Source organism: Nakamurella sp. A5-74 (assembly GCF_040438885.1).
GTDB lineage: Bacteria > Actinomycetota > Actinomycetes > Mycobacteriales > Nakamurellaceae > Nakamurella.
The window spans coordinates 4,579,515-4,636,971 of the sequence record NZ_CP159218.1 but is presented as its reverse complement, the minus strand read 5'-3'; the positions used below and the strand labels follow the sequence as shown (position 1 = coordinate 4,636,971).

The 57,457-nt window shown below is 68.7% G+C and carries 50 protein-coding genes and 1 pseudogene (2 of these 51 only partly in view); 36 read left to right on the top strand and 15 right to left on the bottom strand.

Annotated elements, in window-relative coordinates; all coding sequences use genetic code 11:
• The 3 genes from leuS to ABLG96_RS21305 all read left to right on the top strand — a co-directional run.
• A protein-coding gene (leuS, locus tag ABLG96_RS21315) for a leucine--tRNA ligase (protein WP_353649304.1) crosses the window boundary here: on the top strand, positions 1-1,163 show its 3' end. The gene continues 1,738 nt to the left of window position 1, outside the view; only the last 1,163 of its 2,901 coding nucleotides appear in the window; the start codon falls outside the window, past its left edge; it ends in the stop codon at positions 1,161-1,163.
• 210 nt (positions 1,164-1,373) lie between these two features.
• A complete protein-coding gene (locus tag ABLG96_RS21310; RefSeq protein ID WP_353649303.1) occupies positions 1,374-1,856 on the top strand; it encodes an FMN-binding protein in 483 nt (160 codons plus the stop codon).
• 41 nt (positions 1,857-1,897) lie between these two features.
• Positions 1,898-3,370: an oxidoreductase gene (locus ABLG96_RS21305; protein WP_353649302.1), complete on the top strand. Its 1,473-nt coding sequence runs from the start codon at positions 1,898-1,900 to the stop codon at positions 3,368-3,370.
• A gap of 255 nt (positions 3,371-3,625) precedes the next feature.
• Here the strand turns inward: ABLG96_RS21305 and ABLG96_RS21300 are convergent, their stop codons facing one another.
• Genes ABLG96_RS21300 through ABLG96_RS21290 form a run of 3 tightly spaced genes read right to left on the bottom strand, consistent with a single transcriptional unit; the run spans position 3,626 to position 6,984 of the window.
• Complete coding sequence (locus ABLG96_RS21300) at positions 3,626-4,387, bottom strand: HpcH/HpaI aldolase/citrate lyase family protein (protein ID WP_353651615.1); 762 nt, start codon at positions 4,385-4,387, stop codon at positions 3,626-3,628.
• Positions 4,384-5,169 carry a fumarylacetoacetate hydrolase family protein gene (locus ABLG96_RS21295; protein WP_353649301.1) on the bottom strand — a complete coding sequence of 262 codons (786 nt, stop codon included), beginning with the start codon at positions 5,167-5,169 and terminating at the stop codon, positions 4,384-4,386. The genes ABLG96_RS21300 and ABLG96_RS21295 overlap by 4 nt, the downstream gene beginning before the upstream one ends.
• 48 nt (positions 5,170-5,217) lie before the next feature.
• Complete coding sequence (locus tag ABLG96_RS21290) at positions 5,218-6,984, bottom strand: thiamine pyrophosphate-binding protein (RefSeq protein ID WP_353649300.1); 1,767 nt, start codon at positions 6,982-6,984, stop codon at positions 5,218-5,220.
• Positions 6,985-7,385: 401 nt separating this feature from the next.
• On the opposite strand from ABLG96_RS21290, the gene ABLG96_RS21285 reads away from it, so the two are divergent.
• From ABLG96_RS21285 to ppk2, 5 genes are all read left to right on the top strand, one after another.
• Positions 7,386-7,709 carry a hypothetical protein gene (locus ABLG96_RS21285; RefSeq protein ID WP_353649299.1) on the top strand — a complete coding sequence of 108 codons (324 nt, stop codon included), beginning with the start codon at positions 7,386-7,388 and terminating at the stop codon, positions 7,707-7,709.
• 4 nt (positions 7,710-7,713) lie between these two features.
• Entirely contained in the window at positions 7,714-8,508 is a 795-nt protein-coding gene (locus tag ABLG96_RS21280; protein WP_353649298.1) for a carbon-nitrogen hydrolase family protein, read from the top strand.
• A gap of 325 nt (positions 8,509-8,833) precedes the next feature.
• On the top strand, positions 8,834-11,572 hold the full coding sequence (locus ABLG96_RS21275; protein ID WP_353649297.1) for an Ig-like domain-containing protein: 2,739 nt from the start codon (positions 8,834-8,836) through the stop codon (positions 11,570-11,572).
• 390 nt (positions 11,573-11,962) lie between these two features.
• On the top strand, positions 11,963-13,645 hold the full coding sequence (locus ABLG96_RS21270) for an ATP-binding cassette domain-containing protein (RefSeq protein WP_353649296.1): 1,683 nt from the start codon (positions 11,963-11,965) through the stop codon (positions 13,643-13,645).
• 56 nt (positions 13,646-13,701) lie between these two features.
• Positions 13,702-14,526 carry a polyphosphate kinase 2 gene (gene ppk2 / locus ABLG96_RS21265; protein WP_353649295.1) on the top strand — a complete coding sequence of 275 codons (825 nt, stop codon included), beginning with the start codon at positions 13,702-13,704 and terminating at the stop codon, positions 14,524-14,526.
• 133 nt (positions 14,527-14,659) lie between these two features.
• On the opposite strand, the gene ABLG96_RS21260 is transcribed toward ppk2, so the two are convergent.
• Positions 14,660-17,110 (bottom strand): GH92 family glycosyl hydrolase, encoded by a 2,451-nt coding sequence (locus tag ABLG96_RS21260; protein WP_353649294.1) that lies wholly within the window; start codon positions 17,108-17,110, stop codon positions 14,660-14,662.
• A 165-nt stretch (positions 17,111-17,275) separates the two neighbouring features.
• Here ABLG96_RS21260 and ABLG96_RS21255 point away from each other — a divergent pair, with 165 nt between their 5' ends.
• Positions 17,276-18,004 carry a maleylpyruvate isomerase family mycothiol-dependent enzyme gene (locus ABLG96_RS21255; protein WP_353649293.1) on the top strand — a complete coding sequence of 243 codons (729 nt, stop codon included), beginning with the start codon at positions 17,276-17,278 and terminating at the stop codon, positions 18,002-18,004.
• Between the two features lie 237 nt (positions 18,005-18,241).
• On the top strand, positions 18,242-20,053 hold the full coding sequence (locus ABLG96_RS21250) for a glycerophosphodiester phosphodiesterase family protein (protein WP_353649292.1): 1,812 nt from the start codon (positions 18,242-18,244) through the stop codon (positions 20,051-20,053).
• Between the two features lie 204 nt (positions 20,054-20,257).
• Here ABLG96_RS21250 and ABLG96_RS21245 read toward each other — a convergent pair whose 3' ends face one another.
• On the bottom strand, positions 20,258-21,514 hold the full coding sequence (locus ABLG96_RS21245; protein WP_353649291.1) for a CoA transferase: 1,257 nt from the start codon (positions 21,512-21,514) through the stop codon (positions 20,258-20,260).
• Between the two features lie 210 nt (positions 21,515-21,724).
• Between ABLG96_RS21245 and ABLG96_RS21240 the strand changes: the two genes are divergently transcribed.
• Positions 21,725-23,002 (top strand): APC family permease, encoded by a 1,278-nt coding sequence (locus ABLG96_RS21240; protein WP_353649290.1) that lies wholly within the window; start codon positions 21,725-21,727, stop codon positions 23,000-23,002.
• Positions 23,003-23,013: 11 nt separating this feature from the next.
• Here the strand turns inward: ABLG96_RS21240 and ABLG96_RS21235 are convergent, their stop codons facing one another.
• A complete protein-coding gene (locus ABLG96_RS21235; RefSeq protein WP_353649289.1) occupies positions 23,014-23,742 on the bottom strand; it encodes a VIT1/CCC1 transporter family protein in 729 nt (242 codons plus the stop codon).
• A 202-nt stretch (positions 23,743-23,944) separates the two neighbouring features.
• On the opposite strand from ABLG96_RS21235, the gene ABLG96_RS21230 reads away from it, so the two are divergent.
• The 3 genes from ABLG96_RS21230 (at position 23,945) to sthA (ending at position 27,262) form a co-directional block, all read left to right on the top strand.
• Entirely contained in the window at positions 23,945-24,391 is a 447-nt protein-coding gene (locus ABLG96_RS21230; protein WP_353649288.1) for a CBS domain-containing protein, read from the top strand.
• A gap of 25 nt (positions 24,392-24,416) precedes the next feature.
• Positions 24,417-25,706 (top strand): ArsB/NhaD family transporter, encoded by a 1,290-nt coding sequence (locus ABLG96_RS21225; RefSeq protein WP_353649287.1) that lies wholly within the window; start codon positions 24,417-24,419, stop codon positions 25,704-25,706.
• A 119-nt stretch (positions 25,707-25,825) separates the two neighbouring features.
• Positions 25,826-27,262, top strand: a complete 1,437-nt coding sequence (sthA, locus tag ABLG96_RS21220; protein ID WP_353649286.1) for a Si-specific NAD(P)(+) transhydrogenase — start codon at positions 25,826-25,828, stop codon at positions 27,260-27,262.
• Positions 27,263-27,292: 30 nt separating this feature from the next.
• On the opposite strand, the gene ABLG96_RS21215 is transcribed toward sthA, so the two are convergent.
• The 5 genes from ABLG96_RS21215 to ABLG96_RS21195 form a co-directional block, all read right to left on the bottom strand.
• Positions 27,293-27,484, bottom strand: a complete 192-nt coding sequence (locus tag ABLG96_RS21215) for a hypothetical protein (protein WP_353649285.1) — start codon at positions 27,482-27,484, stop codon at positions 27,293-27,295.
• 70 nt (positions 27,485-27,554) lie between these two features.
• Positions 27,555-28,895 carry a dicarboxylate/amino acid:cation symporter gene (locus ABLG96_RS21210; protein ID WP_353649284.1) on the bottom strand — a complete coding sequence of 447 codons (1,341 nt, stop codon included), beginning with the start codon at positions 28,893-28,895 and terminating at the stop codon, positions 27,555-27,557.
• A 259-nt stretch (positions 28,896-29,154) separates the two neighbouring features.
• On the bottom strand, positions 29,155-29,448 hold the full coding sequence (locus ABLG96_RS21205) for a hypothetical protein (protein ID WP_353649283.1): 294 nt from the start codon (positions 29,446-29,448) through the stop codon (positions 29,155-29,157).
• 629 nt (positions 29,449-30,077) lie between these two features.
• The gene (locus tag ABLG96_RS21200; protein WP_353649282.1) at positions 30,078-31,208 is read right to left on the bottom strand and encodes an inositol-3-phosphate synthase; all 1,131 of its coding nucleotides are present in this window, start codon (positions 31,206-31,208) and stop codon (positions 30,078-30,080) included.
• Positions 31,209-31,395: 187 nt separating this feature from the next.
• Positions 31,396-31,980: a PadR family transcriptional regulator gene (locus ABLG96_RS21195; protein WP_353651614.1), complete on the bottom strand. Its 585-nt coding sequence runs from the start codon at positions 31,978-31,980 to the stop codon at positions 31,396-31,398.
• A gap of 212 nt (positions 31,981-32,192) precedes the next feature.
• Between ABLG96_RS21195 and ABLG96_RS21190 the strand changes: the two genes are divergently transcribed.
• Positions 32,193-32,612, top strand: coding sequence for a DUF5318 family protein (locus ABLG96_RS21190; RefSeq protein WP_353649281.1), 420 nt, complete (start codon positions 32,193-32,195; stop codon positions 32,610-32,612).
• 51 nt (positions 32,613-32,663) lie between these two features.
• Positions 32,664-34,700 carry a glycosyltransferase 87 family protein gene (locus ABLG96_RS21185; protein ID WP_353649280.1) on the top strand — a complete coding sequence of 679 codons (2,037 nt, stop codon included), beginning with the start codon at positions 32,664-32,666 and terminating at the stop codon, positions 34,698-34,700.
• A gap of 86 nt (positions 34,701-34,786) precedes the next feature.
• On the opposite strand, the gene ABLG96_RS21180 is transcribed toward ABLG96_RS21185, so the two are convergent.
• Positions 34,787-35,989 carry a hypothetical protein gene (locus ABLG96_RS21180; protein WP_353649279.1) on the bottom strand — a complete coding sequence of 401 codons (1,203 nt, stop codon included), beginning with the start codon at positions 35,987-35,989 and terminating at the stop codon, positions 34,787-34,789.
• A 180-nt stretch (positions 35,990-36,169) separates the two neighbouring features.
• Here ABLG96_RS21180 and ABLG96_RS21175 point away from each other — a divergent pair, with 180 nt between their 5' ends.
• From ABLG96_RS21175 to ABLG96_RS21135, 9 genes are all read left to right on the top strand, one after another.
• Positions 36,170-37,597 (top strand): extracellular solute-binding protein, encoded by a 1,428-nt coding sequence (locus ABLG96_RS21175; protein ID WP_353649278.1) that lies wholly within the window; start codon positions 36,170-36,172, stop codon positions 37,595-37,597.
• 110 nt (positions 37,598-37,707) lie between these two features.
• Positions 37,708-38,583, top strand: coding sequence for a sugar ABC transporter permease (locus ABLG96_RS21170; protein WP_353649277.1), 876 nt, complete (start codon positions 37,708-37,710; stop codon positions 38,581-38,583).
• A 20-nt stretch (positions 38,584-38,603) separates the two neighbouring features.
• Positions 38,604-39,485: a carbohydrate ABC transporter permease gene (locus ABLG96_RS21165; protein WP_353649276.1), complete on the top strand. Its 882-nt coding sequence runs from the start codon at positions 38,604-38,606 to the stop codon at positions 39,483-39,485.
• The gene (locus ABLG96_RS21160) at positions 39,482-40,975 is read left to right on the top strand and encodes a glycoside hydrolase family 3 N-terminal domain-containing protein (protein WP_353649275.1); all 1,494 of its coding nucleotides are present in this window, start codon (positions 39,482-39,484) and stop codon (positions 40,973-40,975) included. The genes ABLG96_RS21165 and ABLG96_RS21160 overlap by 4 nt, the downstream gene beginning before the upstream one ends.
• Positions 40,972-42,225, top strand: a complete 1,254-nt coding sequence (locus ABLG96_RS21155; protein ID WP_353649274.1) for an ROK family transcriptional regulator — start codon at positions 40,972-40,974, stop codon at positions 42,223-42,225. The genes ABLG96_RS21160 and ABLG96_RS21155 overlap by 4 nt, the downstream gene beginning before the upstream one ends.
• A 215-nt stretch (positions 42,226-42,440) precedes the next feature.
• Positions 42,441-43,394, top strand: a complete 954-nt coding sequence (locus ABLG96_RS21150; protein ID WP_353649273.1) for a vWA domain-containing protein — start codon at positions 42,441-42,443, stop codon at positions 43,392-43,394.
• Positions 43,391-44,698, top strand: coding sequence for a protein phosphatase 2C domain-containing protein (locus ABLG96_RS21145; RefSeq protein ID WP_353649272.1), 1,308 nt, complete (start codon positions 43,391-43,393; stop codon positions 44,696-44,698). Before ABLG96_RS21150 ends, ABLG96_RS21145 begins: the two co-directional genes overlap by 4 nt.
• Positions 44,695-45,810: a protein kinase gene (locus ABLG96_RS21140; protein WP_353649271.1), complete on the top strand. Its 1,116-nt coding sequence runs from the start codon at positions 44,695-44,697 to the stop codon at positions 45,808-45,810. The genes ABLG96_RS21145 and ABLG96_RS21140 overlap by 4 nt, the downstream gene beginning before the upstream one ends.
• Complete coding sequence (locus ABLG96_RS21135) at positions 45,807-46,109, top strand: hypothetical protein (RefSeq protein WP_353649270.1); 303 nt, start codon at positions 45,807-45,809, stop codon at positions 46,107-46,109. The genes ABLG96_RS21140 and ABLG96_RS21135 overlap by 4 nt, the downstream gene beginning before the upstream one ends.
• Before the next feature lie 118 nt (positions 46,110-46,227).
• On the opposite strand, the gene ABLG96_RS21130 is transcribed toward ABLG96_RS21135, so the two are convergent.
• Together ABLG96_RS21130 and ABLG96_RS21125 are read right to left on the bottom strand one after the other, a co-directional pair.
• Positions 46,228-46,566: a YnfA family protein gene (locus ABLG96_RS21130; RefSeq protein WP_353649269.1), complete on the bottom strand. Its 339-nt coding sequence runs from the start codon at positions 46,564-46,566 to the stop codon at positions 46,228-46,230.
• A gap of 86 nt (positions 46,567-46,652) precedes the next feature.
• A complete protein-coding gene (locus tag ABLG96_RS21125; RefSeq protein ID WP_353649268.1) occupies positions 46,653-47,360 on the bottom strand; it encodes a GAF and ANTAR domain-containing protein in 708 nt (235 codons plus the stop codon).
• 280 nt (positions 47,361-47,640) lie between these two features.
• Between ABLG96_RS21125 and ABLG96_RS21120 the strand changes: the two genes are divergently transcribed.
• The 6 genes from ABLG96_RS21120 (at position 47,641) to rplI (ending at position 52,064) form a co-directional block, all read left to right on the top strand.
• Entirely contained in the window at positions 47,641-48,381 is a 741-nt protein-coding gene (locus ABLG96_RS21120; protein WP_353649267.1) for a GAF domain-containing protein, read from the top strand.
• Positions 48,382-48,462: 81 nt separating this feature from the next.
• Positions 48,463-50,181, top strand: a complete 1,719-nt coding sequence (ilvD, locus tag ABLG96_RS21115) for a dihydroxy-acid dehydratase (protein WP_353649266.1) — start codon at positions 48,463-48,465, stop codon at positions 50,179-50,181.
• A 239-nt stretch (positions 50,182-50,420) separates the two neighbouring features.
• Positions 50,421-50,750: a 30S ribosomal protein S6 gene (rpsF, locus tag ABLG96_RS21110; protein WP_353649265.1), complete on the top strand. Its 330-nt coding sequence runs from the start codon at positions 50,421-50,423 to the stop codon at positions 50,748-50,750.
• Positions 50,751-50,753: 3 nt separating this feature from the next.
• Complete coding sequence (locus ABLG96_RS21105; protein WP_353649264.1) at positions 50,754-51,278, top strand: single-stranded DNA-binding protein; 525 nt, start codon at positions 50,754-50,756, stop codon at positions 51,276-51,278.
• A gap of 59 nt (positions 51,279-51,337) precedes the next feature.
• Positions 51,338-51,574, top strand: a complete 237-nt coding sequence (rpsR, locus tag ABLG96_RS21100; protein WP_353649263.1) for a 30S ribosomal protein S18 — start codon at positions 51,338-51,340, stop codon at positions 51,572-51,574.
• 34 nt (positions 51,575-51,608) lie between these two features.
• Positions 51,609-52,064, top strand: coding sequence for a 50S ribosomal protein L9 (gene rplI / locus ABLG96_RS21095; protein WP_353649262.1), 456 nt, complete (start codon positions 51,609-51,611; stop codon positions 52,062-52,064).
• Positions 52,065-52,167: 103 nt separating this feature from the next.
• On the opposite strand, the gene ABLG96_RS21090 is transcribed toward rplI, so the two are convergent.
• A complete protein-coding gene (locus tag ABLG96_RS21090; RefSeq protein ID WP_353651613.1) occupies positions 52,168-52,878 on the bottom strand; it encodes a Type 1 glutamine amidotransferase-like domain-containing protein in 711 nt (236 codons plus the stop codon).
• 474 nt (positions 52,879-53,352) lie between these two features.
• On the opposite strand from ABLG96_RS21090, the gene ABLG96_RS21085 reads away from it, so the two are divergent.
• The 5 genes and pseudogenes from ABLG96_RS21085 to ABLG96_RS21065 form a co-directional block, all read left to right on the top strand.
• A complete protein-coding gene (locus ABLG96_RS21085; RefSeq protein WP_353649261.1) occupies positions 53,353-54,435 on the top strand; it encodes an acyl-CoA desaturase in 1,083 nt (360 codons plus the stop codon).
• A 121-nt stretch (positions 54,436-54,556) separates the two neighbouring features.
• On the top strand, positions 54,557-54,850 hold the full coding sequence (locus tag ABLG96_RS21080) for a hypothetical protein (protein WP_353649260.1): 294 nt from the start codon (positions 54,557-54,559) through the stop codon (positions 54,848-54,850).
• A gap of 138 nt (positions 54,851-54,988) precedes the next feature.
• Positions 54,989-55,266 (top strand): annotated as a pseudogene (locus ABLG96_RS21075) (DUF6766 family protein); the annotation flags it as partial.
• Positions 55,267-55,466: 200 nt separating this feature from the next.
• Entirely contained in the window at positions 55,467-56,432 is a 966-nt protein-coding gene (locus ABLG96_RS21070) for a manganese catalase family protein (protein ID WP_353649259.1), read from the top strand.
• A 245-nt stretch (positions 56,433-56,677) separates the two neighbouring features.
• Positions 56,678-57,457, top strand: the 5' end (the start) of a protein-coding gene (locus ABLG96_RS21065) for an EAL domain-containing protein (protein ID WP_353649258.1). It continues 1,572 nt past the right edge of the window; only the first 780 of its 2,352 coding nucleotides appear in the window; its start codon is at positions 56,678-56,680; its stop codon lies beyond the right edge, outside the window.

Sequence of the window (57,457 nt, the reverse complement as noted above, 5' to 3'; positions counted from 1 at the left end):
TGAGCAAGGCCACCGAGTGGCGCACGGTCACCATGGACCTGGGTGACGGCGAGCAGACGTACAGTCGCGAGCTGAACGTCATGCCGCAATGGGCGGGTTCCTGCTGGTACGAGCTGCGGTACATCGACCCGACGAACACCGACTCGTTCTGCGCGCCCGAGAACGAGCGGTACTGGATGGGCAAGGACCCCGACCGACCCGGAGATCCCGGCGGCGTCGATCTGTACGTCGGTGGCGTAGAACATGCTGTGCTGCATCTGTTGTACTCGCGGTTCTGGCACAAGGTGCTGTTCGACCTGGGTCACGTCAGCAGCGAGGAGCCGTTCCGCCGGCTGTTCAACCAGGGCTACATCCAGGCCTACGCCTACACCGATGCGCGCGGTGTCTACGTGCCGGCGGAGGAGATCGTCGAGGAGTCGCCCGACGTGTTCACCTACCGAGGCGAACGGGTGAGCCGCGAGTACGGGAAGATGGGCAAGTCCCTGAACAACGTCGTCACCCCCGATGAGATGTGCGACACCTACGGGGCCGACGTCTTCCGGATGTACGAGATGTCGATGGGGCCGCTGGACATCTCCCGTCCGTGGCAGACGCGTGATGTCGTCGGGTCGCAGCGGTATCTGCAGCGGCTGTGGCGGATGATCATCGACGAGCAGACCGGCGAGCTGCGGGTGGCCGAGTCCGACGCGCCGACGGACGACGAGACGAAGCGCCTGCTGCACAGGACGATCGACGGGGTCCGTACCGACTACCAGGCGATGGGCTACAACACTGCGATCGCGAAGCTGATCGTGTTGGCGAACCATGTCACCAAGTCGGGCACCACCCCGACCCGCGAGGTCGCGGAGGCACTGGTGCTGATGACGGCGCCGCTGGCCCCGCACATCGCCGAAGAGCTGTGGAGCCGGCTGGGACGCAGCGAATCCCTGGCCCTGGGGCCTTTCCCGGAGGTCGACCCTTCGCTGCTGACGGAGGACACCGTCGAATACCCCATCCAGGTGAAGGGCAAGGTCCGCGCCAAGATCCAGGTGGCTGCCGATGCGGCCACCGCGGACGTCGAGGCGGCCGCACTGGCCGAGCCGAAGATCGTCGAGCTGCTGGCCGGCTCGACGCCGAAGAAGGTGGTCGTGGTGCCCGGCCGGATGGTTTCGATCGTCATCTGAGGCGGCAGTTCCGACACGCCGCGCCGCGAATGTCTGTTCACCGCCCGGAAGTCCGGATGGTCGCGGTCCGTGCGCTGCGCCGCACCGGCCCGACACGCCGGAGCTCCCATCTGCAGGGCGATCGGTGGCGAACTGCGGGTACGAGTCCGAGAGCCCGTCAGCACGCCGACCCGGCGGTGCCGGGGCTCCGACGAGGACCGGAGGGGACCGATGACCACTTCGAGAACGCGTCTGCTGTTGGCCGGACTGGGCGGCCTTGCGGTCGCCGGATCCGCCGCAGGTGGCGTGCTGCTGGTGCAGGCCGGACAGACCGTTGAGGCTGCCCCGTCCGTGCGCGTCGACATTCCTGCCCCGGTGACAGCCCAGGCGTCGAGCAGCGCCGGAACCCAGGGGTCGCTGTTCCGCGACGGGGATTACACGTCCGCCGGGCGATACCTCACCCCTGGCGGTGACGAATCGATCCTGGTCACGGTGCACCTGCGCGGCGGCATCGTCACCTCCGTGGTCGCCAGGACCGAGGCACTGTCGCCCACGGCCCGCCAGTTCCAGGAACAATTCAGAGTGTCGGTGGCCGCGCAGGTGGTGGCCCGACCGCTCGCCTCGGTGTCCGTCGACGTGGTGGCCGGGGCGTCGCTCACCTCATCCGGGTTCAACAACGCGCTGGCCGGCATCCGCGCCGAGGCGCGCCGATGATCTCCGGAGTCCTCGAGCGAACAACTGCGGTCGTCGGACGGATGACGATGTACCGACTGGTGCTCTGGAGCCTGGGCGGACTCGCAGCGCTGTCGCTGATCTTCAGTTTGATCGGCTGGATCGCCTACACGCCGGCCGCCATTGCCATCTGCTGGCTCACCCCGCTGGTCACCAGCTACGCCACCAACCGGCTGATGGCCGGCATCCACGGAGTGGTCCCGCACTCCGAATCCTCGTTGATCACCGCCTATCTGATCTTCTTCATCTTTCCGCCGTCGACCGACCTGGTCGCGGTACTGGCGATCGCATTGGCGGCGCTGTTCGCCTCCGCCTCGAAGTACCTGCTGGCGGTGCGCGGACGGCACATCTTCAACCCGGCCGCGGCGGGAGCCTTCCTGGTGACGCTGTGCGGCGTCTACTTCTCGGGCTGGTGGGTCGGCACCACGGTGCTGGTGCCCTTCGCCTTCGTGGCCGCCGTGGCGATCCTGCACCGGACGCGGCGCCTGCCGATGGCCGCGGTGTTCCTGGCCGTTGCCGGCGGGATCATGGTGGTGCGCAGTCTCAGCGCGGGGATTCCGGTGGGGACGGCCCTGCTGTGGCCGATCACTTCGTCGCCGATGGTCTTCTTCGCGGGCTTCATGCTGAGCGAGCCCCTCACCCAACCGCCGAGACGGTGGCAGCAGCTGCTCATGGCCGGTGTCGTCGGCGCGCTGTTCTCGATCCCGCTGCACGTGGGCGCGATCTACGTCGCACCCGAGTCCGCGCTGCTCGTGGGCAACCTGATGGCCTTCTTCTTCGGGCAACGCAAGGGCATCGAGCTGACCTTGCGAGCCCGCCGGCAGCTCACCCCGTCGACGGTCGAGTTCAGCTTCCACCCCGCCCGTGACGTCAGCTTCCGCGCGGGGCAGTACCTCGAGATCACCCTGCCGCACAAAGGATCTGACGATCGCGGGCTACGGCGGGTGTTCAGCATCTCCTCGGCGCCGTCCGAGAGCGGAGCGGTGGCCATCAGCACCAAGATCCCGCGGGACGCGAGCACCTTCAAGCGCACGCTGGATGCGTTGACGGTGGGCTCCACCGTCGGCGTGACGACGGTGGCCGGTGACTTCCTGCTCCCCGCCGATCCCCATGTGCCGCTCTTGTTGGTCGCGGGTGGCATCGGCATCACTCCCTTCGCCAGCCAACTGGCCGAGCGCGGAACCGCGGGCGGCAGTGATGTCGTCGTGCTGTACTCCGTCACGGGTGCGGACGAGATCGGCTACCGGGACGTGCTGGAGCACTCCTCCGCACGGGTGGTGATCGTGTCGCCGGAACCCATCGCGGATCTGCCCGCCGGGTGGGAGAACATCAGCGCCCGGCGGGTCGACAGATCCCTGTTGGCCGCCGCGGTACCGGACATCGCCGCTCGTCAGGTGCTGGTGTCCGGCCCACCCGGCATGGTCGAGGGCGTGGGTGGCGCTGCCCGCAAGCTGCACGCCGCCGGGGTCCGGACGGACTACTTCAGCGGCTACTGAGCCGACCGGCACGTCGGGCGGTGGCGGCAGAGCGCCGGGGTGGAAGACGTTGACGCCCATCGGCTTCCCAGCGGCACCGGCGACGTCGGTGCAGTGCGCCGCCGCGGCCGACGTCCGGGTGCAGGAGTCCGCCGACGACTGGCGGGCGATCTCGACGCGCTCGTTCCTCGCTTGCTCGATCAGCGGAAGGTGGCGCGGTTGATCGGCTCCCAGTCTCGGTGGTCGAGCGAGTAACGAGTCGAGACCGGCCTGGAATCAGCTCTCAGGTTCCAGCACCGTACGCAACGCCGAGGATCCTCGCGCCAGCAGGGTGACGTCGGCTCCCACCGAGATCAGGTCGGCGCCGGCTGCTGCGTAGCGGCGGGCCAGTGTCGGGTCGAACGCGTTGACCCCCACCAGTTTCCCGGCGGCTCGCCCCACCCGGATACTGTGCTCGACCGCGGCCACGACGTCCGGATGCGACTGCTGGCCGAGCAGATCCATCGACCCGGCGAGGTCGGCCGGGCCCACGAAAATACCGTCGATCCCCTCGGTTGCGGCGATGTCGCCGACGTTGTCCACCGCGACCGACGATTCGATCTGCACCAGCAGCGTGATCCCCGCTCGCGCGGTGTGCAGGTAGTCGGCATCCCTGCCCCACCGCGACGAGCGGGCCAGCGCACTGCCGATACCCCGCGTCCCGACCGGCGGATATGCGACGGCAGCGGCCACCGCGGCAGCCTGCTCAGCGGTGTCGACCATCGGTACCAGCAACCCGGTGACCCCCAGGTCGAGGTACTGCTTGATGATCACCTCGTCGCCGATCGGCGGCCTGACGACGGTGGCGATCGGCGAAGCGGCGACGGCCTGCAGTTGGGCCACCAGGGTCGGGAGGGAGTTCGGGCTGTGTTCGCCGTCGATCAGCAGCCAGTCCAGACCACTGCCGGCGCAGATCTCGGCCACCAACGGACTGCCGGAGCACACCCACATCCCCGTCAGCGCAGCAGCTTTCGACGCCCGGAGCGCGGTCAACGTCATCGGAACCGGCACGAGAGCACTCCCAGTCGTTGGTAGTCGGCGTGGACGACGTCTCCGGGATGCACCCACATCGGCCGGGTGAACGATCCGGACAGGATGGTCTCCCCCGCAGCCAGGTGGGTGTCGTGCGCGGCCAGCTTGTTGGCGAGCCACGCGACTCCGACTCCCGGATGACCCTGCACCGCACCGGCGACTCCGGACTCCTCGATCACCTCGTTGCGGTACAACAGGGCACTGGCCCACCGCAGGTCGAGCGCGTCGACCGCCATCGGCGATCCCCCGATCACCATGGCGCCCATCGCCGCGTTGTCCGAGATGGTGTCGACGATGGTGCGGCCCTGCATCTCGATCCGGGAGTCGAGGATCTCCAACGCCGGCTGGACGTATTCGGTCGCTCGCAGCACGTCGGTCAGGGTGCAGTGCGGCCCACGCAGCTCGGAGCGCAGGACGAACGCCAGCTCCACCTCGATGCGCACGTTCGAATAGGCGCTGTGGTCGATGACGGAGCCGCTCGGGAACACCATGTCATCGAAGATCACCCCGTAGTCCGGTTCGGAGATGCCGGTGGCCTCCTGCATCACCCTGGACGTCAGACCGATCTTGTGGCCGACGATCCGGTGACCGGTCGCCGCGCGTCGGGAGGCCCACAATGCCTGCACAGCATAGGAATCCTCGATCGTCATGGCATCGAAGCGGGTGCTCAACAGCGGCACGGTGGTGCGAGTCCGCTCGGCGTCCAGCAGTTCGTCGGCGATGGCGGTGATCACTGCGTTGTCGAGCATCGACACGCTCCTTCCGGGGGCGGGAGTCACCTGGACGCTATACGGCGGTCAGTCGGCAACGGCGGCGGCGACGAGGGACGCCGCACGATCCTGCTGGTTCGCCGCCACCAATCGGCGCGCGGCCCCGGCCATCTCGCTGATGTACGGAGCGACGACGTCGGCCGAAACCCGGCAGTCCAGCACCAACAGCCCGTCCGCCCCGCTGACGACGAAGTCCCGCAGGACCGCCAGATCCTCCAGCGTGCGGATGACGGCGGACCGACCTCCCACCGCCGCGCCGAGGGCGGCGAAGTCGACCTCCGGGATCCGCATCGGCGTCTCGTCGAGCCCGAGACTGGCGGCACCGAACTGGTGGATCTCAGCACCGTAGGCGGCGTCGTTGACGACGATCAGTGCGCCCCGGCGGGTCGCCCTGGCCAGGCTCTCGAGGTCGGCCAGCGCCATCAGCCCGCCGCCGTCGCCGCTGACCACCACCACGAACTCGTCGCGACCGGCTGCAACAGCCACCCCGACACCGCTCGGCAACCCGAGTCCGATGCTCTGCAGCGCTGTACCTACCAGCACCAGGCGGTCGGCGGCCGGTACCCGCAGGTACATCGGTGCCCAGCCGATGAAGTGGCCGCCGTCGGAGACGATGACCCGGTCGTCGGGCAGTAGGTCGTCGAGCCGGCGGAACAGCGACCGGGGGTCGAGTCGCCCGTCGGGCGCGAGCGCGTCACCCCGCTCGTGCTCGTCCGTCCCGTCTGCCGTCGTCGGGTCGACCGGGGTCCTGCCCGCCGCTCGTCGCCGGACGGCAGACGGAGCGGGCCCGCGCCGAGCAGTGAGCCGGAAGTTCAACTGCCGCACCGCTTCCGCGGCATCGCCGCGGACGAACAGGTCGACCCGCGCGCTGGTCGCGAACGGTGCATCGTCGATCTGCACGACGATCGCATCGGGTGCGAACAGCGACCCGAACGCTGTGGTGAACTGGTTGAGCGCCGCTCCTACGACGAGCACGACATCGGCGGCGGCGATCCGGCGCAGGGTGCCAGGTGAGGAGAACCCGCCGGCCACCCCGAGATCGCGGGGCGAGCCGGCGAACGTGCCGAGTGCTGGGGCCGTCGTGCAGGTCGCCGCGTCGAGCCGGTCCGCGAGGTCGGTCAGTGCAGCGGTCGCGCCGGCGGCGCGGACACCGCGACCGGCCAGTACCAGGAGTGCGCGGGCGTCGGCGAGAACGTCCGCCGCGGCGTCGATGGCGAGCGGGTCCACGCCTGCGGGAATCCGGAGCTGCAGCGACGGGACGTCGTCGGGATCCTCGGACGTCGGGCTCGCACCGACGTCGTGCGGGAGCGACAGCACCACTGCCGTGCGCTCGTCGACGGCGTACTGCAGGGCAGCAATGGTGGTGCGACCCGGGGCCGATGCGTCCACCACGAAGGTCTGGGCGCCGGCTGCGGCGGCCATCGCCACCTGGTCGACGTCCCAGCCTCGCGGACCGGTGCTCGGAGCGTCGCCGGCCACGAGCAGCAGCGGGGTACGTGCTCGGACCGCCTCCGCGAGCGGCGTGATCGTGTTGGTGAACCCCGCGCCGTAGGTGGCGGTGGCCACGGCCGGCCGGCCGGTGAACCGGGCGAAAGCGTCGGCGGCGGCGACCCCGCCCGCCTCGTGCCGGAGAGCGGTGAACCGCAGGTCGGAGGTGCACACGGCGTCCAGGAAGTGCACGTTTCCGTTGCCCATCACCCCGAACACGTCGGTGATGCCGGCGCCGCGGAGAGCCGCCAGGACTGCGCTCGAGACGGTCGAGCGGGAATGAGCGGGTACCCGAAGAGAGGTCATGGACGGTCCTTGCTGCGAGAGTGACGGTGGAGTTCCGTATGTGTCTCGCGGCTCGCCGACCGTTGTCGGCGAAGCGACCGCTAGCGCCCCTTTTCCGGGCGCGGGCGAGGTGTCCCTCGGTGGTGCGCGACGCTCCGGTGGTGCAGGAGTGCTCGCCCGGCTCCTGCAGACTATCCGCCGTCGGTGGATGGGCACTGTGCTCGCGCTCATGATGTCCCCGGCCCGCCTCAGCGAGCTGCCCGCGACGGCCTTCGGTGACCATTCCTTCTGATCGGATCTGTACCAGTAGTCCGGGCTCCGACCCTGCTGGTGCCTCTTCTCTCCCGATCGGACCCATCTCATGACCCCTGCATCGATGTCGCCGGAGTTTTCGTCCTCACTCGGATCTCGGAGGCCACGGCATGAGCGCGCGGCTGCCGCTGGTCGATCTGCACCGTCACTTCGAAGACTCGATCAGGCCGAGCACCATCCTGGAGATCGCCCGCCGTGAAGCGCACCCGCTCGCATCGGCGGTGCGGCCACGCGACCTGATGGTGGCGCACGAGCACGGAGTTCCGGTCTCCCTCAACACCGACAACCCGCAGGTCAGCGCCGTCACCCTGGCCCACGAACACCGGCTGGCGCAGCAGATGGCCGGCCTCACCGATGAGCAGCTCGCGGCGATCGCCCACCGAGCAGTGGCGGCGAGCTTCGTCCCGCAGCAGCCCGAGCCGGATCTACAGTGACGCGATGCGGATCGCCCTGGCCCAGCTGACCCCGACCAGTGACCCGCGGGCGAACCTCGCGGCAATCCTCGAGCAGGTCCGCGCTGCGGCGAGCGGCGGCGCTCGTCTGGTGGTGGCCCCCGAGGGTGCGATCACCGATGCGTTCGGCGATCCCGACTCGGTGATCCGCAACGCCGAGCCGCTGGACGGCCCGTTCGTCACCGCGCTCCGGCTGGCATCGGGCGAGCTGGGCATCGCGATCGCGGTCGGTACCTTCGTGCCCGCGGACGACGGCCGGGTGAGCAATGTGCTGGCGGTGGTCGATGCAGGCGAGCTGATCGCGGCGTACCGCAAGATCCACCTCTACGACGCGTTCTCGCACCAGGAGTCGGCAACGGTCGTGCCTGGCGACGCCGAGCCACCCGTCATCGAGCTCGACAGCCTCCGGATCGGTCTGGCCACCTGCTACGACCTGCGATTTCCTGAACTGTTCCGGTCGCTGTCGGCCCGCGGGGTCGACGTGTTGGCAGTGGCCAGCGCCTGGGCGACGGGGTCCGGCAAGGAGGACCACTGGGTCACCCTGCTCCGGGCCAGGGCCATCGAGAACACCAGCTACGTGGTGGCCGCCGATCAGATGGGCGGCGGTTGCATCGGTCGCTCGGCGGCTTTCGACCCGTTCGGTCTGCCGCTGGCGGATCTCGGCTACCGGTCGCCCGCCCTGGGCTTCGTCGAGGTCGACCCTGAGCGCCTGACGGAGGTGCGGGCGCTGCTGCCGAGTGGATCCCATACCCGCATGCAGGTCCGGATGGCACCGCGGTGAGCGGTTCGGCTCCCACCATTCGGTAACGGTCCGATCACGATCATATGGGCGAGGCTCGACGTCGGGGGTGACGGACAGCGATCCCGGGTGCGCGTTCCGGAGTTCCAGGGGGCCTCCGTCACCGGACGTGCACGTCCGTCTGACGGGGAGTGGCGACACTTCGGACCGAACGGATCCCAAACGTCCTGTCGCGTCCTAAAGAGTGAATTTTCACCCATACTACCGACCACAGGTTCGCGCTACGGAGCTTTCAGACCCTATTGGCCTAATCGACGTCGGGTCATATGGTGGGCGAACTCACTCCCACCTCTGTTTGGGGATCCACATGAAACGCTTCGCAGCTGCCACCGTCTCACTGCTGATGACGTTCGCGTTCGCGACCGTCAGCACCGTCGCCGGGCCGGTCTCGACCGCCTCGGCCGCACCACCGGGACCAGGAGTTGTCTACGGCGGCACGGGTACCGGTCAGATCCTCGGGCTGAATGCCACTGCGGTCGGCCTGAACCTGGCGAACGTCGGTGTGGCCACGACGAACGCCTCCACCTCGTCGACCTCGACCCCCCGCTCGCGGGCGACCTCGAGCAACATCGCTGCCGCGGTCGTCGGGCTGCCGGTGACCGTCTCCCGGCAGACCCAGACCGCGCCGCCGGACCACACGGATCCAGTCACCGGTGGTCTTCCGAGCGTCGCGGTGAACCTGTTGCTGTTGCAGCTGCGGGTCAACGCCCTGCAGACCAGCAACCTGGCCCGCTGGGCCGGAGACACCAGGTGTGTCGCCGGAAATCCTGCCGTGCTGTCGGACTCGCAGACCACCACCGGTGACGCGTCCCTCACGCTGGCCGGCACCAACCTCCTCACGCTGGCTGCTGCTGATGTCCGCAACACCAACGCGCTGGTCAACACCGCCACCAACGTCGGAGCCAACAAGGCTGTCCGTTCGACCGCGGTCGGCACGGTGGCCAACCTGAAGCTGCTGAACGACGAGGTTGTCGTGACGGTGAGCAGCAACCCGACCCTCACCGCCACCGCCACCGGCAAGACGGGCGGGGCCACCGTCACCAGCAACGCCAACACCGTGGTGGTCAGCGTCAAGATCGGTACCGCCGCCCCGGTCGTGGTGCGCGCCGGGACGTCACTCTTGATCCCCGGCCTTGGCACGTTGCGCGTCAACAACCCAGTTGTGGGCGCTCTTGCCGCGAACGGCACGAGCGCTGCGGGCAGCTGGGACTTCCTCACCCTGAACGTGAACCTCGGTCTCGCCAGGGCCACGGTGAAGCTGCTGTCGTTGACCGCAGCCGCCAAGGCCCCGATCGGTGGTCTCGACTGCGCTGCCGTCCTGGAAGCACCGGTGATCGTCACCCCGGCAGAGGGTGCCACCACCGGCAGGACCCCGACGATCAGTGGCACCGCCCGGCCCAACGCCACGGTGAAGGTCACGATCGACAATGGCGCGACGCTCACCACGACCGCGAACAGCTCGGGTGTCTTCAGTGTGGTCTCCCCGGCGCTCACCGATGGCCCTCACACCGCTGTTGCCGTGCAGACGGTCGGCGGCGTCACCTCGCCTCCGTCGCCCGTCCGGCACTTCACCGTGGCCACCGACATCAGGACCGCTCCGGTGATCACCTCGCCCACAAGCTCGGCAGTTCCGACCAACAACGCCAGGCCGACCATCCGTGGTACCGGCGTGGCCGGAGCGACCCTGACCGTCCGGGACGGCACCACTGTCCTGGGCACCACCACGGTTCGCGCCAACGGAACGTGGACGCTCGTGCTCACCAGGGATCTGATCGACGGACGGCACGAGTTCATCGCCACCCAGGCCGGAGGCAATGGTGCGGCCTCCTCGGAGTCGAACCACGTGATCTATGTCGTCGACACCGTCGCGCTGGCCCCGAGGATCACCAACCCGCCGGGCCTGGTCCGCACCCCGAACAACCGACGGGTGATCGCCGGCACCAGTGAAGCGAACGCCAACGTCATCGTGCGCAAGCAGTCCAGCATCTGGTGCGCCACGAAGGCCACCGCGGCCGGTAACTGGTCGTGCCCCGCAGCCAACGTCCAGCCCAACGGGTTCGCACTGCTCACCGCCGTGCAGACCGACACCGCAGGAAACGTGAGCCCCGAAGCCGACACCCGGCTGGTCATCGTGGACACGCTGCCGGCCGGTGCTCCGCGCATCACCTCGCCGTCGCCCAACTCCCGGGGAACAGTCGGCACTGTCTATGTCACCGGAACGGGCGCGGCAGGCGGCCAGGTCACCTTGCTCGTCGACGGACGTGAGGTCGGACAGGTCTTCATGAGCCTGAACGGACTCTGGTCGATCCCGACGCCCAAGCTGGCCGCAGGGACGCACACCTTCTCCGCGTTCCAGGTCGATGGCACCGGGAACCGGTCGACGATGTCGACCAGGGTGATCTCCACCCTCGCTGCCAGCACCTCCGGTGGATACGTGGTCGAGTTCGATCGCAGGATCGACAAGGCCTCGTACGCGACCGGCACCGTCCGGCTCGCCGGAATCGGATTCCCGGGTTCCAGGGTGATCGTCACCGACGAACGCGGAGTACGGTCGGCGACCACCACGGTTGCCAAGGCCGCCAGCGGCAGTCGGACAGGCAACTGGGCGCTGGTGTTCCCGAGCTCTCCTGACGGGATCCACCGCTACACCGCGACGCAGACCACCATCGTCACCGGTGGCGGTAAGACGCGGACGGTGACCGCTACGTCGGCCCCGATCCAGGTTCGGATCGACCGGGCCAGCCCGCCGGCACCGGCGCTGGTCTCCCCGCTCAGCAATGAGATCCAGGCGACGACCCTCCCGTCGTTCGGTGGATCTGCGGAGCCGGGTGTGGTCGTGGTGGCCACGATCGACGGTCGGCTGATCATGCCGACGAACCCCCGGCTCCAGGGTGCGATCACCGACAACGACCGTCGGTGGGTCGTCAGGTCCTCGGTCTCCGTGGGTCCCGGTACGCACACCCTGAAGCTGTATGCAGTCGACCCGGCGGGCAACCGCTCGGGGACGACGACCGCCACCCTCCGTACCAAGATGGCCAGCGGCTGACGGGGTTCGCCCCAGGTCGTATCGACCTGGGGCGTCCGTACTTGATCGACAGCGCGCACTTGATCGACTACGCGTGACTGATCGACACGTACTTGATCGACACGGCCGCCCCCACCGCACCGGTGGGGGCGGTCGTGTGTCGTCACTCGAGCACCGTCGTCACTCGAGCACCGTCGTCACTCGAGCACCGTCAGCTCGTGGTCCCGTCGACTCCTCCGTCGCTCGACTGCCGAACTTCCCGGTGGTCGAGCGAGCGACGAAGGAGCGAGTCGAGACCCGGTCAGATCAACGACCGGTCGGGCGGGAGTTGCGTCGCTCGATCAGCGCAGCCTCGCTCGATCAGCAGCTACTCGGGTGCGCCCGAGACGACCCGGATGACAGGCTGGCGGGGTGGGACACATCGAACTGGTCGGTATCGACTTCACCCTGCCCGACGGGCGGCCGCTGCTCAGCGACGTCGCGCTGCGAGTCGGTGAGGGCGCCCGGATCGCGCTCATCGGCCCGAACGGTGCCGGCAAGACGACGCTGACCCGCATCATCTCCGGCGATCTGGTCGCAGACGAGGGCGCCGTCACCCGCAGTGGCGGGCTCGGCGTGATGCGGCAGTTCATCGGCTCCGTGCGGGACAGCTCCACAGTGAGGGACCTGCTCATTTCGGTTGCGCCGCAGGCGGTTCGGGCTGCCGCTGCCGAGATCGATCGCACCGAGCTGGTGATGATGGAGAGCGAGGCGGAGGACGACCAGATGGCCTACGCCCAGGCGCTGGCCGACTGGGCGGACGTCCGCGGCCACGAATGGGAGACGCTGTGGGACGTCTGCACCGTGCAGGCTCTCGGCCTCCCGTTCGACCGCGCCCAGTACCGGGACGTGTCGACGCTGTCCGGCGGTGAGCAGAAGCGACTGGCCCTTGAGGCGCTTCTGCGGGGACCGGACGAGGTGCTGCTGCTCGACGAGCCGGACAACTACCTGGACGTGCCGGCCAAGCGGGCGCTGGAGCAGGCGCTGATCGAGTCGGACAAGACGATCCTGTTCGTCAGCCACGACCGTGAACTGCTGGACCGGGTCGCCACCCGGGTCGCCAGCCTCGAACCCGGTGCCGCCGGCAGCACGCTGTGGGTCCACCCAGGACCGTTCTCGACGTACCACCAGGCGCGCGACGACCGGTTCGCCCGGTTGGACGAGATGCGTCGCCGCTGGGACGAGGAGCACGTGAAGATCAAGACCCTCGTCCAGATGCTCAAGATCAAGGCGACGTACAACGACAGCATGGCGTCGCGCTATCACGCGGCGCAGACCAGGCTGGCGCGGTTCGAGAAGGCCGGTCCGCCGGAGGAGCAACCGTTGCAGCAGCAGGTCACCATGCGGCTGCGCGGCGGCCGGACTGCCAAGCGCGCGATCGTCTGTGAGCAGCTGGAACTCACCGATCTGATGAAGCCGTTCGACATGGAGATCTTCTTCGGCGAGCGGGTGACCATCCTGGGCAGCAACGGGTCCGGGAAGTCGCACTTCCTGCGGCTGCTGGCCGCCGGCGGCTCCGATCCCGACATCGAGCACCAGCCTGTCGGCGAGGTCCGTCCGGATCCGGTGCGGCACAGCGGGATCGCCCGGCTGGGCTCACGCGTGCGGCCCGGTTGGTTCGCGCAGACCCACCACCATCCGGAGCTGATGGATCGGACGCTGTTGGAGATCCTGCACCGGGGTGACGAGCACCGCCACGGACTGCCCCGGGATGGCGCTGCCAGGGTCCTGGACCGGTACGAGCTCGCCCGGACGTCCGAGCAGACGTTCAGGACCCTCTCCGGCGGCCAGCAGGCCCGGTTCCAGGTGCTGTTGCTGGAGCTGTCGGGAGCGACGTTGCTGCTGTTGGACGAGCCGACGGACAACCTCGACCTGCACTCGGCCGAGGCGCTCGAGGCGGCACTGCTCGCGTTCGAGGGCACGGTGCTGGCGGTGACCCACGACCGCTGGTTCGCCCGCAGCTTCGATCGTCATCTCGTGTTCGGCGCCGACGGCGCTGTCTACAGCTCCGACGAGCCGGTCTGGGACGAGCAGCGGGTTCAGCGCAGCAGGTGAGCGGGCGTCCCGCCGGGGTCTAGTCTGGCGCTCATCCGACGACGGCAGGGGTTCTGATGTCGAATGAGCATCGAAAAATCTCTGTGAAGTCGGCTTCGTACGACAAGAAGGTGTACGAGCGCGAGCTCCACCGGCTCCAGACGGAACTGGTCACGATGCAGCAGTGGATCCAGCGCACCGGTGGGCGACTGGTGGTGCTGTTCGAAGGCCGGGACGCGGCCGGCAAGGGCTCGGCGATCAAGAGGATCACCGAGCACCTGAACCCGCGCGTGTGTCGGGTGGTCGCCCTGCCGTCGCCGACCGAGCGCGAACGGTCGCAGTGGTACTTCCAGCGCTACGTCGCACACCTGCCGTCAGCGGGCGAGATCGTGCTGTTCGACCGGTCCTGGTACAACCGGGCGGGCGTCGAGCGCGTGATGGGCTTCTGCACCGACGCCGAGTACGAGCGCTTCCTGCAGCAGGCGCCGGTCTTCGAGCGACTGCTCGTCGGGGACGGGATCCTGCTGCGCAAGTACTGGTTCTCCGTCTCCGACCGCGAACAGGAAGCTCGCTTCCGCTCACGGGCGGCGGACCCCGTGAGGCGGTGGAAGCTGTCACCGATGGATCTCGAGTCGATCAACCGGTGGGAGGACTACTCCCGGGCGAAGGACGAGATGTTCGCGCGCACCGATCTGCCGGATGTTCCCTGGTTCACGGTGGAGAGCGAGGACAAGAAGCGCTCTCGGGTGAATGTCATCGCGCACCTGCTCTCGAGCGTGGACTACGACCGGATCGCGCCCGACAGCATCGAAGTGCCGGAGCGGCCGGCGGCGGCGCACTACCGTCGCCCGCCGCGCGCGCAGTTCCGGGCGGTCCCTGACCACACCGCCGGGCTGCGCTGACGCGCGGCCGCGAGCGGTACGAGCGCTCTCGGTGGCCACCCTGCTCATGCGACGACGGTGCGGTCCACAGCTCCGACCAGCCGGTCCGGGGCGAGCGTGCAGCGCATCCGCTGAGCAGCGGTCCTGCCGCGACTCAGCCCGTGGTCACCCTGTCCACCGGCCGGTCGCCGGATCCGGTGCCCCACGCGGTGTTCGGCGTGGATCCGAGCTTGAACTCGACCCGTCCGCCGCGCAGCATCACCGATGCCGGCAACCAGGAGCGCGTCGTCGGCCGACCATCGACCCGGACACCCTGCACGTACAGGTTCGTCGCGGATGCCTCGGGCGCACGGACCTCGATCGTCGGTCCACCGTCGCGATGGATCCGCGCGATCGGGAACATCGGTGCGGCCAGCAGCATCTCGGCGCGGCTGGGACTCTGGGGATACATCCCGAGCGCGGCGAACAGGTACCACGCCGACATGGTGCCGAGATCGTCGTTGCCCGGCAGCCCAGCCGGTCCGGTGCCGTAGACACCGGTGGCCATCGCCCGAACGGTTTCCTGGGTCTTCCACGGGGTGCCGAGCGCGTTGTACAGCCATGGGGTGTGGATGCCCGGTTCGTTGGTCGGGTCGTAGCGCAGTGGGTCGCCGCCGGTCGCCCAGCTGCCGTCCGGCCGGTGGAAGAAGTCGTCCAACCGGCGCACCGCGACGGCGTCCCCGCCCATGGCGGCCGCCAGCCCCGACACGTCGTGCTGCACCATCCAGGTGTACGTGGCGCTGGTGCCCTGGGCGAACCCGACATCCGAGTTCGCGGCGAACGGCGTCACCCACCTGCCGTCGGCGTTGCGGGCCCGCTGGTACCCGATGCCCCCGGCCGCCGGGTCGAAGGTGTTGCGCCACCACGAGGCTCGCGGCATCAACGCCCGGTACTCGGCGGTGCGGCCCATCCGGCGGGCCCAGTCGGCGAGGCCGAAGTCGGCCGCCGAGTCCTCGAGGGTCTCCGCCGCTCCGCCCCAGCAATGGCACTCGTCCTGCGGGGCGTACCCGAGCTCCAGGTACTTCGCCAGGTTCGGACGCTGGCCCTCGCACTGACCAGGACAGCCGGCGTCCGACAACCCGTCGGGATGCGGGACGGTGGCCTGGCGGACCAACGAGTCGAACGCACCACGGACGTCGAAGTTCCGCACCCCAAGAGCGTGGAAACCGGCCAGCGTCGGTGCGGACGGATCGCCCGTCATCACATGGGTGGGTCCGTTGATGTGCACCCAGCGGTCCCACACACCGCCGTTCTGCCGAGCCAGGTTGTAGAGCGACTGGGCGAAGTCGCCGGCCACCCGGGGTTCCAGCAATGCCAGCAGTTGGGTCTGGGCGCGATACTGGTCCCAGCCGGAGAAGTTGCCGTACTGGGCCCGCTGACCGCGTGCGATGCGGTGCACCCGCCGGTCGCTCCCCAGGTACCGGCCGTCGGTGTCGCTGGTGATGTTCGGCTGCAGCAACGAGTGGTACAGCGCGGTGTAGAAGGTGGTGCGCTGGGCGTCGCTGCCGCCGCCGATCTCGATGCTGCGCAACTGGTCCGACCAGTCGCGGCGGGCGTCGGCGGCCACCCGCTCGACGGTGTCGCTGCGGCGGATCTCGGAGGCCAGGTTCTGCTCGGCGCCGGCCGCGCTGACGTAGGAGATGCCGACCTTCACGGTGACGTCCCGGTCGCGACGGGTGTCGAAGGAGACGTAGCCGCCCGATCCGCGGCCGCGGCGGGCGTCACCGGTCAGGTAGCCCTCGCCGCCGCTGGTGTGCTTGCTACCGGCGTTGAGCGTGTCGTTCTTCCAGGTGCCTACCGCGGCGAACGACCGGTCGAAGTGCGCGGTGAAGTACAGCCGGTAGTAGGTGGTGCGGTTGTTGTCGCCGCCGTTGGCGCGGCGCCCGCAGAAGGCGCCGGTGAGCACCGATCCGGTGACCGTGCGGCGCTGCGGGTCGATGGTGACGTCGGCATCCTCGCTGCCGTTCAGCGAGTTGGACACCCGGAACAGCAGCGACGACGGCTTGTTCTTCGGGAAGGTGAACCGGCCGATGCCGGCGCGGGTGGTCGCGCTCAGGTCGGCGGTGGCGCCGTTGGCCAGGCCGACGCGGTAGCGGCCCGGGGTGGCGGCCTCGTCCTCGTGACTGAAGTCGGAGGCGTAGACGGCATCGGTGGTGTCGGCCGTCGGGGAGCTGGCGACGTCGCCGACGAACGGCATGACGGGGATGTCACCCGCCGCGCCCGGACTGCAGCCGGCACCGTTGACATGGGTCAGGGCGAAGCCGCGGACCCGGGCGGCGTCGTAGGCGTAGCCGTTGGCCGCTCCGGTGTCGGTCTGGTCGCCGCGGGTGGTGGTCGGGCTCCACGACAGCATCCCGAACGGACGGACGGCACCCGGATAGGTGTTGCCGCCGTTGGCCGAGCCGATCAGCGGGTCCACATACGCGGCCGGATCCCGGACCAGTGCCGCCGACGGCGGGGGAGAAGGGCGGGCCGCCGCCGACGCGGGGGCGGCCGCCCCTGCGCCGGTGGGCACGAGCAGTGTGCCGACGACCACGGTGAGCAGGGCACGACGGAGTCTCGACATGCGAGCACCGTACGGGCGTCCGCCGACACCTGCCGGACGGCGGGGTGGCCGCCGGGTGGACGGGAGGCCGCGTTCTCGGTGCGGTCCGGCGCTCGCAGAAGCCGGAGCCCGGCCGGGAGCACCGGGAGGTCGCAGTGAAGCGGTCCGGATGTGACGATCCTGTGTATGGATGTCGCCCGCCTGATCGACCAGCTCGAGTCCGAGGGCCGGCGCCTGGTCGCCGGCCTCGCCGCTGCGGACTGGAGCGCGGCCGTCCCCGGGACCGACTGGGATCTGCGGACCGTCGTCCGGCATCTCGGCGCAGTGCACCGGTGGGCGACCGACATCCTCGTCCGGGGTCTGGCGACCAACGAGACCGGCGGCAGCAAGGCCTTCCACGAGGTGATGGACGACCAGGATCTGAGCGGCTGGCTGGTGGCCGTTCACTCGATGCTGGTCGTCACGCTGCGGGACGCGGACGACGACCTCGCCGCGTTCACCCTGATGCGGTCCCCGAATCCCCGACACTTCTGGGCACGCAGGCAGGCACACGAGACCGCCATCCATCGCGCTGACGTCCAGGCGGCGCTCGGCGCTCCCGGTGTCGAGGCGTTCGATCCGGCGTTCGCCCAGGACGGGATCGCTGAACTGGTCGACGGTTTCGCCCGCGAACCCCAGTTCGCGTCGGCGGACCCCGGCGTTCTCGCGCTCCGGTGTACCGACGGACCGTCCTGGCTGATCACGTTCGGGGACGGGACGACGCGCGCGGCCAGGACCGACGACACCTCCGCGGCGACGGCCACCGTCACGGGTACGTCCTCGGCGCTCTACCTGTGGGTGTGGAACCGGCCCGCTGATGTCGTGCAGGACGGCGACGTGTCGACGATCGCGTCCTGGCAGCGGATCCACATCTAGGCGGGGATGCCGGCTCGGATCAGCTCGAGCGTGGTCCGCATGCGGCCGACCCGGTGGGTCGCAGGACCCGGTGGGCAGTGCCGCACGGCGCCGGCCGCGCCGGCCGGTGACGTCCGAAAGCCGAGACCGGGGGCCGATGTCGACCCCGCGGCCCCGACCGTTCACCCGGGCGTCAGGCGGTGGTGGCCGGGATGCGGAAACATCCTCCTGAGCCAAGCCCACCACCGGAGGAAAGCCATGCGCGCGTTCCCGTCCCTGTTGCTCGCCGTCGCCGTGACGTCCACCCTCGTGGTGACGCCGGCCCTGGCAGCTCCGGCAGTCACCGAGCACCGTCCGCATCCGGCGAAGACGTTCGACATCCAGGCCCACCGCGGCGGTCTCGGCCTCACCGTCGAGAGCACGATCGCATCGTTCTCGAAGGCCCTGGAAATCGGCGTGACGACGCTCGAGCTCGACACCCAGATCACGACGGACGGCCGCGCGGTCGTCACCCACGACCGGAAGATCTCGGGCGACAAGTGCGTCGACACCGCGCCGTACACGCCGGGCGACCCCGACTACCCCTACGTGGGCAAGTACATCAACACGCTCACCTTCGACCAGGTGCGCCAGCTCGACTGCGGTTCCAAGACCCTGGCCGCCTTCCCCGGCCAGCAGGCCGATCCAGGCTCGCGGATGCCGGAGCTGAAGGAGGTCTTCGACCTCGTCAAGCGGTACCGGGCCCACGACGTGAAGTTGAACATCGAGACCAAGGTAGAGGCAGGCGCGCCCACCGAGACCGCCCCGCGCGAGCAGTTCGTCGCCGTCGACGCCGCGGCCATCCGGGCCTCCGGTCTGGCCCGTCAGGTGACGATCCAGAGTTTCGACTGGGGCGCACTCATGTTGATGCGCAAGGTCTACCCGCAGCTGCCGATCGTCGCGCTGACCAACTTCGACTTCCTGCAGACGGGGCAGCCCGGAAGATCGCCGTGGCTCGGCGGCATCGACATCGACGACTTCGGCGGCAGCCTGGTGGCGGCCACGAAGTCCTTCGGCGCCGACGCGATCTCCCCGGTGCACGGGTTCCCGCAGAACGGGAAGGTCGGCGACGCCGACTACCGGCCGTACGTCACGCAGGAGATGGTCGCCGAGGCCCATGCCGCTGGGCAGCAGGTGATCCCCTGGACCGTCGACGATCCCGCGACGATGGACTCGTTGATCGACAAGGGCGTCGACGGGATCATCACCGACCGTCCCGACATCCTGCGCACTGTGGCCGCCTCCCGCGGTTTCCGGCTGCCGACGGGTCACCGTGCGCCCGCCGTCACCGTCATCCCGAATGCCCACGCGCACAACGACTACGAGCACCTGCGTCCGCTGCAGGACGCACTGGCACGCGGATTCGGCAGTGTCGAGGCCGACGTGTACCTCATCGACGGTGAGCTACGGGTGGGTCATGATCTGGCCGACACCCGACCGGGACGCACGTTGGAGTCGCTCTACCTGGAGCCGCTCGCGCGGCAGGTGTTGACGAACCACGGTCGGGTGTACGCCGGATCCCGTGCCCAGCTGCAGCTGCTGATCGACATCAAGAGCGACGGCCCCAGCACCTACCTCGCGATCGAGAAGGCGTTGCGGCGGTATCCGCTGGTCTTTGCAGCGACAGTGGGTCGGCACACCGTCCCCGGCGCGGTGCAGGCCGTGGTCAGCGGCAACCGCCCGCTCGAGCTCATGCAGCAGCAGCGCATCCGCTTCGCCGGCTACGACGGTCGACTCGCCGATCTGGGCTCGGGCCTGCCCAAGTCGTTCATGCCGCTGGTCAGCGACAACTGGGCGAACAACTTCAGCTGGACGGGTCAGGGTGCCTTCCCGGCCGCCGAGAAGGCGAAGCTGCTGTCCCTGGTGACGCAGGCGCACCGAGCCGGGTACCGGGTCCGGTTCTGGAACACGCCCGACCTCCCCGGCGCTGCCCGCGCGGCGCTGTGGACGGAATTGCGGGCGGCCGGGGTCGACTACCTCAACACCGACGACCTGCACGGCCTCAAGATCTTCCTGGACCGCAACGCCTGAGCCGCCTCCCGGCCGGACAGGATCGCGTAGGAGATCCGCTGCCGCTTTCCCTGTCGCACCCGTCCCGACGCTGGCGAAACCGGTGAAGGCTGGCGAAATGTCGCCAGCCTTCACCGGTTCGGCCAGCGGTGGAGTCAGCTTCGCCAGCGTTCGACGGTTCGGCCAGCGGTACCACCGTGCACGTCCTGAGCGAGCCGCTCGAGGTCACGTCTCCGTGATGACGAGGCCCTCCTCGACAACCCCGTCCGCGACCAGGCCATCGATCTCGACGTCTGCGAGACCGCTGTCCAGGAGTACCTCCCGCGTGTGTGCACCGATGGCCGGGGCGGCGGTCCCCGGCCAGCGGGACTCGGCGGACGAGCGGAACGGCACCCCCAGCACCCGCTGGGTGCCGATCAGCGGATGGTCGACGGCGCCGACCATCTGCAGCGCCAGGGTGTGCGGATCGGCCAACGCCTCGCCGACCGTTCGTACCGGGGCAGCCGGTACCCCGGCAGAGATCAGCGCCGCCGTCCAGTGCGCGGTGTCGGCGGTGATCAGTCGTGCTTCGAGCGCGTGCGCCAACTCCGAGCGGTGGGCGAGCCGATCGGCGTTCGTGGCGAACCGGGGGTCGCCGGCGAGGGGTGCCAGATCGAGCACCTGCAGCAGGATCCGCCACAGCTTGTCGTTGTTCGCCGCCACCACCAGCCAGTTGTCCCGAGTGCGCAGCGCCTCGTACGGGGACAGCAGTCGATGCCCCGAACCCGTCGGCACCGGCTCCTCACCGGTGGACCAGTAGGCGGCTGATTCCCAGACCAGCATCGCGAGCCCCGCCTGGTAGAGGCTGGTCCGCACGTGATCGCCCCGGCCGGTGAGGTCGCGGTTGCGCAGGGCCGCCAGCAGCCCGATCACGCCGAACATTCCCGACGTCAGATCGGTGATCGGCACCCCGACCTTCACCGGGTCGCCGCCGGTGGTCCCGGTGACGCTCATCAGGCCGCTCATGGCCTGGGCGATCAGGTCGAAGCCGGGCCGGCTGGCCAGATCGGAGTCGTCGGCGCCATGGTCGGGTGTCCCGAAACCGGACAGCGACACCACGATCAGTCGCGGGTCGATGCAGTGCAGGGTGGCGGCGTCGATGCCGAGCCGCTCGGCCACCCCGGGCCGGAAGTTCTCGATGACGACGTCCGCCCCGAGCGCCATCCGGTGCAGCACCGCGCGGCCGGCCTCGGAACGCAGATCGATCACCACGCTGCGCTTGTTCCGGTTCACCGCCCGGAACGCGGCGTTGTCGGCGCCCAGTTGTGTGTCCGCCCCGGAGATGAAGCTGCGCCGGGCCTGGTCGCCGCCACCAGGAGGCTCGATCTTGATGACGTCCGCGCCCAGGTCGGCCAGCAGTTGGGTGCCCCACGGACCGGCCAGGACCTGGGTGAGATCCAGGACCCGGATGCCGACGAGCGGAGCGGGCTGCGAGGAACTCATGACGCGATCCGAACGACGGGCAGGTGGAGCGGACGCACCGGGTCCTCCTGGGAGTCGGCATGCGCCGTGCATGCCGGAAGGTCCATGCTAGGGGCGCGATCCGGCCGGTACCGGATCCACGACCCGACCGACACCACCGCACGCAGGAGACACAGTGGCTCGAGCGGTATCCGGTGGCGTCCGGGAGCTCCTCACGGGACCGGGTGGGCGATGAGCGCGTCGAGCGGGGCGCTGGATCGCAAGCTCGGGGTCGGTGACGCTGTCGTCATCGGACTCGGATCGATGATCGGTGCCGGTGTGTTCGCCGTGTTCGGCCCGGCGGCCGCGGCAGCGGGAACGGGACTGCTGGTCGGTCTGCTCATCGCCGCGGTGATCGCCTTCTGCAACGCCACCGCCTCGGCGCAGCTCGCCGCGGTGTACCCGGTCTCGGGCGGCACGTACGTCTACGGACGGGAACGACTGGGGTCCTGGTGGGGTTTCACCGCCGGCTGGGGATTCGTGATCGGCAAGACCGCGTCGTGTGCGGCGATGGCGTTGACCGTCGCCGCCTATGCGGTCCCGGGGCCGTGGTGGCTGCAGCGGGCGGTCGCGGTGCTCGCCGTGCTGGGCCTGGCCGCGTTGAACTGCCGCGGGGTGACCCGCACGGTGACGCTGACCCGGGTGCTCGTGACCGTCTCCCTGACGGCGCTGGCGACGGTGGTGTTGGTCATCGCGGTCGGCTCCCGGGACGCGTCACTGCGCCCGGAGGAGTGGTCCGCACTGGGATCGGGCGGGGTGCACGGGATCCTGCAGTCGGCCGGACTGTTGTTCTTCGCCTTCGCCGGGTACGCACGGATCGCCACGATGGGTGAGGAGGTCCGTGATCCGGCGCGCACCCTGCCCCGCGCGATCCCGATCGCGCTCGGGATCGCGGTAGTGGTCTACCTGGTGGTCGGCGGGGCCGCGCTGCTGGCGGCCGGCCCGGAGCGCCTGGCGTCGGCCGATGCCCCGTTGACGGCAGCGCTCGGAGCTGTCGGCGGCGGTGGGTTCGGCTGGGTCGTCCGGATCGGCGCCGTCGCTGCCGGTCTGGGTGCTCTGCTGGCGTTGCTCACCGGGATCGGCCGGACGAGCCTGGCGATGGCGCGCGAAGGTGATCTTCCCGGGTGGCTGGCCGTCGTCCACCCGCGGTTCCTGGTCCCGCAGCACGCCGAGGTGGCCCTGGCCGTGGTGGTCTCGGCGATCGTGCTGACCGCCGACCTGCGGGGTGCCATCGGCTTCTCGTCCTTCGGCGTGCTCGTCTACTACGCGATCGCCAACGCCTCGGCCCTCACCCAGCCGGCTGACCAGCGACGCTGGCCCCGTGGGCTGCACGTCCTCGGGCTCGTCGGGTGCTGCGTGCTGGTGGCGACGCTGCCCTGGTCGTCGATCGTCGCCGGTTCGTCGGTCATGGTGGTCGGCCTGGTGGGTCGGCTGTTGGTGATCCGGCGGCGCGGCGCGGTCACCCCCTGATACCGGAGGGCTCAGGCGACCGAAATTCCGATCAGCTGTCCGACCCCGAAGGTGACGACGACTGCGAGGGCGCCGAGCAGCAGTTGGCGGACCCCGGCGCGCAGCAGCGAGCGCCCCGTCAGCCTGCCGACCACCATGCCGCCGACCAGCAGCGCAACGCCGGCGATCAGCATGGCGAGCCAGAGCCAGGCGACGCCGAGCAGGTAGGGCAGCAGCGGCAGGACGGCGCCGAGCGAGAAGGCGACCAAGCTGGCGCTCCCGGCCAGCAGCGGCGACGGCAGGTCGTCAGGGTCGACGCCCAGCTCCTCCCTGGCATGGAACTGCAGCGCCTTGTCGGCATCGGAGGAGACCGCTTCCGACATCCGCTGCGCGGTCTGCCGGTCTGCGCCGTAGGACTCGAACCGTTCCGCCAGCTCGGCCCTCTCGGCGTCCGGGAACTGCTCGTGCATCCGCTTCTCCACCGCGACCTCGGCCTGCACTAGCTCGTTCTGGTTCGTCACCGAGATGTACTCACCGGTGCCCATCGAGAAGGCGCCGGCGACCAACCCGGCCAGCCCGGTCAGCACGATGGTGTGGGCCGAGACGCCGACACCACCGACCCCGGCGATCAGCGAGGCGTTGGTGACGAGACCGTCGACAGCGCCGAAGACCGTCGGCCGGAGCCAGCCGCCGGAGACGTCGCGGTGGCGATGATCGGCCCAGCCGCGGTCGGATCCCGCCGGAGGGTTCCGCTCGTCCACGCTCGCTCCCGGTTCTGTCGTCCCTCGCGGTGCAGGAGGGCAGATCGTCGGTGTCGGTTCTACAGGTCGGTCTTGTTTCTACAGGTCGACGACGATCGACGCGGAACCGCGGTGCGACGCTGTCCGTAGATCGGTGGCACCCGAGGCGAGAACCTGGTGACCCGGAGAAGCGCGCGGGTCGATCGCCGCCTAGCGTGGATGCATGCGAGCCGCCGAGATGTTCGAGGAGTTCCCGGTCGTCGGCCAGGACTCCGATGCGCTGCAGGCTGCCCGGCTGTTGGCCGAGCGTCGCCTGCCCGGACTGGTGGTGATCGACACCGACGGGGTGCCGGTGGCTCTGCTGCCGGCGTCAGAGGTGGTGCAGTTCCTGGTGCCGAGCTATGTCCAGGACGACCCGTCGCTCGCGGGTGTACTGGACGAGTCGATGTCCGACCACCTGGCTGACCGCTTGGCGGGACGTTCGGTACGGTCCCTGCTCCCCCGGCAGACACCCGAGCTGCCCCGCGTCGAGATCGACGACACATTGGTGGAGGTGGCGGCCGTGATGGCCAGGATGCGCTGTCCGATGGTCGCGGTCATGCAGGGGCGGCGGCTGGCGGGCGTGGTGACTGCGTCCCGGTTGCTCGAGATCGCCCTGGACCACCACTGACCACCGACGGGGAGGGCTGTGCCCGATGAGCGGGATCGCCATCGCGGTTTTCGTCGTCGCGTATGCCTTCATCGCCACCGAGAAGATCCCCAAGATGGCTGCCGCGCTGGGCGGCGCAGGTGTCGTGCTGGCCATCGGGGTGGTCGGCGCCGAGGACGCGTTCTACTCGGCGGACACCGGCATCGACTGGAACGTCATCTTTTTGCTGCTCGGCATGATGATCATCGTCGGCGTGCTGCGCCGGACGGGGGTGTTCGAGTACGTCGCGATCTGGGCGGTGAAGCGCGCCCGGGGTTCTCCGCGCAACATCATGATCCTGCTGGTGCTGATCACCGCCGTCGCATCCGCGTTCCTGGACAACGTGACCACGGTACTGCTGATCGCCCCGGTGACGCTGCTGGTCTGCGATCGTCTCGACATCAAGCCCGTTCCGTTCCTGCTCGCCGAGGTCTTCGCCTCCAACATCGGCGGCGCTGCCACCCTCATCGGCGACCCACCCAACATCATCATCGGCAGTCGCTCCGGCTTCACCTTCAACGATTTCCTGGTCAACATGGCGCCGATCGTCGTGATCGAGCTGGTCGTCTTCACGCTGATCCTGCCGCGACTGTTCAAGGGTTCCTTCGACGTCGATCCCGAGCGGGTCGCTGGTGTGATGACGCTGAACGAGCGGGAGGCCATCCGCGATCGCGGCCTGCTGATCAAGAGCGGCATCGTGCTGGCGCTGGTCTTCGCCGGATTCGTCAGCCATTCGCTCATCCATGTCGAGCCGTCGGTGGTGGCCCTGCTGGGCGCCGGCCTACTGGTGCTGATCTCGCAGACCCGTCCCGACCAGTACCTGGTTGCGGTCGAGTGGGAGACCCTGCTGTTCTTCGCCGGCCTGTTCATCATGATCGGTGCCCTGGTGAAGACCGGGGTCATCGGACAGCTGGCCGAGGCCGCAGCGAACGCCACCGGCGGCAATGCGCTGCTGGCGGTGATGCTGATCCTGGTCGTCTCGGCCGTGCTGTCCGGAGTGATCGACAACATCCCCTACGTCGCAACCATGAGTCCGCTGGTGCTCGCCCTGACCCAGGACATCGCCGACCCTGCGCGTTCCGACGCGCTCTGGTGGGCGCTCGCTGCGGGCGCTGACTTCGGCGGCAACATGACCGCTGTGGGGGCCAGCGCCAACGTCGTGATGCTCGGGATCGCCGCCCGCGCGGGATTCCCGATCTCCTTCTGGGAGTTCACCCGGAAGGGCGTCGTCGTCACCGTGGTGACGGTGGTCGTGGCAGCGCCCTACCTGTGGCTGCGCTACTTCGTCCTCGCCTGAGGTGACGGTTCTCCGGGGCGGGCCATTGACCGATGGTCGCAGGGTGCCGGTCTGCTCCGCGTCACGAGATGTTCACCCCGGGCCTACCCGCGGAGGGGGGCATCGACCACACTGCCGGAGTGGAACACTTCGACCTTCTCGTCATCGGGTCCGGCCCGGCCGGTCAGAAGGCAGCCATCGCCGCTGCCAAACTCGGCAAGCATGCGGCGGTGGTGGAGCGACGCGACATGGTCGGCGGGGTGTGCATCAACACCGGCACGATCCCGAGCAAGACCATGCGCGAGGCGGTGCTCTACCTCACCGGGATGACGCAACGCGAGCTCTATGGCCAGTCGTACCGCGTCAAGGACGACATCACCGTCGGCGACCTGTCGGCGCGGACCCAGCACGTCATCGATCGGGAGATCGACGTCATCCGGAACCAGTTGTCCCGCAACAAGGTTGCGCTGATCCCGGGCCTCGCGAAGTTCTCCGGTCCGCACGAGCTGGTGGTGGACGACGGCACCGGCAACCAGCGGCTGCTGTCGGCCGACAAGATCGTCATCGCGGTCGGCACCAAGCCGGCCCGGCCACCGAGCGTCGACTTCGACGGCAGGACCATCGTGGACTCCGACCAGATCCTCAACCTCGAATCGGTGCCCAACTCGATGGTGGTGGTCGGGGCCGGGGTGATCGGCATCGAGTACGCCTCGATGTTCGCCGCCCTCGGCACGAAGGTGACGGTCGTGGAGAAGCGTGCCTCGATGCTCGACTTCTGCGACCGGGAGATCATCGAGGCCCTGCAGTACCAGCTGCGCGATCATGCCGTCACCTTCCGGTTCTCCGAGAGCGTGCGGATGGTCGAGCGGCACCAGGGCGGCACGCTGACGATCCTGGAGTCCGGCAAGAAGATCCCGGCGGACACGGTGCTCTACTCCGCGGGACGTCAGGGGGTGACGGACGGGCTGAACCTGGAGGCGGCGGGCCTCACCGCCGCCGACCGCGGCCGGATCGATGTCGACGAGCACTTCCGGACCTCGGTGGAACACATCTACGCCGTCGGCGACGTGATCGGCTTCCCGGCGCTGGCCGCGACGTCGATGGAACAGGGTCGTCGCGCCGCCTACCACGCCTTCGGTGAGCCGGTGGGGATCAGCCAGGAGGTCGAGGTGCAGCCGATCGGCATCTACACGATCCCCGAGGTGAGCTACGTCGGCCGCAGCGAGGACGACCTGACCGCCGAGAACGTGCCGTTCGAGGTGGGCGTGGCCCGGTACCGGGAGCTCGCGCGGGGCGCGATCCTGGGCGACTCCTACGGGATGCTCAAGCTGCTCGTGCACGCCGAGACCCGGAAGTTGTTGGGGGTGCACGTCTTCGGCAGCAACGCCACCGAGCTGGTGCACATCGGCCAGACCGTGATGGGCCTCGACGGCACCGTCGACTACCTGGTCGACGCGGTCTTCAACTACCCGACGCTGGCCGAGTCGTACAAGGTCGCCGCGCTCGACGCTGCCAACAAGATGCGCGCCATCGCCCGGGTCACCGGCAGCTCACAGGTGCACGAGCTGCCGGAGTGATCTCGAACCGTCGCTGGTCGCCCGCCGTACTCATCCGCTGATCTTCCACGCGCCCAGCAACGGTGCGCGCTGGTGCTGGGTGACGATCAGACCGGAGGTGGACCAGAACAAAGGTCCCGCTGTGTCCGATCTGTCTGCCCGGAGCAGATGTCGTGGCGCACCACTGCCGTCCGAGGGAGCCAGCCCGAGGTCGATGCCGGTACGACGGACCGTGCCGGACATCGAAAACCCTCGCTGGTCGAGCGAGTGAGGAACGAACGAGTCGAGACCCCGTCGGCAATCAGCGAGCCCGTCAGATGGTGACCGGTTCCTTCTTCTCGGCGAACGGATCGACGGTGCTGGCCGAGTCGTATGTCCTTTCGTCCAAAAGGTTCTCCCGCTTCGCCACGATGGTCGGGATGAGCGCCTGACCGGCGACGTTCACCGCGGTGCGGCCCATGTCGAGGATGGGGTCGATGGCCAGCAGCAGACCGACGCCGGCCAGCGGCAGCCCCAGCGTCGACAGGGTGAGCGTCAGCATGACGACGGCGCCGGTCACACCGGCGGTCGCCGCCGAGCCGACCACCGAGACCAGCACGATCAGCAGGTAGTCACCGAACGACAGGTCGATGTTGAAGAACTGCGCGACGAAGATCGCCGACAGTGCCGGATAGATCGCCGCACAGCCGTCCATCTTGGTGGTGGCGCCCAGCGGCACCGCGAAGCTCGCGTACTCCCGCGGGACGCCGAGGTTGTCGACCGTCACCCGCTCGGTCACCGGCAGGGTGCCGATCGAGGAGCGCGAGACGAACCCCAGCTGGATCGCTGGCCAGGCACCGGCGAAGAACTTGCGCGGCGACAGCCCGTTGACCCGCAACAGGATCGGGTAGACGACGAACAACACGAGGGCCAGGCCGACATAGACGGCGATGGTGAAGACGCCCAGGCTGGCGAGGGAGTTCCAGCCGTAGCTGGCGGTGGCGGTGGCGATCAGGCCGAGGGTGCCGATCGGGGCCAGTCGGATGATCCACCAGAGCACCTTCTGCACGATGGCCAGCAGCGCGGCGTTGAAGTCCAGGAACGGCTTCGCGGCGGGGCCGACCTTGAGGGCGGCGATACCGATCGCCACCGCGATCACCAACAGCTGCAGCACGTTGAACGACAGCGAGGTGTCGAACCCGGAGTCGGCGGAGCCGGACGTCGAGGCCTCGAGCCCCAGGAAGTTGGACGGCACGAGGCCGAGCAGGAAGTCCCACCACGAGCCCTGGGTGCCGACCGTCGTCGCCGCGTCGGCGGCCACCGAGGTGTGGTCGCCCGGCCGGAACACCAGCCCGAGACCGATGCCGATCAATACAGCGATCAGAGCGGTGCCGGCGAACCACAGCAACGTCTTGCCGGCCAGCCGCGCCGCGTTGCCGACCTTCTGCAGGTTGGCGATGCTGGCGATCACGGCGGTGATGATCAACGGGATCACGATCACCCGGAGCAGGCTGACGAACGTCGAGCCGATGGTCTTGAGGGTGGTGGTCAACCAGTTCGGGGTGCCGTCGGCGACCGGGCCGATGGACCGGGCGACCAGCCCGATGAGGACGCCGAGTACCAGGGCGAGCAGCACCTGGGCAGCGAAGGGGACACGACGGAGCAGAGCACGCACGGGGAGGGCCTTTCGGGGGTGTCCCCGTGGCAGGCGCGCAGCGGGGACGGGTCAGCGGGACGGAGTCACAGCGCCGACCGCGTCAGATCGCGCTGTGGATCCGTCCGAAGTCGACGTGCCGCCGGCGCGTCAGTCCCCAGGTGTCCACAGCGAACGACGCTACTCCGCGCGCGCCGGCACAGGTCACCGAGCAGGACGCTGACCAGCGCCGATGATGCTGCTCGTGTGGCAGATCACCCACCGGCAGGTGCCCGAGGCCTCAGAGCTGCTTGTTCGCCTGTCCGATCTGGCTCGCCGACCACACGCCCGCGCCACCGGCCAGGATGATGCCCAGGATGTCGCCACCCGTTCCCGAGGCCGCAGTGATGATCAGGCCGAGTGCCGCAGCGGCCGTGGAGCCGAGGGCGAGCGGCATCCGCTTCTTGATCCGCTGCCGCGCCACCTCGCCGCCGGCCCGCTTCTGCGCAACCTTGTCGAACTGCCACAGGAAGCCGGCGTAGCCGAGGGCGGCCAGCAGCCCGACCAGGGCGATGAGCGTGAAGATGAATCCCATGGCAGTGCTCCTTCGTGTGATGCGGGCCGTCCACTCCCTGTCTACAGCGAACCAGCGCCCGCTGTGGTTCCCGTGTGACCCCGGTTCCTGACCCGGACGACGGTGTTCGGCACAAGAACACCGACCCGGCACCGGGACACGTCATCGTGCCGAACGGATCCACCGGCGCCCACGGGGTCGGCGTGAAAACGCCGAACAGGCGCTGCGAGCACGTATCCGTGCCGAACCGCGTGCGGCGCGGGGGCCCGGGACGGCGTCACGACTTCGAACGGCACAGCCGCAGGGTCGGGTGCCGGCGACGGTGTCGGAGAACGGCCGCCGGATTCGAGAACTTGCAGGACGCTCTGCGGAAATGCGCGACGGGCGGCCACTTTCCGACACCTGCGCCCGGCAAGTGACGAACTGGTGGCCCTCGATCGTTGATTCCGCAGGAGTTCCTGCAGAAACGCGGATCGAGGGCCACATCCTCGTCACCCGGCTGGCGATCTGACGGGATCTCGACTCCTTCGTCGCTCGATCGGCGAGAGTCGGTCGTGTCGGGGTGGGATCTCGTCGCGCTCCTTCGTCGTTTGCTCGGTCACCGGTGAAATGGCTCGATCACCGGTGACGTCGCTCGACCACCGTCCGAGTCACTCGCCGCGGATGAAGGCCTCCACCTTGTCGCGGGCGACGTCGTCGCCGTACTGCTCCGGCGGGCTCTTCATGAAGTACGACGACGCCGAGAGCACCGGGCCGCCCTGGCCGCGGTCGAGGGCGATCTTGGCGGCGCGTACCGCGTCGATGATCACGCCGGCCGAGTTCGGGGAGTCCCAGACCTCCAGCTTGTACTCGAGGTTCAGCGGGACGTCACCGAAGGCCCGACCCTCCAAGCGGACGTAGGCCCACTTGCGGTCGTCCAGCCAGGAGACGTAGTCGCTCGGGCCGATGTGTACGTTGCGTGCACCCAGGTCGTGGCCCACTTGTGAGGTGACGGCCTGCGTCTTGGAGATCTTCTTCGACTCCAGGCGCTCGCGCTCGAGCATGTTCATGAAGTCCATGTTGCCGCCGACGTTCAACTGCAGGGTCCGGTCGAGCACCACGCCGCGATCGGCGAACAGCTTGGCCATCACCCGGTGGGTGATGGTTGCGCCGACCTGGCTCTTGATGTCGTCGCCGACGATGGGAACCCCTGCGGCCCGGAACTTCTCGGCCCATTCCGGGGTGCCGGCGATGAACACCGGCAGTGCGTTGACGAAGGCCACCCCCGCGTCGATGGCGCACTGCGCATAGAACTTCGCGGCGTCCTCGCTGCCGACCGGCAGGTAGCAGACGAGCACGTCGACCTGCGCCTCCCGCAACGCGGCGACCACGTCGACCGGTTCGGCGTCGGACTCGTCGATCATTTGCTGGTAGTACTTGCCGAGCCCGTCGAGGGTGTGGCCGCGCTGCACCGTGACGCCCAGCGGCGGCACCTCCGCGAAGGTGATGGTGTTGTTCTCGCTCGCCGTGATGGCCTTGCTGAGGTCGACGCCGACCTTGTTCGCATCGACGTCGAGTGCGAGCACGAACTGCAGGTCGGAGACGTGGTACTGGCCGAACTGGACGTGCATCAGGCCGGGGACGGTGGTGCCCGGCTCGGCGTCCCGGTAGTACTGCACCCCCTGGATCAACGAGGAGGCGCAGTTGCCCACCCCGACGATCGCGACCCGGATCGGGTGGGTGCCATGACCGGCGGTGCGCTGTTCGGCTGCGGAATCGGGGACGGGCACAGCAGCGGACATCGAGGGTTCCTGTTCTTCGTCCCGGCAGCGGACTGCCGGGTGGGGTGGGGTGGCGGGACGAGGTGGGGGGCCCACTGGGCTGGGGCGGTGGGCTGGGGCGGTGGGCTGGGGCGGTGGGCAGGGGCGGTGGGCTGGGGCGCCGGGCTCGGTGGGGTGGCAGGCCATCGACTCAGCAGCGCCGGTACGTTCAGTCGGCACCCGGTGGATCGGGATAGGCGCAGGGCGGTCCGCCGGCGTGGTGCTCCCGCTCGTGAGCGATGAGCTCATCGAGCCACCGCACTTCCCGGTCGGCGGCGTCGAGTCCGAGCTGGTGGAGTTCGGCGGTGTACCGGTCGAGCCGTTCGGCGGCCCTGGTCAGGGCGGACCGCCGCGATTCCCGCCCCTCCTCGATGCGCCGCCGCCGGCCCTCGAGGATCCGCACCCTGATCGGTGACGGGGTGCGGGCGAAGAACGCGAGGTGGACGCCGAATCCGTCGTCCGACCAGGTCTGCGGACCGGCATCGGCGAGCAGGTCGGTGAGCCGTTCCTTGCCGTCGGGCGTGATCACGTAGATCACCCTCGACCGTCTGGAGGTCAGCGGAACGGCATCGACGTCGACGGGCACGTGCTGGTCGAGGACGAATCCGGCAACGGTCAGCCGCTTCAACGTCGGGTAGAGCGAGCCGAAGGAGAACGCCCGGAACGTGCCGAGCACAGCGGACAACCGCTGTTTGAGTGCATAACCGTGGGTGGGACCGTCCGCCAGCAGTCCCAGCACCGCCAGCTCCAGCACGTCGCTGCCGGATCGCGGAGGGCGTGCGGAGGCTGCCGCCATGTCGTTACCCTCCCAGCGTCGGTGACGCAGCGCGTCGGATGTATCGGAACGATATATCAGAACGATAGGTCCAGCAGTGCTGGATCCGCCATCCCGACCGCTCGCTGTCGCCGGTGCGACACTGCGGGGACCGCCGGAGCTGCGACAGGAGCCGGGCGTAGCCTGGTTCGATGAAGACGCAGCGAGGACTGGTGGACTACGCGTTGCGTCGCCGTGCCGTGCTCGCCGAGGTCATGGCCGGACGGACGGCAGTCAGCGAAGTCTGCGACGCCTCGCCGTACCTGGTGCGAGCAGCCAAGTTCCACGGCATCGTCACCGATCAGCCGTGTCCGGTGTGCCGGAAGGAACCGCTGACGAACGTCTTCTGGATCTACGGCGACCTGATCAAACACATGGCCGGATCGGCCCGCACCCCGGACGAGCTGGAGCGGCTGGCCGGCACTGTCGACGAGTTCACCGTGCACCAGGTCGAGGTCTGCCGGACCTGCTCCTGGAACCACCTCATCGCCTCCTTCGTGATGGGCAGGGCCACCGCCGGGGACGAGGTCGAGACCGCCCCCCGACGGTCCCGGCGGCGCGTCGCCAAGTGACTCCCTCCGACGGCCTCCGTCCGGACCCGGGCGATCAGTAGGCTCTGCCGGGTGAGCGATCGTGCCGGCGAGGGGCCGGGTGTGGATCCGGGTGGGTCGGGGGATGCAATGGCCCCCGTTCCGTCGCCGACGCCCGGAGTGTTCACCGAGTCGGAGGCCGCGTTCGCCCCGCTCCCGGCCGACCATCCGGACCGTGCGTTCGCGCCGGAAGCAGCCACCCCCGATGCCGCGAACGACCCGTCCCAGGCCGCCGCAGCGACGCCATCGGCGACCGGCACCACCCGCGGCGGAGGTCGCTCGAGCCGGCGACGTCACCGCGGGACCGACCTCGCACCCAGTGCCTCTCTCGGACCGGACGAACGGGTCGTCCCGTCGTGGACCGATCCGACCGTCCGCCGCGCCTCGAGCCTGGTGGGCGGGCCGCTGGGCAGGCACGCCCAGGTCGGTCGCAACGTGCTGATCACCCCGCTGCGGGTGTGCCTGCTGATGGCCATCTTCGTGCTGGCGTTGGGCTGGTTGGCGAAATCGCCGTGCATCCAGACCAAGGGTGATCCGCCGGTGCTGGACCAGGGCGGCAACAAGCCCTGGCTCACCGGTTGCTACAACGATGTGGTCCCGCTGTACGGCAGTCGAGGCCTCAACCGGCCGGCCGACTTCCCCTACGCGAACTCCTTCATCGACCTCACCGATCAGGGCGAGCGCCGGATCTACCCGGCCGATCGGGTCAGCACGGTGGACGGCCAACTGCAGTACGTCGGTCCGGACGGGACCGTCCAGCTCAGTGACCAGGACGTCGTCGGCGACCCGAAGACCGGCTACCGGCAGGTCCAGGACGGGGCACTGGTGACGGTCCCTGACATCGGCGCGATCGGCACGGTCCGCTATCTGGAGTATCCGGTACTCACCGGTGTCCTGATGTGGGGGATCAGCTGGGTCAACCAAGGCTACCTCGAGCTGGGCAGGTCCGGGGTGGTGCCGCAGGGTCTCGACGTCGCGTCCTACTTCTCGATCGGCGCGATCGTGCTCAGCCTGTGCTACCTCTGGGCCGTGATGTGCACCGCGCGGATGGCGCGGAAGCGGGTGTGGGACACCGCGATCATGTGTCTGGGTCCGCTGCTGATCGTGCACGGGTTCACCAACTGGGACCTGCTGGCCGTCGGGCTCACCGCGGGCGGCATGCTCGCCTGGTCGCGCAAGAAGCCCGGCGTCGCGGGGATCCTGCTGGGCCTCGGGATGGCGGCCAAGCTGTATCCGATCCTGCTGCTCGGGCCGCTGCTGGTGCTGTGCCTGCGGTCGGGTCGGATGCCGGCGTTCGTGAAGGCACTCGTCGGAGCGGTGATCGCCTGGGCGGTGGTCAACGTGCCGGTGATGCTGCTGCATCCGGACGCCTGGTACGAGTTCATCCGGCTGAACTCTGCCCGTCCACCCGAGTACGACAGCTGGTACTTCATCGTCCAGCAGCTGTCCGGCTCGACGATCTGGAACGCGACCGTGTCGGGCGGAACGCCGACGCTGCTGAATGCGGTGTCGTTGGTGCTGTTCCTCATCGCCTGCGCGGCGATCGGCTGGCTGGCGCTCTCGGCGGAGCGGCGGCCACGGTTCGCCCAGCTCGCGTTCCTGGTGGTGACGGCCTTCCTGCTGACCAACAAGGTGTGGTCGCCGCAGTACTCGATCTGGCTGCTGCCGCTGGTCGCCCTGGCGCTCCCGCGCTGGCGGCCGGTGCTGATCTGGCAGTTCTGCGAGGCGGTCACCTGGTTGCTGCTCATGCTGCAGTTCGCCGGGAACAACGCCCAGGGGCAGCCGCTCTACCTGTCGATCTATCCGTTCATCGGCGCGGCGATCATCCGCGGCGCACTGGTCGTGATGCTGGCGGTGCTGGTGATCCGCGAGATCATCCGTCCGGCAACAGATCTCGTCCGACAGACCGGTGACGACGATCCGACCGGCGGCGTGCTCGAGGACGCCCCGGACCGCTTCACCCTGCCGTCGCTTCCGACGCTGGTCCGCGGCATCTCCCAGCGTCGCCGTCCGGTGGTCGACGATGCCCAGCCGGCACCGGGGCTGACGGCGGTGGGCGACCCCCGCTGACCTTCGCGGTACTGACGGTCGTTTCAGCCCGAGGTTCGCGGTCCTGACGGTCGTTTGGGGCTGACGTTCGCGGCCCTGACGGTCGGTCAGCCTGTGACGATCCAGGCTGCCGCCTGCGGGCTGGGACTCGCGGCAGTGACGATGACGCCGGCAGGAGACCACAACAGCGGCCCGTACACGTTGCGCGTCTCGTCGTCGGCTCCGAGGAGGTCGCGGGGTGCGGTGCTGCCGTCGGCCGGCGCCAACTGGAGATGGAACCGGTTGCCGTCCGCGGCTGTGGGCTTCGATCGGATGTCGGTCGCCGCTCCACTCGCGACGAAGGCGACCACCGACCCGTCGGGAGAAAAAGCACCGCCTGCGGCGTAGGTGCGTTCGGTACCTGCGATCACGGTGTGTTGTCCGGACGTCAGGTCGTAGATCCCTGTCTCGCCGGGAACCAAGGTCTGCAGGTTCGCCGTGCTGAGCAGGGCCTTCCCGCCGTCGGGCGAGACGCCCAGCAGGATGGGGTGGGTGATGTCCTGGTCGAAGGTGACCGCCGGATCCCGCACGGCGCCGTCAGCGATCGAGACCGTCACGAGCCGAGCGCCGCCTCGGGATCTGCGCTCCCACACCATGGCAATGGTGCCGCCGCCGATGGCGGCCACGGTGACCGTCTCCTTCGTGCGGTCGCCGCTGGGCGCCAGCACCACTGCCGCGCCGGTGGACGGGGTGATGCGGTACACCGCCCCAGTGATGCCGACGGCGAACAGTGCGTCGTCCGATTGCCACAGATAGGTGACCGCTGCGTCCCGGAGAGCCGAGCCGGTCCCGGTGGTCGATGTAGGGCTGGGCGCTGTCGGGCTCGGGCCGTTGGATGACGTCGCCGCGGGGAGGGTGATCGGGACAGTCGTCCCAGAAGAGGCGTCGACAATCCAGGCGCGCGCGCGATTTCCGTGTTGGCCCGGGTTTTCGAAGACGACCAGGCGCGAGCCGGTCGGGGAGAACACGGCGGGCTGCCGTCCGGTGATGTCGGGGTCCTCCGCGCAGGTGGACGATGTTCCCTTGGCGCCCGTCGGCACCCGATCCCGCACGCACAGACTGTTGTCCTTGGCGATGGCCAACAGGGTCCCCGCGGGGCTGACCGCCACCGCCTCCTCGAGGTCGATCGACTGCGCGGTCGCCGTTGCCGGGTCGGGCGGGGAGTACGCCTGCCCGGCCGGGCTCCCGGTCACCTCGCCGCCGCAGGCGCTGACTGCGAGGACGAGCAGAGCGGCCAGGGCGGTGGCGCGGAGGCGGGTGGTCGTCTTCATCTGCAGAACGGTAGCCAGCGAAGCCGGTGCGTACCGGCCGATGCGCGAACTCGCTCGGAGCGTCCGGCCGATCTGCGGCCGAATTCCGCCCAGCTCTTGACGACGCGGTCTCTCGGACATTAGATAGGACAACTTCCCTAACTATTCGGTCAGGGAGTCACTCCAACGAGGGAGAACAGGATGAGAGCCGGTATCCGCAGTCGCCGTCTGATCGCCGTGCTGACCGCCGCGGGCCTGGTGGCCGCAGGGTGCGCCGCCGATCCCGATCCGAGCGGGGCGGGTTCCACCGGAGCGCCTGCCGCCCCGTCGCCCACGTCCGCGCAGGGGCAGTCCAGCAGCGTCACCACCCCCTCCTCGACGGGCAGCGTGGCGCCTGCCGAGGCCACCAGCAGCGCCGCCACCTCGGCCGAGGCGCCGACGGGCGAGCAGCAGACGCTGCGGGTGTGGATGCAGGGCGACACGCTCAAGGACATCGACATCAAGGCCCTCGACGCCGAGTTCGAGGCTGCCCACCCCGGAGTGACGGTCGACCTGCAGGAGCAGACCTGGGGCGAGTACACGACCAAGGTGGCCACCGGTCTGGCCGACACCGCAGGGACCGCTCCGGATGTCCTGGAACTCGGCAACACCCAGGTCGCCCAGTTCGCCGGGGCCGGTGCGCTGATGGAACTGACCGCTGCGGACTTCGACAACTCCGATGCCTGGCTGGGCGGGCTCAAGGAGTCTGCGACGTACGACGGCAAGCTCATCGCGGTGCCCTACTACGCCGGGGTCCGGGTCGGTATCCACCGCACCGACCTCGCCGACAAGGCCGGGTTGAAGCCGCCGTTCGACTCGCTCGACGACCTGCAGGCAGCAGGCGTCAAGCTGCTCGCCGACCATGGCGATGACGGGTCGTTCTCCGGTCTCTACTTCCCCAGCCAGTACTGGTACGAGGGCATGTCGTTCGTCTGGGACGCCGGCGGCGAGATCGCCACCCAGGCTGCCGACGGAAAATGGACCGGCACACTGGATTCCGCCGCATCGAAGGCCGGCCTGCAGCGGCTCAAGGACTTCGTCGGCGCCGTGTCCCGCGGTGGCGACGGGACCGACGAGGCCGACGACGCCCTGGTGATGGCGCAGGACCAGGCGGCCATGTTCATCGACGCCTCCTGGAAGCCAGGGGTCGTCACCGACAAGGAGAACGGCAATCCGAAGCTGGAGGGCAAGGTCGGCATCTTCGTGGTGCCCGGAAGCAAGCCGGGGACCGTGCTGCCGCAGTTCCTCGGTGGCAGCGACATCGTCATCAATGGCAGGACGCCGAACGCGGATCTTGCGAAGGCGTACACGAAGTTGTTGACCGGCAAGAAGTATCAGGGCGCACTGGCCGCCAAGGGCTACATCGCCAACGCCACGACGTTCACCCCGAAGAAGGGTGATGCCAACGCGGAGACGGTCGTCAAGGCCGCGTCCACGGGTCGGTTCGTGCCGAACTCGAAGAACTGGACCAAGGTCGAGGACTCCCGGGTGCTGCAGAACATGTTCGACGCGGTCCTCACCGGCTCCTCGTCGATCGATGACGCCACCGCAGAGGCCAGCAGCCGCATCACCGAGCTGCTGAACGGCTGACCCACGCGATGACCACCACCAGTACGCCCCTTCCCCCGGCTCCTGCGGCGACGTCTCGTCGTCGCGGGGGCCGGGGCTCCGGCAGGCGATCCGGGTTCACCCCGTGGCTGATGGTCGCGCCGCTGCTGCTCGTACTGGCGGTGGTCCTCGCGGTCCCGCTGGTGCGGTTGCTGATCGTCTCGATGCAGAAGTACGGCCTCGACCAGCTGATCGGCGGTCGTGAGGCCACCTTCGTCGGTCTGCAGCAGTACGGCGACATCCTGGCGTCCCAAGAGTTCTGGGCAGCGCTGTCGCGCACGGTCCAGTTCGTGGTGGTGGCCGTCGGTCTGACCGTCGGACTGGGACTGGCGCTGGCGCATCTGCTGGCCAAGGTCGCCCGTCCGGTGCGGACCTTCCTGATGCTGTCGATGGTGACGGTCTGGGCCATGCCGCCGATCATCGCGATGCCGATCTGGCGTTGGTTGATCGACCAGCGGTTCGGCGTCCTGAACTACGTGCTGTTCAAGGTGGGGGTGTTGCCGACCAGGACGTTCAACTGGTTCAAGGAGCCGTTGACGGGGTGGATGGTGATCACCGCGATCGTGGTGTGGGGAGCCCTGCCGTTCGTGGTGATCAGCCTGCACGCCGCGTTGACCGGGGTGTCGAAGGACCATGTCGAGGCGGCCCGGCTGGACGGCGCCGGTGCGTGGCGGGTGTTCCGGTTCGTCACCCTGCCGGCGATCCGGCCGACGCTGATGATCGTCATCACCCTCTCGATCATCTGGGACTACCGGGTGTTCGCCCAGATCTGGCTGCTGCGCGACATCGGTGCCAACAAGGACAGCTACTACACGATCGGCATCTGGTCGTACGTGGAGTCCTTCTCCAACAAGAACTTCGGCTACGGGGCGGCCATCGCGCTGATCAGCGTGCTGCTGCTCGGCGTGCTGTCGGCGGTGGCCGTCCGCAACGTGCTGCGCAGCAGCGACGAGGAGAGCCGCTCATGACGCTGCTGGAGGACCGACCCGTGACGAGAGCACCGATCAGCGTTCCGCGGCCACCCGTGCGGCGCCGCAGGCAGACCCGGAGGATGCTCGCCGGGTCGGTGTGGAACCTGCTCGGTGTGCTGGTCGGGCTGGTGATGATCTTCCCCGTCTACTGGATGCTCGCCAGCTCGTTCAAGCTCGGGGTGAACCTGCGCCGGGTCGACCCGCAGTGGTTCCCGGCCCCGTTCACCACCGACTCGTACCGGCGGGCACTGGAGCAGCCGCGATTCCTGGGCAGCCTGCTCAACAGCCTGGTGGTGGTGGGAAGTACGGCCCTGATCGCCCTGGTGATCGGCTTCCTGGCCGCGCTCGCCCTGGCCAGGATGAACTTCACCGGCCGCAAGGCGCTCGTCATCCTGGTCATCACGATCCAGATGGTGCCCATCGAGGGCCTGATCATCCCGATGTACCTGATGCTCAACAAGGCGCACCTGACGGACAAATCGATCGGGCTGATCCTGGCGTACCTGTCGTTCGTGCTGCCGTTCACGGTGTGGATGCTGCGCGGGTTCATCGCGGCGGTCCCGAAGGACCTCGAGGAGGCCGCCATGGTGGACGGCTGCACCCGCGGGCAGGCCTTCCGGCGGATCATCCTGCCGCTGGCGGCGCCGGGACTGGTGGCCACCACGGTGTTCGCGGTGATCCAGGCGTGGAACGAGTACCTGTTCGCCTACGTGCTGATCAAGCAGAACACGAACCAGACCATCACCGTCTGGCTGGACACCTTCATCACCACCAAGGGCGTCGACTGGGGTGCCCTGATGGCGGCCTCGACGTTGGTGGCACTGCCGATCGTCGTGCTGTTCGCGATCATCCAGCGCAAGGTGGCGACCGGACTGACCGCCGGCGCGGTGAAGGGATGACGGCGACCGGAACGACCGGCACCCTGAGGTCACTCGCCGACACCGTTCTGATGCCCTGTTTCGACGGCACGACTGCCCCGGACTGGTTGCGCCGCAGGGTGTCCGAGTCGCTCGGAGCGGTGTGCCTGTTCGGTCGGAACGTGCGGGACGACGCGCAGGTGCGCGCGCTCACGGACGTCCTGCTGGCCGAGCGTGCGGAGCTCGTCGTGGCCATCGACGAGGAGGCCGGTGACGTCACCAGGCTGGACGCGTCCACCGGGTCGCCCTACCCGGGAAATGCCGCTCTCGGGCGGGTGGACGACGTGGCGACGACGCGCTCTGTCGGTGCCAGGGTCGGCGCCCGGCTGCGGGCTGCCGGCGTCACCCTGAACTTCGCCCCGAGTGCCGATCTGGGCGACCGCCCGGACAACCCGGTGATCGGTACCCGAGCCTTCGGTGCCGATCCCGACCTGGTCGCCCGACACACGGTCGCGTTCGTCCGCGGACAGCAGGACGCTGGAGTTGCCGCCTGCGCCAAGCACTTTCCCGGTCACGGCGGTACTTCTGCGGACACCCATCTGCACCCGGCGGTGATCGCCGGCGACCTGGCCGCGCTCGAGAACGGGCCGCTGCGGCCGTTCCGGGCAGCTGTCGACGCCGGGGTGGCGACCGTGATGGCCGGACACCTCTCGGTGCCCGCGGTCGATCCCCTGCCGGCCTCGATCTCTGCGCGCTGGCTCACCGAGATCCTGCGTGGGGACTGGGGTTTCGACGGAGTGATCGTCACCGATGCCCTCGAGATGCAGGCACTGGCCGGACGCTACGGGCTGGCCGGAAGTGCCGTGCTCGCGCTGGCCGCGGGGGCCGATCTGCTCTGCATCGGCGGCGCGACCCGCAGTGACGAGGAGCTGTCCGGCCTCACCGACGCGATCGTCGACGCGGTCCGCGACGGAACACTGCCGGCAGACCGGCTGGCCGATGCAGCTCGCCGGGTGAGCGGGTTGCCGGCCGTCGCCGGGGCCGCTGCCTCCCGTCAGGTCGGAGCGCCGGTCGGGGCGTCCGGTGTCGGAGCCGAGGACGTGGCGACCGCCACTCGCGCTGTCACCGTCGCTGGACCACTGCCGCGGTGGGCGGGGCCGGGACTGCTGCTGCGCTGCGAGGAGACCCCCAACATCGCCGTCGGCGTGGTCCCGTGGGGTCCGGGTGCGGTGCGCGGCGATCTTGCCGAGATGATCCTGACCGCCGGTGCGCAGCTGCCGGTCGCGGCAATCCGGGACGCCGGCACGGTGGTGGTCATCACCCGCGATCGTCACCGGCACCGCTGGATGCGGGAGCTGACAACAGCTGTCCGCACCCACCGGCCGGACGCCGTGCTGCTCGAGATGGGCGTGGCCGGGGTCGCCGACGAGGACGTGCCTGCACTGGCCACCTACGGCGCCACCCGGGCGTCGACGCAGGCGGCGCTGCGACTGCTCGGGGCCGGCACCGATGGGACAGAATGGGGCGGATGACGCCCGACCACGCCGCTGCCGTTCCGGTGGTGCCCGTCGTGGCTGCACGCCGCAGCGCCGACTCGCCGCGGGTGTTGCGCGAGATCAACGACCGGGTGGTGCTGGACCTGCTGCTGGAGCATGGGCCGATGACGCGCGGCCGGGTCGGCCAGCTCAGCAGTCTGTCCAAGCCGACGGTGTCGTCGCTGCTGACCCGCCTGGCCCAGCGTGGCCTGGTCACGACCACCGGCGTAGCCGAGGGTGGCCCCGGCCCGAATGCCCGCATCTACGCGGTGGACCCGAGCGCCGGACACGTTCTGGTGCTGCACGTGGAGCAGCACGGCAGCGTTGCCACGCTGGCCGACATCACCGGAGCGGTGGTGGCCGCCCATGCGGTCGAGGTCCCCTCCCGACGGGCGTCCGACCCCGCCGAGGAGGCCCGCCGGGCGATCGACGGAGTGCTGGCCGCGGCGGCACTCCCGGCCTCGGCAGTCCGGCTGCTGATGATCGTCACACCAGGGGTGATCGACCCGGTGACCGGCCGACTCCGGCATGCTCGCCATCTGCACGGCTGGGAGGAATCCGGTCTGCCGGAACGACTTTCGGCCGAGTTCGGGATGCAGGTGCGGTACGGCAACGATGTGAACCTGGCTGCGGTGGCGGAGGGTAGGAGCGGCGCCGCCCGCGGGCGGAGCGACTACGCCCTGCTCTGGCTCGGCCGCGGGGTCGGCCTCGGGCTGGTGCTGGACGGCCGGGTCCGGTTGGGCGCGCACGGCGGCGCCGGTGAGATCGGGTACCTCCCGGTGCCGGGCGTGGAACATCCCCGGGTCGACCGCGGCGGCGCCGGCGCATTCCAGCAGCTCGTCGGTGGCCAGGGTCTGCGGGCGCTGGCCAAGCGGCACGGCATCCGCTCCTCGAACGTTCCCGAGGAAGTCGTGCGCAGCGCGCTGCTCGCCGCCGAATCGGGTGGGCATGCGCTGTTGGCCGAGCTGGCGGAGGGCATCGCCCAGGGCGTCAGTGCCGTGACGGCGCTCATCGACCCCGGCCTGCTGGTGATCGGCGGCCCGGTCGCGGCCGCCGGCGGCGCGGAGCTGGTGGACCTGGTGCGGGCGGCGATGGCCCAGTGGTCGTTCGTCCGCCCGGAGATCGTCGCCTCCCAGCTCGCCGGTGACGGCGTCGTCGCCGGTGCGGTGGAGGAAGCCGTCCGGGAGATCAGGGAGACCGTCTTCGGGGACGCCGGCGCCGAGCAGTCGTCCGGGACCGGCGCCTGAGCCTCGACCGGCCCGAACCGCACCCCAGCGACGCGACCCCGATCGGGTTCGAAACCGTCATCACCCCGTCGGCCGGCCAGGCCGTGTGATGACCACTCTCGCCTGACCGTGCAGTGGGCGTTGCCCGTCTGAAAGTGGTCGGCACGGGGTACCACCGGGTCGCACCGATCGATCAGGTGTCGCCGTCAACTCCTGCCTACCCCGGAGGAAATCCCATGCCCGAAGAGTTGGATCCACGTTCTCCTGACGAGTCGCCGACGCTTGCTCCCGATGTCGAACCGACATCGGACAGCAGCGGGACGCCCGACGTCGCGCCCAGTACTTCCCCCGAGCCCGGGAGTCCGACAGCAGGGACGGCCGACGATTCGACCACGGGCGAGTCCGAGGAGACCTCCCCGGACCACCCGAGCGCGCCGGCGGCGCTGGACTCCGCGACCGAGTCCACTCCCGCCTCGTCCAGCCCGGAGTCTCCTGCCGCACCCGCTGCGCCGCCGATCGTGCGAGGTCTGAGGTACGCAGTGGACATCGTGTTCTGCATCGATGTGACGGGCAGCATGACCCCGATCATCGATGCGGTGAAGGCCAACGCGCTGCGTTTCTACGAGGACGTGCAGACCAATCTGACGGCCAAGGGCAAGAACGTGGACACGCTGCGGGTTCGGGTCATCGCGTTCCGCGACTTCACCTCCGACGCAGCAGCGCCACTGCAGGAGTCCTCGTTCTACTCGCTGCCCGAGGAACAGACTGCGTTCGACGGCTTCGTCAGCGGCTTGGTGGCCGACGGCGGCGGCGATGCGGCGGAGTCGGGCCTTGAGGCCTTGTCGCTGGCGATCAACTCCCCGTGGACCACCGTCGGCGACAGGCGCCGTCAGGTGATCGTGGTCTGGACCGATGCGCCGGCCCACCCGCTCAACCTCGCCGACCTCCCGCCGGATCTGGCCACCTCCGTACCCAGCAATTTCAGCGACCTGACCGATCTGTGGGAGGACCCACAAGGACCGGTCGGTTCCAGCAGCAAGCGGCTCATCCTGTTCGCACCGGACGGCCCTGGGTGGGGTGAGATCTCGGCGAACTGGGAGAACGTCGTGCACCACCCGTCGGAGGCCGGTAGCGGCCTGTCCGAGGTCGACTACGGCACGATCGTCGATTCCATCGGCAATTCGGTGTGAGTGGCGAATCCGAACCGGAGGTGACGGGCGCTGCCCCGCAGCCGCCCGGAGCTGGATCCGACGACGTACAGCCCGCGGTGTCGACAGCGGAGCCGGAGCCCGGCACCGAGCCGGGCGTTCCCACCGGCGGATCTCCGAGCGGTGACGCGCTGGGCACCGAAGGCGAACCCACCGAGGCCGAAGCCGATGCATCGGTGGGCGCGGATCGGTCGCCTGATGCCGAGAAGGTGGACCGAACCCCCGTGGCGGATGCCGCTCCGGTGGCACCGTGGTGGCCCGTCGCGTTCCGGTTCAACCTTGCCAAGCTCCCTGAGCACGGCGAGGACGCCGACCCGATCCTGGACCACAGCCGGGAAGGCACGGCCTTCGTCGCGGTCTTCGACGGAATGGGCGGAGCCGGCGGCACGGTCTATGAGACCCCTGACGGTCCGCGCACCGGCGCCTATCTCGCCTCAAGGGCCGCCCGAACTGCCGTCGAGCAGCGCTTGGGCATCTTGCTGGACCTCGGTGCCGACCTGGACGGACCGGCCACCGCCGAGGACCTCAGGGAATGCGTGGAACACGCGTTGACAGCCCGCTGGGCCGAACTGCGGGCACCACGGAGCGCTCTCCGTTCGAAACTGCTCCGGGCCCTGCCGACGACGATGGCGCTGGCGTCCGTGCAGCGCCGCGCCCTCGATGAACCGGGCTGGACCTGTCGTCTGTGGTGGGCAGGTGATTCCCGCGTCTACGCCCTGGATCCCACCCACGGACTCCAGCAACTCACCGTCGACGACATCAAGGACCTGGGTGACGCCATGGCCAACCTGCGGGACGATTCGATCGTCAGCAACGCCATGTCTGCCGACACCCCCTTTCTCGTTCGCCACCGAACCGTCGACCTGACCGCCCCGTTCCTCCTGGTCGCCGCGACCGATGGGTGCTTCGGATACTTCCGCTCGCCGATGCACTTCGAACACTCCATCCTGGCGGCCCTGCTCGGCGCACCGGACACCGAGAGCTGGTCCACCGCCGTGCAGGAATCGATCAGGGCGATCACCGGGGATGATGCATCGATGGCAGTCCTGGGTGTCGGTACCGATCACGACGGCTTCCGGGCGGGTTTCTCCGACCGCCTGGATGTGGTCACGTCCCAATGGGTGGAGCCACTGGACAGGACGGCCGCGGAGACAGACCTGATGGAAGCGCAACTGCAGGCCTCACGTGAACGACTGACCGAGCAGACAGCGCAGTTGTGGGCTCGTTACAAGGTGGACTACCAGCTACTCCTGGGCGAGCCCGGGCCGATTGCGGAGAACTCATGAAAACCGGAGCGGTTGTCGGCGGCTACACCTTGCTGGAGGATTTCCGCGTCGTCGGGGCCGGCCTCAGCGAATGGACCTTCGCCGAGCGGGATGGCCGCGAGTACTTCATCAAGCGGTTCCTCAGCCCGACCTTCCCCGATGACGACGCACCGGGCAGCGCAGCCACCAAGGCGCGCAAGCGGGAACGCTGCGCCGCGTTCGAGGCGCATCACCGCGGAATTCAGGTGGCTCTGGCGCCGGTGACCCGCTACCGCGGAAACCTGATCACCACCCTTGACTTCTTCCGGCAGGGCGCGAAGTACTACAAGGTCACTGAGAAGATCGACCCGGCGGGAATGGAGGTCGAAGACGTTGCGCGCCTTGAGTTCTCCGCCAAGCTGGTGTTGATGATGACCGTTGCGCACAGCCTTCGGATCTTGCACGAGCTGCACATCGTGCACGGCGACCTGAAGCCGAGCAACGTGCTCATCAAGCGCACAGAGCTCGGGTACACCACCAAGTTGATCGATTTCGACAGTTCCTACGTGGTGGGAAACCCGCCGCCTGCCGACGAGATCGTCGGGACCATCAACTTCTACTCGCCTGAACTGGCGCGCTACGTCCAGGGTGCCGACAACGCCTCGGAGCTCACCGAAGGTGCCGACATCTTCGCTCTCGGCCTGATCTATGCCGAGTACCTCACGGGTTCGGTGCCACCCTTCGACCCGGCTCACCACGAGCCGGCCATAGCGGTGCTGAACGGCGAACCGCTGCTGCTTCCCCCGGCCGGGCTTCCCGGCCCCGTTGCGCAACTGGTGAACCGCATGCTGCTGGCGGATCCTGATGCCCGGCCGAGTATCGACGAGGTGCACGCCACTCTCATGGCGCAGCGCCCCGGTGCCCCCACGACCACTGCGAAGCCGCCGTTGCCTGTCGTCCGACCGGACTCGCACTCGACGTCGGCGCTGCGCGGGAAGGGCTTGCGCATTGCCGATGCGGGCGTCCCCACGATTCCAGGTAGTTCGTCTGCGACTCGAACCGGTCCGCCGGCCGACTCCGGTGCACGAGACTCGGGCCTGCGCAGCTTGGTGGGCAGGTTGTTGACCCGGGCCGAGAAGGGTCGATCCCGATGATCGCGACCTGGCGATGCGGCGTGTGCGAGACGGTCAACCACGGCGGACGGGCCTGCTCCGCCTGCGGCGCCGACCTCTCCAGGCGATCCAGGGTCCTGACCGAAACCCGCGCGCGACTCGCCCCTCCGGCGGCGCCGCCTCCCCCAGCGGCGCCGCTACCGGTGGTGGTCGAACGGGCCATCAACCGCGAGCCCGTCGTCGAGGAGGAATGGGAGGACTACGAAGCCGAGTCCTTCGACATGCTGCCCATTCCTGGCGGTTGCCTGTTCAGCTTCGGTCCGCGCAGGAGTTCTTGGTAGCACTGACGCTGCGCCTTTTCGTGCCCAGCCCCGCTTCGGCAAGGTTGCGCGAGCCGGACTGCTCGTCGAGGTCGGCGGCCATCCGTGACACCGGCGACTTCGACGCCAAGTCGGCCCGTCAGACTGCGGTGCGCGGTCCGTACATGATGACGGCGACGCCGATGAGACACACCGCCGCGCCGACAACATCCCAGCGGTCAGGCTTGAACTTGTCGACGACCATTCCCCAGGCGAGCGACCCGGCAACGAAGATGCCTCCATAGGCGGCGAGGATCCGGCCGAAGTCGGCGTCTGGTTGCAGGGTGGCGACGAAGCCGTAGAGGCCGAGGGCAATGATCCCGCCGCCGATCCACAGCAGCCCTCTGTGCTCGCGGATGCCTTGCCAGATCAGCCATGCGCCGCCGATCTCGGCGAGGGCGGCCACGATGAACAGGGCGATCGACTTCAGCAGAACCATGGGCACAACGCTAGCTGCGAGCCTGAACCGAGGCCGAACACTCGCATCCTGCAGCTGCCGGGTTCAGTGCCAGCCCGGAGTGCCCGTCATCCGGCGATGAGGTGCTCGACTTCCGGCGGGAGTTGGCCGGTGCGGACGATGTCGTCGGCGATGAGGTGCAGCTTCCGGTTGCCTTGCTGCGACAGCCGGCGCAGCACGGAGAACGAGACGGCGTCGGAGATCTTGAACCGTTCCATCAGGATGCCCTGGGCCTGTCCGATGCGGTGGCGGGCGTCGATGGCTTTCCACAGGTGTTCGTCCTGGCGGCAGTGCGCCAGCTCGATCGAGATCGGCACCGCCAGGGTGCGCGCCAGTTCCAGGTCGTCGGTGGTCAACTCCCGCTTGTGGGTGTGGAAGAGGTTGAGAGCGCCCATGGTCTGCTCGTGGTTGTAGAGCTGCACGCTGATCACCGCCTGCACGCCCTCGGCGACTGCTGCCGGACCCCAGTGCGGCCACCGCGAATCGGCTCCGACATCGCCGGATGCCAGCAGATCGTTGTCGTAGGACGCTTCCACGCACGGACCCTCATGCAGCTCGCGCTGCAGTCGGTCGACGGCGATGGCGAGGTGATCCGTGGGCGCCCGGGTGGTGAACCCATGGTCTCCGACCCGTTCCAAGATGCTCACCGTGTCCGCCACGCCCATCTCGACGATCGCGGCAGTGGCAGTCCTGAGCAGTTGTTCGATGTCTCCGACGGGCACGTCCCGGGTGCGGGACAACAGCTTTGCGGTCAACTTCTCCGGGGTCGATGACACGGCGCGCTCCCTTGTGGGGCTACCTCAGGTTGGGGCGACCGGATCAGCCGACCCCCGCACGATTCTAGGGTGCTCGGCACAATCTCGCGGTGCCGGGAGCGGTACCGACCTGGGCCGCGCTCGGCGGGGGGCGAAACGGACGATTGGTCCTGCTCACCTGCGATGACGGCGGACGTTCAGGGCTCCTTCGGTGGGTGCAGGTTCCCCTCGAAGGCCGCCGACGGTGAGAGCGTGGCACCTGCTTCGTTTGCCTGCCCGCGTCATGGGGAAGATTCGGGCCATGGAGCAGAACGAGGACACGATCCTTGACGTGCTGGAGCGCTTCGACTCGCTCTGGGAACAACGGATGACTCTGGGCCGGCTGCCGGCGGTGCTGCTGGCCGATGCGCTCGCCGCAACTGCGGCCGAGGTGCTCGACGCGGACGGCGTGGGCATCACCGTGTTGGCCGGAAACCGGTTGCGGGTGCCGATCGGTGCCAGCGGCCCGGTTGCCTCTGCTGCCGAGCGGCTCCAGTTCACCGTCGGGGACGGCCCCTGCTTCCGGGTCTTCGACGATCGGCACACGGCCCTGTTCAACGGCTCCGCCCTGGACGAGCAGTTCCCCACGTTCTTTGACGGGCTCACCCGGCACACGCCCTTTCGATCCATCGTGGCCACACCCCTGGGCATGTCTCGCCCGTGGGGGATGCTGGATGCCTACCACCGCAGTTCACACCCCGACGATGCCGCCCCATCCGTCCGGGCGATCGGCAATCGCGTCACCGCAGTGCTGACCGAGACATCAGCCGTCGCCGAAGCCATCGGCAACAGACCTGATCCCGACTACAAAGCTCCGTGGGACGATCGGATGCATGTGTGGCAGGCCACCGGGATGACGGGCTTGGCGCTGGATGTCGACATGAGCAACGCACTTGCCCTGCTGCGCGGCGCCGCGTTCTCCGCCGAGATGGACATCGACGAACTGGCCGCAGAGATCATCGCCGGCACCCGGAACCCCAGAGACCTCGTCGACGCCGACTGATCAGACGCACGAACGGTGACGGGCCACGACTCCCACGACGCGTCCTCGGGAGCTGCGGACGCGCGCCGTACAGTCCCGGTCATGACGGATATCAGTCGGCCCGCGACGTTCGACACCCCCGCGCCGCGCCCGCACCGCAAGCCGCACAGCCACATCGTCACCGACGGCATCGAACGGGCCGCAGCCCGCGGCATGCTGCGCGCGGTCGGGATGGGCGACGACGACTGGCGCAAGCCGCAGATCGGTGTTGCCAGCTCGTGGAACGAGATCACTCCCTGCAACCTGTCGCTCGACCGGCTGGCCAAGGCAGCGAAGCAGGGCGTGCGCGAGGGCGACGGCTACCCGATGGAGTTCGGCACCATCTCGGTGTCCGACGGAATCTCGATGGGCCACGGCGGCATGCACTACTCCCTGGTCAGCCGTGAGGTCATCGCCGACTCGGTGGAGACGGTGTTCCGGGCCGAGCAGCTGGACGGGGCCGTTCTGCTGGCCGGGTGCGACAAGTCGCTGCCGGGCATGCTGATGGCCGCGGCCCGGCTGGACGTTGCTGCCGTGTTCCTCTATGCCGGCTCCACCCTGCCCGGGCAGCTCGACGGGGAATCCGTGACGATCATCGACGCCTTCGAAGGCGTCGGGGCCTGCCTGGCCGGGAAGATCAGCCGGGACCGACTCACCGAGATCGAGAAGGCCATCTGTCCCGGTGAGGGCGCCTGCGGTGGCATGTACACCGCGAACACCATGGCCAGCGCCGCCGAGGCGCTGGGCATGTCGCTGCCCGGCAGCGCGGCACCGCCCGCCCCGGACGCCCGGCGCGACTCGTTCGCCGTACGCAGCGGGGAGGCCGCGGTCGCCCTGGTCGACGCGGGCATCACCGCGCGGGACATCCTGACCCACCGGGCCTTCGAGAACGCCATCACCGTGGTGATGGCCCTGGGCGGGTCGACCAATGCGGTGCTGCACCTGCTGGCGATCGCCCACGAGGCCGGCGTCGAGCTGACCCTGGAGGATTTCAACCGGATCGGCGACCGCACCCCGCACCTCGCGGACGTCAAGCCGTTCGGTCGCTACGTGATGACCGACATCGACCGGATCGGTGGCATCCCGGTCGTCATGAAGGCACTGCTGGACGCCGGGCTGCTGCACGGCGACGTCATGACCGTCACCGGCAAGACCATGGCCGAGAACCTCGCGGAACTCGACCCACCCGCCCTCGACGGCGACGTGCTGCACACACTGCGGGACCCCATCCACCGGACCGGTGGGATCGCCGTGCTGACCGGTTCCCTCGCGCCGGAGGGTGCCGTCGTCAAGAGCGCCGGCTTCGACGCCGAGGTGTGGGAGGGCCCAGCCCGGGTGTTCGACGGAGAACAAGGAGCGATGGACGCGGTCGCCGAGGGCACCCTGTCCCCCGGCGACGTCGTCGTCATCCGCTGGGAGGGCCCCCGTGGCGGCCCGGGGATGCGGGAGATGCTCGCGGTCACCGGCGCCATCAAGGGAGCCGGTCTGGGCAAGGACGTCCTGCTGCTCACCGATGGTCGGTTCTCCGGGGGCACCACCGGCCTGTGCATCGGCCACGTGGCGCCCGAGGCAGCACTGGGCGGTCCGATCGCGCTGGTCCAGGACGGTGACGTGATCCGGCTCGACATGCGTTCCAAGGCACTGGATCTCGTGGTGGACGACGACGAACTGGCCCGCCGCCGGGCCACCTGGCGGCCGCGGGCCCAGCACCTGGATCATGGCGTGCTGGGCAAGTACGCCAAGCTCGTCGGGTCCGCCGCCCGGGGCGCGGTCTGCTTCTGACCGGTCCGGTGGACCGCACTTCCATCAGACCCGGGCGACAGCGATCCGTGAGCTGGGAGTCGCCACGAGTCGGGTCGCACGGCAGCGCGAAGTCTTCGGTCGGCGGCTCCGATCAGCGCTGATAGACTCATCGAGCCCACCACCGGCGACGATCGACTCGATCTTCTCCAGACGTGGGCTTCATGTTGTCAGGACCCAGGTCCCTGCATGAACCTCCTGCCGCGGAAAGACCGTGGCCGATGAGTCCACAGGAGGTGTACGTGAGCACTCTTGTTGCTCCGCGTCACTATGAGCTTCTGCTCATCCTCGATCCCTCGCTCGACGAGCGCACTGTCGCTCCGTCGATCGACACGTTCCTCAACGTGATCCGTCAGGGAGACGGCACCGTCGAGAAGGTCGACGTGTGGGGCAAGCGGCGGCTCTCCTTCGAGATCCGCAAGCAGCCCGAAGGCATCTACGCCGTGATCGACGTCAACTGCACCCCCGACGTCGTGAAGGAGCTCGACCGTCAGCTCAACCTGAACGAGTCCGTGCTCCGCACCAAGATCACCCGACCGGGCAAGAAGTAAGCCATGGCGGGCGACACGATCATCACGGTCGTCGGCAATCTGACCGCCGATCCCGAGCTCCGCTTCACCGCCTCCGGCGCGGCCGTTGCGAACTTCACCGTCGCATCGACCCCTCGGACGCTCGACCGCACCAGCGGCGAGTGGAAGGACGGCGAGGCCTTGTTCCTGCGCTGCAACATCTGGCGGCAGGCTGCCGAGAACGTGACGGAGTCGCTCACCCGCGGCTCCCGCGTGATCGTCACCGGTCGGCTCAAGCAGCGCAGCTTCGAGACCAAGGAAGGCGAGAAGCGCACCGTCATCGAGTTGGAGGTCGACGAGATCGGCCCCTCGCTGCGGTACGCGACCGCCAAGGTCAACAAGACTGCTCGTCAGGAAGGCTCCGGCGGGGGTTCGGGCGGCTTCGGCGGCGGTAACAGCGGCGGCGGCGGGCAGTCCCGCGGCGGCAGCGCTCCGGTCGACGACCCCTGGGCCTCGGCTCCGCCTGCCGGCGGCGGCGGCGGCGGTTACTCGGACGAACCCCCGTTCTGATTCGGTAGTCGAGATTCCTTTCCCCACACCACATTCCAGCATTCGAGAGTAGACATCACATGCCCAAGCCCCCCGTACGGAAGCCGAAGAAGAAGGTCTGTGCCTTCTGCAAGGAAACGGCACCGGCCATCGACTACAAGGACACGACGCTGCTGCGTCGTTTCATCTCGGACCGTGGCAAGATCCGCGCCCGTCGCGTCACCGGCAACTGCACCCAGCACCAGCGCGACATCGCCACGGCCGTGAAGAACGCCCGTGAGGTCGCCCTGCTGCCCTACACCTCGACCGCGCGCTGACGCGCGCGCCGAGACTAGGACGAGGAGACACACCATGAAGCTCATCCTGACCACCGACGTCGAGAACCTCGGTGAACCCGGCGAGATCGTCGAGGTGAAGGACGGCTACGGCCGCAACTACCTCCTGCCGCAGGGCAAGGCCATCATCGCCACCAAGGGCGCTGAGAAGCAGGTCCTGACGATCAAGCGCGCCCAGAAGGCCCGCGAGGTCCGCGGTGTCGAGCACGCCAACGAGATCAAGCAGAAGCTCGAGAAGCTGGTCGTCACCCTCACCGCCCGCACCACCGGCGTCGATGCCAAGAAGCTGTTCGGCTCGATCACCAACGAGGACATCGCTGACGCGGTGAAGTCGGCCGGCGGCCCGACCCTGGACCGTCGTACGATCGTCACCGACGGGCACATCAAGACCACCGGCAAGCACGCCGTGTCGGTCAAGCTGCACCCCGAGGTGTCGGCGTCCTTCCAGGTCTCCGTCGTCGGCGAGGCCTGAGCACTCAGCAGATCAGCAGTTCAGCACCATCGAACGGCCCCGGATCCTCGACGGATCCGGGGCCGTTCGCTGTGACCGGTGCAGGGTGGCGACGCAGGTGTGCTCATCGGTCCTCGGCCGGTGCCGATGCCGGTGTCGGTTTCGGTGCCGGGAGGAATTCCCACTGGCCCTCGGACACGATCTCGACCTCCCCGTCGATCACCGAGATGGCCGTGTCGTCGTCGATCGCGTAGGCCGGTCCGTCGAGGGTCGTTGCCCAGCGGCGGGCGTTGGAGAGGGTGTTCCACGCAAGTCGCGGGTGCTCCAGGTGCGGGAAGATGGAGAAGTCGACGAGCCCCAAGGCCTCATCGGAACCGCTGGGCGCCTGCCACTCAACGAAGTCGTCCCCGATCCGGGGCGTCATCACCATGCTGCCGGCGCTCAGCCCGACCCAGACCATGTCCGTCAGCGACGGCAGCAGGTCGGCCAGTCCGGACAGGCGCATCCAGTGCGCCAGGTAGAGCGCGTCACCACCATTGACCAACAGCACATCGGCCGCGCGGACCCAGGTCCTCCAGCGGTCGGCGTCGATGCTGGGCAGCGCGGTCAGCTCCAGGACGCCGACAGAGGCCCAGCCCAACTCGGTCATCGGGGTCTCCGAGCCCTGGCCGCTGATGAAACTGTGCGCCCGGGTGGGATCGACCATCGGGTGGCCGTACCCGGCGGTGGGAATGGCGAGGGCATGGCTCTGTGACACAGGCTTTGCCAGCATCGAGTCCAGCCGGTCGCGGATGGCGGCGTTCTTGACGCCCGCCGAGGTGAGCAGCATCTTGATCATCGGTCATTCCTCTCGTGCGCCGTGCTCGGAGCGTGCGGTACGCCCGCTCGCGGAGGCGCTCGCATCGGCCCTCGGCCGCTCCGTACTGGTTGCAATACAAGATCGGTTGTGGGAGAAGCTAGCACGGCCGGTTGCAAGATGCCACCAGATGCGAAGGATAATGGCGCGTGCCGCCGGAGAATGACTGGGCGCGTGGGGAGTCCGTGCGCTCGGTGCGGGGTCCGGCATCGCCCGCCGATACCGCCGTTCGGGGGGCGGGTCGCCCTTTGTCGGGACCGTGTTGTCCTGCTTGTCTGACACGTCATCGGATCCGACGCTCGGTCGGGTGACGAGTGCCGCAGACCCACATGATTCACAGACTGGCTGGGTACGGTCACTGCATCGGGCGATACTCCCAGGTGGCAGACCGTCGCTGAATTTCCCGGTGTACACCCGACGCGGTCGATCCCCGGCCGAGGATGGACGCCGTCCATGACGCTCACCATCGAACCGACCGATCGCCGCTCCGGCAAACCCGGCGCCGCCACCTCCACCACTGAGTACTCGCAGGTTTTGCAGGCAGTGCAGAGCCAGGGCCTGTTGGAGCGCCGCTACGGCTACTACGCGATCAAGACCGCGCTGTTGTTCCTCGCCCTCGCCGGTGTCTGGGTGGCGTTCTCGTTCCTCGGAACCAACTGGGCGCAACTGGGCATCGCCGTGGCCCTGGCCATCGTCATCACCCAGGTGATCTTCCTGGGGCACGACGCCGCCCACAAACAGATTTTCAAGTCCCGCAAGGCCAATGATCGCGTCGCGATGGTCCTCGGCACCGTCATCGCCGGCATCAGCCTGTCGTGGTGGAACGCCAAACACTCCAAGCACCACGCGACGCCGAACCAGATCGGCAAGGACCCGGACATCGAGCCGTCGATCGTGCACTTCTACACCGCCGAGAAGCCGATCCGGTCTCGCATCGCCTTGTTCATGCACGCCCACCAGGGGTGGTGGTTCTTCCCGATCCTGGTCGTCGAGTCGCTGAACCTACAGGTGCAGAGCGTCATCTGGCTGTTCGGTAAGCGGGACGTGCGCAAGTATCGGGTCGAGCTCGTCCTGATGATGGCGCGGATCATCGCACTGCCGGTGGCGCTGTTCGTCTTCCTGCCCGCCGGGATGGCGACCCTGTTCTTCCTCGTCCACACCGCCACCATCGGTGTCTACCTCGGGGCATCCTTCGCAGTCAGCCACGTCGGCATGCCGGTCATTCCGGCCACCGAGAAGATGAGCTTCTTCGACCGTCAGGTCCGCAGCTCGCGCAATGTCCTGGGTGGTCGGATCGCCAGCGGCCTCATGGGCGGCCTGAACTTCCAGATCGAGCACCACCTGTTCCCGAGCATGCCGCGCCCCAACCTGCGCAAGGCGGTGCCGATCATCCGCGAGCACTGCGCGGCCAAGGACGTGAAGTACCACGAGGTGCCGATCTACACGGCCTGGAGCATCGTGGTGAAACACCTGAACCGGGTGGGCATGGCCGGCCGCGATCTGTACGGCTGCCCCACCGCGTCCGTTCTGCGCTGATCAGGCCGGAGGGCGTCGCCGGATCGGTATCGGCCGGCGGGTCGGCTCCGGTGCGTGCCACTGGTGACCGGGGTGCGCGTCGGTTGCAGTTCCGGGTGAGGACGGTGCGGGGCAGGTCGCAGTGGCCTTCCATCGAGCAGTGGCGGCCGGCTCGAGTGTGGAGGCGTGCCGCCTACTGGCCAGGGCCACCGAGGAGAGCGTCGCTGCCGACGAGCCGTGCGCCGACGCGATCGACAAGCTGAACCTCCCTGCCGCCGACCAGGTGACATCGATCCGGGCATACGGACGACAGTCCCAGGTGCGGATGCAGGGTGATGTTGTGTTCCTGACCGTGGAAGCGGGAACCTGGCGGGTCTGGGCGGCCGGGTGTGAACCCGGTTCGGCCGGTGTCTACAAGTGCGAAGTGCAGAAGTGACCGGAAACCGATGGTTGTTCAGCGGCTGCCTGTTGTTCATCGCGCTCGTGCTCGGCGCGGTGTTCGTGATCGCTGCCCTCGCATGGTGACCGGGCAGACGCCGTGAATGCGACCCTGCGGCGCTACGGCCTGACGGCGGTCTTCGGGCTGATCTTCGCCCTGGCCCTGCTCGGGCAGCTACTGACCGGGCACGCCGAGTTCAACAATCAACAGGTCCAGGACGGACTGGCCACCGTATCTCATTTGTCGGCTATCTGACCTCGGCCGAGTTCTGGAACCGCACCCTGCAGAACTGGCAATCAGAATTCCTCGCCGTCGCCTCCATGGTTGTGCTCTCGATCTACCTTCGCGAGCGAGGATCACCTGAATCCAAGCCGGTCGGCGCCCCGCACACGGCGACAGGCGTGGATGGCTGAGCTGCGACGCGGTGTCGCGGACCGACGGGTGCGCCGACGGTCGGAGCCCGAGGTTTGGTGTCAGGAGGGTGCGGGGAACTTCGTCGCGAACGCTCAACAAACCGCGTTCTTCATGCGCGCATCCCGTACTGCGCCGCATCGGCTCCGCGGTGTGGTGACGGGTCCGCCGTCCGACATCGGACAGATCCCCAGGAGTCCTCGTGTATTTCCACGTCCAACGCCTCATCAACGACATCGTCGCCGACGAGCCGGATCCGGCCGCTGCCAACGCTCTGCAGGAGGGGCTGGGGGGTCAGTTCGGTGAGATGCGCACGATGATGCAGTACCTGTTCCAGTCCATGAACTTCCGCGGAGCGGCCGGCAAGCCGTACCGCGACCTGATCCAGGGCATCGGCACCGAGGAGATCAGCCACGTCGAGCTGATCGGTACCACGATCTCCCGGCTGCTCGACGGCTCGCCCGCCTACCAGGGCAGGAAGACTGATCCGCTGGACAAGCCGGGCGCCAAGGGTGCCACCCCCCTCAACATTGCTCTCGACACGTCCAACATCCACCATTACCTGGTCGCGTCCCAGGGTGCGCTGCCCGTCGATGCCGCGGGTAACCCGTGGAGCGGAAGCTACGTCTACAACTCCGGCAACCTGGTGCTCGATCTGCTCTACAACCTGATGCTGGAAGCGACCGGCCGGCTGCAGAAGTGCCGGATCTACGAGATGACGGACAACAAGACGGCCCGCTCGACGATCGCCTACCTGATCGTCCGCGACCAGGCCCACGAGAACGGATATGCACGGGCCCTCGAGTCCTTGGGTGTGCAGTGGAACACCGTGCTGCCGATCCCGAAGACCAATGCGGAGCGATTCCCCGAGGTCAAGAAGCTCACCGACCTCGGACTGCACAGCAAGCAGTACACCTTCGATCTCGCTGCCCAGTCGGAGGCGGGCAGGATCTTCCAGGGCATGTCCCCGTCGAACGACGGCACCGTGCTGGATGCCTCCGAGCAGGCCCCCGCGGGTGTCCCGTCCACCATCGCCCCAGAGCGTTTCGAGGAGTTCTCGCCCGGGCTCGACAAGGACCTGCTCGCCCTGATCCAGGCCAGCGCAGAGATCGAGATGGCCGAGGTCAGCAACACCTACGGGCCGCTTGCAGCGCCCGCTGCATCCTGAATCGACTCCGCCGATACGCCGAGCGCGACCGCGTCTGTTCCCGACACCGGGAATGGGCGCGGTCGCGTTCTCATGTCGTCACCCGCCGCCTTCACCTGCCGTTGGCTCCTGCTGTGATCACGGAGGAGTGGCAATCCTACCCATATGGGTGACGACCGACCGAGAGCATTCCGGAGCGCACAGGTTCGTGGTACTTACCTCTGGCGAGCTGGTCTGCCGCCATGATCAAGGTCCGGGAGGCGTGCGTGTCCACTGTCCTGGATCCGTCGACGTCGCCGGTGCCCGAAGCGTTGGCGCGGTACGAGATCCTCGATACCGTGCCGGAGGCCGCCTTCGATGAACTCACTGCCGCCGCTGCCCGGCGGCTGGGCGTCAGACACTCCTCGTTGAACATCGTCACGCCGACGCGGGTGTGGACGAAGTCGTCGACGCACAGTCCGGGACGCAGCGTCCCCCACCACCTGACCTTCTGCGCGTCGGTGGCGGCCGACCGTCAGACGGTGGCGATCGACGACGCACTGACCGTCCCGCGCTTCGCCGACCATCCCAGGGTGGGAGTACCAGGTGGCATGCGCTTCTATCTCGGCGCGCCTCTGATCGCGCCGGACGGCATGGTCCTGGGCGCCCTGTGTGCTTGGGACGAGGAACCCCGCGCGGTCACGGAGGAGGACATCGCCACCCTCGAGGAACTCGCCGGCCACGCGATGGCGCTGCTGGAGCTGCGCCGCAGCCGCATCCAACTGCGCAACGGTGAAGCTCTGCTGACGGCAACCACAGCGGTCCTGGACCTCATCGTCTCGGGCGCGCCGCTGAGCGATGTGCTGGACGTGCTGGCCAGGTCGGTGGAGGCGGCGCTCCCGGACACGGTCTGCTCGGTGCTGCTGCTGGACGGCGTCCACCTGCACCACGGCGCCGCACCCACCATGCCCGCGATGTTCCGGGACGCGGTGGAGGGCGCCGCCATCGGGCCGACGGTCGGCTCCTGCGGGACCGCGGCTTACACCGGGAAGACCGTCATCGTCAGC

What these genes read in the sequence shown, in the direction of transcription:
- ABLG96_RS21105 (WP_353649264.1), top strand. Translation starts at nt 50,754, where the DNA reads ATGGCGGGCGACACGATCATCACGGTCGTCGGCAATCTGACCGCCGAT.
- ABLG96_RS21275 (WP_353649297.1), top strand. Translation starts at nt 8,834, where the DNA reads ATGAAACGCTTCGCAGCTGCCACCGTCTCACTGCTGATGACGTTCGCG.
- ABLG96_RS21155 (WP_353649274.1), top strand. Translation starts at nt 40,972, where the DNA reads ATGACGCCCGACCACGCCGCTGCCGTTCCGGTGGTGCCCGTCGTGGCT.
- ABLG96_RS21225 (WP_353649287.1), top strand. Translation starts at nt 24,417, where the DNA reads ATGAGCGGGATCGCCATCGCGGTTTTCGTCGTCGCGTATGCCTTCATC.
- ABLG96_RS21180 (WP_353649279.1), bottom strand. Translation starts at nt 35,989, where the DNA reads ATGAAGACGACCACCCGCCTCCGCGCCACCGCCCTGGCCGCTCTGCTC.
- ABLG96_RS21205 (WP_353649283.1), bottom strand. Translation starts at nt 29,448, where the DNA reads ATGGGATTCATCTTCACGCTCATCGCCCTGGTCGGGCTGCTGGCCGCC.
- ABLG96_RS21120 (WP_353649267.1), top strand. Translation starts at nt 47,641, where the DNA reads ATGGAGCAGAACGAGGACACGATCCTTGACGTGCTGGAGCGCTTCGAC.
- ABLG96_RS21290 (WP_353649300.1), bottom strand. Translation starts at nt 6,984, where the DNA reads ATGACCTCTCTTCGGGTACCCGCTCATTCCCGCTCGACCGTCTCGAGC.
- ABLG96_RS21295 (WP_353649301.1), bottom strand. Translation starts at nt 5,169, where the DNA reads ATGCTCGACAACGCAGTGATCACCGCCATCGCCGACGAACTGCTGGAC.
- ABLG96_RS21160 (WP_353649275.1), top strand. Translation starts at nt 39,482, where the DNA reads ATGACGGCGACCGGAACGACCGGCACCCTGAGGTCACTCGCCGACACC.
- ABLG96_RS21240 (WP_353649290.1), top strand. Translation starts at nt 21,725, where the DNA reads ATGAGCGCGTCGAGCGGGGCGCTGGATCGCAAGCTCGGGGTCGGTGAC.
- ABLG96_RS21285 (WP_353649299.1), top strand. Translation starts at nt 7,386, where the DNA reads ATGAGCGCGCGGCTGCCGCTGGTCGATCTGCACCGTCACTTCGAAGAC.
- rpsR (WP_353649263.1), top strand. Translation starts at nt 51,338, where the DNA reads ATGCCCAAGCCCCCCGTACGGAAGCCGAAGAAGAAGGTCTGTGCCTTC.
- ABLG96_RS21305 (WP_353649302.1), top strand. Translation starts at nt 1,898, where the DNA reads ATGACGATGTACCGACTGGTGCTCTGGAGCCTGGGCGGACTCGCAGCG.
- ppk2 (WP_353649295.1), top strand. Translation starts at nt 13,702, where the DNA reads ATGTCGAATGAGCATCGAAAAATCTCTGTGAAGTCGGCTTCGTACGAC.
- ABLG96_RS21175 (WP_353649278.1), top strand. Translation starts at nt 36,170, where the DNA reads ATGAGAGCCGGTATCCGCAGTCGCCGTCTGATCGCCGTGCTGACCGCC.
- rplI (WP_353649262.1), top strand. Translation starts at nt 51,609, where the DNA reads ATGAAGCTCATCCTGACCACCGACGTCGAGAACCTCGGTGAACCCGGC.
- rpsF (WP_353649265.1), top strand. Translation starts at nt 50,421, where the DNA reads ATGAGTCCACAGGAGGTGTACGTGAGCACTCTTGTTGCTCCGCGTCAC.
- ABLG96_RS21135 (WP_353649270.1), top strand. Translation starts at nt 45,807, where the DNA reads ATGATCGCGACCTGGCGATGCGGCGTGTGCGAGACGGTCAACCACGGC.
- ilvD (WP_353649266.1), top strand. Translation starts at nt 48,463, where the DNA reads ATGACGGATATCAGTCGGCCCGCGACGTTCGACACCCCCGCGCCGCGC.
- ABLG96_RS21260 (WP_353649294.1), bottom strand. Translation starts at nt 17,110, where the DNA reads ATGTCGAGACTCCGTCGTGCCCTGCTCACCGTGGTCGTCGGCACACTG.
- ABLG96_RS21190 (WP_353649281.1), top strand. Translation starts at nt 32,193, where the DNA reads ATGAAGACGCAGCGAGGACTGGTGGACTACGCGTTGCGTCGCCGTGCC.
- ABLG96_RS21245 (WP_353649291.1), bottom strand. Translation starts at nt 21,514, where the DNA reads ATGAGTTCCTCGCAGCCCGCTCCGCTCGTCGGCATCCGGGTCCTGGAT.
- ABLG96_RS21150 (WP_353649273.1), top strand. Translation starts at nt 42,441, where the DNA reads ATGCCCGAAGAGTTGGATCCACGTTCTCCTGACGAGTCGCCGACGCTT.
- ABLG96_RS21230 (WP_353649288.1), top strand. Translation starts at nt 23,945, where the DNA reads ATGCGAGCCGCCGAGATGTTCGAGGAGTTCCCGGTCGTCGGCCAGGAC.
- ABLG96_RS21215 (WP_353649285.1), bottom strand. Translation starts at nt 27,484, where the DNA reads ATGTCCGGCACGGTCCGTCGTACCGGCATCGACCTCGGGCTGGCTCCC.
- ABLG96_RS21310 (WP_353649303.1), top strand. Translation starts at nt 1,374, where the DNA reads ATGACCACTTCGAGAACGCGTCTGCTGTTGGCCGGACTGGGCGGCCTT.
- ABLG96_RS21085 (WP_353649261.1), top strand. Translation starts at nt 53,353, where the DNA reads ATGACGCTCACCATCGAACCGACCGATCGCCGCTCCGGCAAACCCGGC.
- ABLG96_RS21250 (WP_353649292.1), top strand. Translation starts at nt 18,242, where the DNA reads ATGCGCGCGTTCCCGTCCCTGTTGCTCGCCGTCGCCGTGACGTCCACC.
- ABLG96_RS21255 (WP_353649293.1), top strand. Translation starts at nt 17,276, where the DNA reads ATGGATGTCGCCCGCCTGATCGACCAGCTCGAGTCCGAGGGCCGGCGC.
- ABLG96_RS21200 (WP_353649282.1), bottom strand. Translation starts at nt 31,208, where the DNA reads ATGTCCGCTGCTGTGCCCGTCCCCGATTCCGCAGCCGAACAGCGCACC.
- ABLG96_RS21300 (WP_353651615.1), bottom strand. Translation starts at nt 4,387, where the DNA reads ATGACGTTGACCGCGCTCCGGGCGTCGAAAGCTGCTGCGCTGACGGGG.
- ABLG96_RS21140 (WP_353649271.1), top strand. Translation starts at nt 44,695, where the DNA reads ATGAAAACCGGAGCGGTTGTCGGCGGCTACACCTTGCTGGAGGATTTC.
- ABLG96_RS21170 (WP_353649277.1), top strand. Translation starts at nt 37,708, where the DNA reads ATGGTCGCGCCGCTGCTGCTCGTACTGGCGGTGGTCCTCGCGGTCCCG.
- ABLG96_RS21130 (WP_353649269.1), bottom strand. Translation starts at nt 46,566, where the DNA reads ATGGTTCTGCTGAAGTCGATCGCCCTGTTCATCGTGGCCGCCCTCGCC.
- ABLG96_RS21280 (WP_353649298.1), top strand. Translation starts at nt 7,714, where the DNA reads ATGCGGATCGCCCTGGCCCAGCTGACCCCGACCAGTGACCCGCGGGCG.